General features: G+C 72.1%; 53 protein-coding genes. 33 read left to right on the top strand and 20 right to left on the bottom strand.

Features of this window, described 5'->3' with window-relative positions; genetic code table 11:
* Positions 1-28 precede the first annotated feature (28 nt).
* The 4 genes from OXR63_RS07105 to OXR63_RS07090 all read left to right on the top strand — a co-directional run bounded on the left by OXR63_RS07105 (position 29) and on the right by OXR63_RS07090 (position 3651).
* A complete protein-coding gene (locus OXR63_RS07105) occupies positions 29-1339 on the top strand; it encodes an ice-binding family protein (RefSeq protein ID WP_267421343.1) in 1311 nt (436 codons plus the stop codon).
* A 122-nt stretch (positions 1340-1461) separates the two neighbouring features.
* Positions 1462-2394, top strand: coding sequence for an NADP-dependent oxidoreductase (locus tag OXR63_RS07100; protein WP_267421341.1), 933 nt, complete (start codon positions 1462-1464; stop codon positions 2392-2394).
* A 70-nt stretch (positions 2395-2464) separates the two neighbouring features.
* Positions 2465-3040, top strand: a complete 576-nt coding sequence (locus OXR63_RS07095) for a DUF805 domain-containing protein (protein WP_267421339.1) — start codon at positions 2465-2467, stop codon at positions 3038-3040.
* On the top strand, positions 3037-3651 hold the full coding sequence (locus OXR63_RS07090) for a DUF805 domain-containing protein (RefSeq protein WP_267421337.1): 615 nt from the start codon (positions 3037-3039) through the stop codon (positions 3649-3651). Before OXR63_RS07095 ends, OXR63_RS07090 begins: the two co-directional genes overlap by 4 nt.
* A 111-nt stretch (positions 3652-3762) precedes the next feature.
* Here OXR63_RS07090 and OXR63_RS07085 read toward each other — a convergent pair whose 3' ends face one another.
* The 6 genes from OXR63_RS07085 to OXR63_RS07060 all read right to left on the bottom strand — a co-directional run bounded on the left by OXR63_RS07085 (position 3763) and on the right by OXR63_RS07060 (position 9292).
* Positions 3763-4407, bottom strand: a complete 645-nt coding sequence (locus OXR63_RS07085; RefSeq protein ID WP_267421335.1) for a TNT domain-containing protein — start codon at positions 4405-4407, stop codon at positions 3763-3765.
* Between the two features lie 49 nt (positions 4408-4456).
* A complete protein-coding gene (locus OXR63_RS07080) occupies positions 4457-5227 on the bottom strand; it encodes a succinate dehydrogenase iron-sulfur subunit (RefSeq protein ID WP_267421332.1) in 771 nt (256 codons plus the stop codon).
* On the bottom strand, positions 5227-7020 hold the full coding sequence (gene sdhA / locus OXR63_RS07075; protein WP_267421329.1) for a succinate dehydrogenase flavoprotein subunit: 1794 nt from the start codon (positions 7018-7020) through the stop codon (positions 5227-5229). Before sdhA ends, OXR63_RS07080 begins: the two co-directional genes overlap by 1 nt.
* 50 nt (positions 7021-7070) lie before the next feature.
* Complete coding sequence (sdhD, locus tag OXR63_RS07070) at positions 7071-7517, bottom strand: succinate dehydrogenase, hydrophobic membrane anchor protein (protein ID WP_071271610.1); 447 nt, start codon at positions 7515-7517, stop codon at positions 7071-7073.
* Positions 7518-7530: 13 nt separating this feature from the next.
* Entirely contained in the window at positions 7531-7977 is a 447-nt protein-coding gene (sdhC, locus tag OXR63_RS07065; protein WP_267421318.1) for a succinate dehydrogenase, cytochrome b556 subunit, read from the bottom strand.
* A 76-nt stretch (positions 7978-8053) separates the two neighbouring features.
* Positions 8054-9292 carry a glycosyltransferase family 4 protein gene (locus OXR63_RS07060; protein ID WP_267421316.1) on the bottom strand — a complete coding sequence of 413 codons (1239 nt, stop codon included), beginning with the start codon at positions 9290-9292 and terminating at the stop codon, positions 8054-8056.
* 139 nt (positions 9293-9431) lie between these two features.
* On the opposite strand from OXR63_RS07060, the gene OXR63_RS07055 reads away from it, so the two are divergent.
* From OXR63_RS07055 to OXR63_RS06995, 13 genes are all read left to right on the top strand, one after another.
* On the top strand, positions 9432-10544 hold the full coding sequence (locus tag OXR63_RS07055; protein ID WP_267421314.1) for a mannose-1-phosphate guanylyltransferase: 1113 nt from the start codon (positions 9432-9434) through the stop codon (positions 10542-10544).
* Positions 10545-10729: 185 nt separating this feature from the next.
* Positions 10730-11803: a BMP family lipoprotein gene (locus OXR63_RS07050; RefSeq protein ID WP_267421312.1), complete on the top strand. Its 1074-nt coding sequence runs from the start codon at positions 10730-10732 to the stop codon at positions 11801-11803.
* 85 nt (positions 11804-11888) lie between these two features.
* A complete protein-coding gene (locus OXR63_RS07045) occupies positions 11889-13409 on the top strand; it encodes an ABC transporter ATP-binding protein (protein ID WP_267421311.1) in 1521 nt (506 codons plus the stop codon).
* Positions 13406-14791 (top strand): ABC transporter permease, encoded by a 1386-nt coding sequence (locus OXR63_RS07040; protein WP_374116082.1) that lies wholly within the window; start codon positions 13406-13408, stop codon positions 14789-14791. The genes OXR63_RS07045 and OXR63_RS07040 overlap by 4 nt, the downstream gene beginning before the upstream one ends.
* Complete coding sequence (locus tag OXR63_RS07035) at positions 14788-16077, top strand: ABC transporter permease (RefSeq protein WP_267421309.1); 1290 nt, start codon at positions 14788-14790, stop codon at positions 16075-16077. Before OXR63_RS07040 ends, OXR63_RS07035 begins: the two co-directional genes overlap by 4 nt.
* 145 nt (positions 16078-16222) lie before the next feature.
* A complete protein-coding gene (locus OXR63_RS07030; protein WP_267421308.1) occupies positions 16223-16750 on the top strand; it encodes a cytidine deaminase in 528 nt (175 codons plus the stop codon).
* Between the two features lies 1 nt (position 16751).
* Complete coding sequence (locus OXR63_RS07025) at positions 16752-18041, top strand: thymidine phosphorylase (protein WP_267421307.1); 1290 nt, start codon at positions 16752-16754, stop codon at positions 18039-18041.
* 9 nt (positions 18042-18050) lie between these two features.
* Positions 18051-19166 (top strand): adenosine deaminase, encoded by a 1116-nt coding sequence (locus OXR63_RS07020; protein ID WP_267421305.1) that lies wholly within the window; start codon positions 18051-18053, stop codon positions 19164-19166.
* Positions 19167-19171: 5 nt separating this feature from the next.
* The gene (locus OXR63_RS07015) at positions 19172-19618 is read left to right on the top strand and encodes a PTS sugar transporter subunit IIA (RefSeq protein WP_267421303.1); all 447 of its coding nucleotides are present in this window, start codon (positions 19172-19174) and stop codon (positions 19616-19618) included.
* Positions 19615-19902, top strand: a complete 288-nt coding sequence (locus tag OXR63_RS07010) for a PTS sugar transporter subunit IIB (protein ID WP_267421301.1) — start codon at positions 19615-19617, stop codon at positions 19900-19902. Before OXR63_RS07015 ends, OXR63_RS07010 begins: the two co-directional genes overlap by 4 nt.
* A 9-nt stretch (positions 19903-19911) precedes the next feature.
* Complete coding sequence (locus OXR63_RS07005; RefSeq protein ID WP_267421300.1) at positions 19912-20739, top strand: purine-nucleoside phosphorylase; 828 nt, start codon at positions 19912-19914, stop codon at positions 20737-20739.
* Entirely contained in the window at positions 20736-22394 is a 1659-nt protein-coding gene (locus OXR63_RS07000) for a phospho-sugar mutase (RefSeq protein WP_267421298.1), read from the top strand. Before OXR63_RS07005 ends, OXR63_RS07000 begins: the two co-directional genes overlap by 4 nt.
* Before the next feature lie 512 nt (positions 22395-22906).
* Positions 22907-23518 carry a hypothetical protein gene (locus OXR63_RS06995; protein ID WP_267421296.1) on the top strand — a complete coding sequence of 204 codons (612 nt, stop codon included), beginning with the start codon at positions 22907-22909 and terminating at the stop codon, positions 23516-23518.
* A 97-nt stretch (positions 23519-23615) separates the two neighbouring features.
* On the opposite strand, the gene OXR63_RS06990 is transcribed toward OXR63_RS06995, so the two are convergent.
* Both OXR63_RS06990 and OXR63_RS06985 read right to left on the bottom strand, forming a co-directional pair.
* Entirely contained in the window at positions 23616-25391 is a 1776-nt protein-coding gene (locus OXR63_RS06990) for an acetyl/propionyl/methylcrotonyl-CoA carboxylase subunit alpha (protein WP_267421295.1), read from the bottom strand.
* A gap of 79 nt (positions 25392-25470) precedes the next feature.
* Positions 25471-26259, bottom strand: a complete 789-nt coding sequence (locus OXR63_RS06985; RefSeq protein WP_267421293.1) for a Maf family protein — start codon at positions 26257-26259, stop codon at positions 25471-25473.
* 14 nt (positions 26260-26273) lie between these two features.
* Here OXR63_RS06985 and OXR63_RS06980 point away from each other — a divergent pair, with 14 nt between their 5' ends.
* The 4 genes from OXR63_RS06980 to OXR63_RS06965 all read left to right on the top strand — a co-directional run bounded on the left by OXR63_RS06980 (position 26274) and on the right by OXR63_RS06965 (position 30649).
* Entirely contained in the window at positions 26274-27533 is a 1260-nt protein-coding gene (locus OXR63_RS06980; RefSeq protein WP_267421291.1) for a class I SAM-dependent RNA methyltransferase, read from the top strand.
* Between the two features lie 145 nt (positions 27534-27678).
* Positions 27679-28356: a response regulator transcription factor gene (locus OXR63_RS06975; RefSeq protein ID WP_267421289.1), complete on the top strand. Its 678-nt coding sequence runs from the start codon at positions 27679-27681 to the stop codon at positions 28354-28356.
* Between the two features lie 14 nt (positions 28357-28370).
* A complete protein-coding gene (locus OXR63_RS06970) occupies positions 28371-29597 on the top strand; it encodes a sensor histidine kinase (RefSeq protein WP_267421287.1) in 1227 nt (408 codons plus the stop codon).
* Positions 29567-30649 (top strand): hypothetical protein, encoded by a 1083-nt coding sequence (locus tag OXR63_RS06965; RefSeq protein WP_267421285.1) that lies wholly within the window; start codon positions 29567-29569, stop codon positions 30647-30649. Before OXR63_RS06970 ends, OXR63_RS06965 begins: the two co-directional genes overlap by 31 nt.
* Positions 30650-31238: 589 nt before the next feature.
* On the opposite strand, the gene OXR63_RS06960 is transcribed toward OXR63_RS06965, so the two are convergent.
* Both OXR63_RS06960 and OXR63_RS06955 read right to left on the bottom strand, forming a co-directional pair.
* Complete coding sequence (locus OXR63_RS06960; RefSeq protein WP_267421283.1) at positions 31239-31511, bottom strand: acyl-CoA carboxylase subunit epsilon; 273 nt, start codon at positions 31509-31511, stop codon at positions 31239-31241.
* Positions 31508-33103 carry an acyl-CoA carboxylase subunit beta gene (locus OXR63_RS06955; protein ID WP_267421282.1) on the bottom strand — a complete coding sequence of 532 codons (1596 nt, stop codon included), beginning with the start codon at positions 33101-33103 and terminating at the stop codon, positions 31508-31510. The genes OXR63_RS06960 and OXR63_RS06955 overlap by 4 nt, the downstream gene beginning before the upstream one ends.
* A 74-nt stretch (positions 33104-33177) precedes the next feature.
* On the opposite strand from OXR63_RS06955, the gene OXR63_RS06950 reads away from it, so the two are divergent.
* Genes OXR63_RS06950 through OXR63_RS06940 form a run of 3 tightly spaced genes read left to right on the top strand, consistent with a single transcriptional unit; the run spans position 33178 to position 35908 of the window.
* Positions 33178-34026, top strand: a complete 849-nt coding sequence (locus tag OXR63_RS06950) for a biotin--[acetyl-CoA-carboxylase] ligase (RefSeq protein WP_267421280.1) — start codon at positions 33178-33180, stop codon at positions 34024-34026.
* A gap of 4 nt (positions 34027-34030) precedes the next feature.
* On the top strand, positions 34031-34582 hold the full coding sequence (locus tag OXR63_RS06945) for a PH domain-containing protein (protein WP_267421278.1): 552 nt from the start codon (positions 34031-34033) through the stop codon (positions 34580-34582).
* Between the two features lie 18 nt (positions 34583-34600).
* Positions 34601-35908, top strand: coding sequence for a UDP-glucose dehydrogenase family protein (locus tag OXR63_RS06940; RefSeq protein WP_267421276.1), 1308 nt, complete (start codon positions 34601-34603; stop codon positions 35906-35908).
* Here OXR63_RS06940 and OXR63_RS06935 read toward each other — a convergent pair.
* Positions 35905-36438 carry a GtrA family protein gene (locus OXR63_RS06935; protein ID WP_267421273.1) on the bottom strand — a complete coding sequence of 178 codons (534 nt, stop codon included), beginning with the start codon at positions 36436-36438 and terminating at the stop codon, positions 35905-35907. The two genes, OXR63_RS06940 and OXR63_RS06935, sit on opposite strands and share 4 nt — an antisense overlap.
* Positions 36439-36569: 131 nt before the next feature.
* Here OXR63_RS06935 and OXR63_RS06930 point away from each other — a divergent pair, with 131 nt between their 5' ends.
* From OXR63_RS06930 to purE, 3 genes are all read left to right on the top strand, one after another.
* Entirely contained in the window at positions 36570-37706 is a 1137-nt protein-coding gene (locus tag OXR63_RS06930) for a 5-(carboxyamino)imidazole ribonucleotide synthase (RefSeq protein WP_267421272.1), read from the top strand.
* 125 nt (positions 37707-37831) lie between these two features.
* Positions 37832-39169 carry a glycoside hydrolase family 6 protein gene (locus OXR63_RS06925; protein ID WP_267421270.1) on the top strand — a complete coding sequence of 446 codons (1338 nt, stop codon included), beginning with the start codon at positions 37832-37834 and terminating at the stop codon, positions 39167-39169.
* Between the two features lie 38 nt (positions 39170-39207).
* A complete protein-coding gene (gene purE, locus OXR63_RS06920; RefSeq protein ID WP_267421269.1) occupies positions 39208-39717 on the top strand; it encodes a 5-(carboxyamino)imidazole ribonucleotide mutase in 510 nt (169 codons plus the stop codon).
* Between the two features lie 127 nt (positions 39718-39844).
* On the opposite strand, the gene OXR63_RS06915 is transcribed toward purE, so the two are convergent.
* The 3 genes from OXR63_RS06915 to OXR63_RS06905 form a co-directional block, all read right to left on the bottom strand.
* A complete protein-coding gene (locus OXR63_RS06915) occupies positions 39845-40555 on the bottom strand; it encodes a hypothetical protein (RefSeq protein WP_267421268.1) in 711 nt (236 codons plus the stop codon).
* Positions 40556-40642: 87 nt separating this feature from the next.
* Entirely contained in the window at positions 40643-41785 is a 1143-nt protein-coding gene (locus OXR63_RS06910; RefSeq protein WP_267421267.1) for a glycosyltransferase family 4 protein, read from the bottom strand.
* 62 nt (positions 41786-41847) lie between these two features.
* The gene (locus tag OXR63_RS06905; protein ID WP_267421266.1) at positions 41848-42870 is read right to left on the bottom strand and encodes a lysylphosphatidylglycerol synthase transmembrane domain-containing protein; all 1023 of its coding nucleotides are present in this window, start codon (positions 42868-42870) and stop codon (positions 41848-41850) included.
* Between the two features lie 71 nt (positions 42871-42941).
* On the opposite strand from OXR63_RS06905, the gene OXR63_RS06900 reads away from it, so the two are divergent.
* Positions 42942-44054: a glycosyltransferase gene (locus OXR63_RS06900; RefSeq protein ID WP_267421264.1), complete on the top strand. Its 1113-nt coding sequence runs from the start codon at positions 42942-42944 to the stop codon at positions 44052-44054.
* Positions 44055-44152: 98 nt separating this feature from the next.
* Here the strand turns inward: OXR63_RS06900 and rfbD are convergent, their stop codons facing one another.
* From rfbD to OXR63_RS06875, 5 genes are read right to left on the bottom strand one after another with little or no spacing between them, the layout of a single operon-like run.
* On the bottom strand, positions 44153-45004 hold the full coding sequence (gene rfbD / locus OXR63_RS06895; protein ID WP_267421263.1) for a dTDP-4-dehydrorhamnose reductase: 852 nt from the start codon (positions 45002-45004) through the stop codon (positions 44153-44155).
* A gap of 21 nt (positions 45005-45025) precedes the next feature.
* A complete protein-coding gene (gene rfbB / locus OXR63_RS06890; protein ID WP_267421262.1) occupies positions 45026-46012 on the bottom strand; it encodes a dTDP-glucose 4,6-dehydratase in 987 nt (328 codons plus the stop codon).
* Positions 46013-46035: 23 nt separating this feature from the next.
* A complete protein-coding gene (locus OXR63_RS06885; RefSeq protein ID WP_267421261.1) occupies positions 46036-47721 on the bottom strand; it encodes a hypothetical protein in 1686 nt (561 codons plus the stop codon).
* Between the two features lie 5 nt (positions 47722-47726).
* Positions 47727-49355, bottom strand: coding sequence for a glycosyltransferase family 39 protein (locus OXR63_RS06880; protein ID WP_267421259.1), 1629 nt, complete (start codon positions 49353-49355; stop codon positions 47727-47729).
* Positions 49345-50286 carry a glycosyltransferase family 2 protein gene (locus tag OXR63_RS06875; protein ID WP_267421258.1) on the bottom strand — a complete coding sequence of 314 codons (942 nt, stop codon included), beginning with the start codon at positions 50284-50286 and terminating at the stop codon, positions 49345-49347. Before OXR63_RS06875 ends, OXR63_RS06880 begins: the two co-directional genes overlap by 11 nt.
* Before the next feature lie 176 nt (positions 50287-50462).
* Between OXR63_RS06875 and OXR63_RS06870 the strand changes: the two genes are divergently transcribed.
* From OXR63_RS06870 to OXR63_RS18365, 5 genes are read left to right on the top strand one after another with little or no spacing between them, the layout of a single operon-like run.
* The gene (locus OXR63_RS06870; RefSeq protein ID WP_267421257.1) at positions 50463-51896 is read left to right on the top strand and encodes a glycosyltransferase family 39 protein; all 1434 of its coding nucleotides are present in this window, start codon (positions 50463-50465) and stop codon (positions 51894-51896) included.
* Positions 51897-51908: 12 nt separating this feature from the next.
* Entirely contained in the window at positions 51909-53036 is a 1128-nt protein-coding gene (locus OXR63_RS06865) for a hypothetical protein (protein ID WP_267421256.1), read from the top strand.
* A gap of 53 nt (positions 53037-53089) precedes the next feature.
* On the top strand, positions 53090-53701 hold the full coding sequence (locus OXR63_RS06860) for a dTDP-4-dehydrorhamnose 3,5-epimerase family protein (protein ID WP_194662002.1): 612 nt from the start codon (positions 53090-53092) through the stop codon (positions 53699-53701).
* 12 nt (positions 53702-53713) lie between these two features.
* Entirely contained in the window at positions 53714-54577 is an 864-nt protein-coding gene (gene rfbA / locus OXR63_RS06855) for a glucose-1-phosphate thymidylyltransferase RfbA (RefSeq protein ID WP_267421255.1), read from the top strand.
* Between the two features lie 2 nt (positions 54578-54579).
* Positions 54580-56514 carry a glycosyltransferase family protein gene (locus OXR63_RS18365; RefSeq protein ID WP_267421254.1) on the top strand — a complete coding sequence of 645 codons (1935 nt, stop codon included), beginning with the start codon at positions 54580-54582 and terminating at the stop codon, positions 56512-56514.
* Positions 56515-56554: 40 nt separating this feature from the next.
* Here OXR63_RS18365 and OXR63_RS06845 read toward each other — a convergent pair.
* On the bottom strand, positions 56555-57671 hold a 1117-nt coding region (locus tag OXR63_RS06845), incomplete at its 5' end, for a glycosyltransferase family 2 protein (protein WP_267421252.1).

Here is a 57671-nt window from a genome sequence, read left to right as displayed (position 1 = left end):
TGTTCCCCGATCGCAGGCAGGGGCCGTCATGGCCAGCACGCATCCCATCCGTCCGATCGCGATCATCACGACGGGGTTCGGGCTCGCCGCGGTCCTGGCCCTCGGGTCGGCGTCCCCCGCCTCTGCAGCCACCGTCATCGACGGGCCGGTGAACCTCGGCACGGCCTCGACCTACGGCGTCCTCGGTGCCAGCACCGTGACGAACACCGGCCCTACCGTGGTCAACGGCGACCTCGGCCTGTCGCCGGGCACCTCCATCACCGGGTTCGGCGGCGCACCGAACGGCATGGTGAACGGCGAGACCCACCAGACCGACGCCCCGGCGACCCAGGCGCAGATCGACACGACGACCGCGTACAACGTGGCCGCGTCGCTCACGCCGAGCCAGTCCGGCCTCGGGGACCTCAACGGCCTCAGCCTGACCCCAGGCGTCTACCGGGGCGGGGAGCTGGCGCTGGCGAACGGCGGCGCCCTGACCCTCGCCGGCACCGCCGACTCAGTGTGGGTCTTCCAGGCCGCCTCGACCCTGACCATCGGCTCGATGTCCCGCATCACCATCACCGGCGGCGCGAACGCCTGCAACGTGTTCTGGCAGGTCGGCAGCTCCGCGACCATCGGCACCCAGGCGCAGTTCCAGGGCACGGTCCTGGCCGACCAGTCCGTCACCGCCACCACCGGCGCGACGATCGCCGGGCGGCTGCTCGCCCGGACCGCCGCCGTGACGCTCGACACCAACCGGATCACCGCACCCACGGGCTGCGCCGCACCGGGCACGCCGCAGCCGAGCGTCGCACCGACGATCACCTCCGGCACTCCTGACGGAGCGACCGCCGGGACGCCGTACTCCGTGACCGTGACCGCGACCGGGCTCCCGCGTCCGACGTTCTCCGCGAACGGCACGCTGCCCGCCGGCCTGGCGATCAACGGCCTCACCGGTGTCATCTCCGGGACGCCCACCACGCCGGGCACCACCGCGGTGACCATCACGGTCGGCAACGGCACCGGTCCTGACGCCGTCCAGTCCTTCGACCTGGTCGTCACCCCCGCGGCGGTCGTCCCGACGCCGACTCCGACCGCCACGCCGACACCCACCGTCCCCACCGCCGTGCCGACGGTCGGCGTGCCGACCCCCGGTGCCTCGGCCACGCCCGGCGCGGTCGGCGTCGGCGGCACGGGCGGCGGGACCGGTGGCGGTTCCGGCCCCTCCGAGCTCGCCTTCACCGGCGCTGACCCGGTCCCCGGCATCGTCGCAGCGGGCTCGATGCTCGCCGCCGGCGCGTTCCTGCTGGTGCTCCGTCAGCGTCGTCGCACCGCAGCGGTGCGACGCCTCGCACGCTGACGCCCTGATGACGCCAGAGCCCCGACCGCGTCGAGCGGCCGGGGCTCTGGCGTCTGACGGCGTCCGGAGCGGCTGGGTCTCTCCCGATGACGCACTGTCCTGGCGCGCGTAGCGTCCGGACCATGACGAAGCAGTGGGTGGCGCCCAGCGCCGGTGGCAGCGAGGTCCTGGCGTTCGTGGACGTCGACGTCCCCGCACCGGGTCCTGGCGAGGTCACGATCACGGTCCGGGCCGCCGGCATGAACCCCGCCGACACGAAGCACACCCGAGCGGGGGACCCGTCCGCGTACCCGATGGCGATCGGGTACGAGGTCGCCGGGGTCCTCAGCGCACTCGGACCCGACACGACCATCGCGTCCGGCGGGGGAGCGGTCGGCGACGAGGTCCTGGCGTTCCGGATCTCCGGCGGCTGGACGTCCTCGATCACCGTCCCGGCAGCCGACGTGTTCGCGAAGCCGGCGTCCCTCGACGACGCGCAGGCGGCGAACCTGCTGTTGGCCGGCACGACCGCAGCCGACGTCATCCGCGTGACCCGGGCCTCCGGACGGGACACGGTCCTGCTCCACGGTGCCTCCGGCGCGGTCGGCGTCAGCGTGCTGCAGCAGCTGCGACTGCTCGGCACGCGCGTGATCGGCACGGCCTCCGAAGGCGGTGCCGACACGGTGCGCCGGTACGGCGGCGAGTGGGTCGCCTACGGCGACGGCCTGGAGGCTCGGGTCCGGGACCTCGCACCGCACGGTGTCGACGTGGCCATCGACTGCGTCGGGACCGACGAGGCGGTCGACGTCTCGCTGGCCCTCGTGGCCGACCGCGAGCGCATCGTCACCATCGCGGCGCAGGCGCGCGCGGCAGCCGACGGCTTCGCCGCGGTCGGCGGGGCGCAGCCGGACAGCAAGGCGTTCCGGGACTCGGTGCGGCAGCGGCTCATCGACCTCGCGGCTGCCGGGCAGCTCGAGGTACCGGTGGCACGGACGTTCCCGCTGTCGGAGGCGCGGGCGGCTGCTGAGCTGCTGGAGTCGGGACACCCGGGCGGCAAGCTCGCGCTGCTCCCCTGACGGGGGCCACACGGTCCTCCCCGGTTCTGATTGACTCTCACGAGTACCAGCCGACCAACAGGGAGAACCCGTGAGCGACCAGTACCCACCGCAGAACCCGTACGGGCAGCAGCCGGGAGGGCCGCAGTACGGTGGCCCACCGCAGGGCGGGCAGCCGCCGTATGGACAGCCGCCGCACGGCCGACCGCCGTACGGCCAGCCGTCCTCCGGCCCCGGTGGCGAGCCGCCGCTGTGGGCGCCGTGGTACGGCATCTCCTTCCCCAAGGCGTTCGTCCGGTTCTTCAAGAAGTACGTCGCCTTCAGCGGTCGTGCCAGCCGGAGTGAGTTCTGGTGGGTCGTCCTGTGGAGCGTCGTCATCTCCATCGTCATCAGCCTGATCGGTGGCGGGTTCGACAGCGCTGCCGGCACCAAGGACCAGTACGGCGGCGGCACGTTCGAGAACACGCTGTCCGGGCTCTGGGGCCTGGCCACGCTGCTGCCGAGCATCGCGATCCAGATGCGCCGCCTGCACGACGCGAACTTCAGCGGCTGGTTCTGGCTGCTCGTCTTCATCCCCGTCCTCGGGTGGATCGCCCTCGTCGTGCTCAGCGCGATGCCGTCGAACCCCGCGGGGCAGCGCTTCGACCGGCCGGAGGCCACCCGATGAGCAACGACGGCACGCCGCAGTGGAACCAGCCGCAGGGGAACCAGGCGCAGGGCCAGGGCCAGCCGTGGCAGCAGCCCGGGCAGTACGACCAGCAGCCGGGGCGCACGCCGCAGTACGGTGCGCCGGCGCCGACCGGTCCCGGTGGCGAGCCGCCACTGTGGGCGCCGTGGTACGGCATCGCGTTCCCGACGGCCGTCGGCCGCTTCTTCAAGAAGTACGCCCGGTTCGACGGTCGCGCCAGCCGCAGTGAGTTCTGGTGGTGGGTGCTCGCGAACGCGATCGTCGTCATCGTGCTCTACGCCGTGTTGCTCGCGGTCATCTTCGCCACCGGGGACACGACCTCGTCGAGCTCGGCGACCGGCGTCCAGGCGGACGCGACGTCGAACTCGCCGCTCATCGCGATCCCGGTGGGCCTGTTGGGTCTGTGGCTCCTCGCGACCCTCATCCCGAACATCGCCATCGCGGTCCGTCGTCTGCACGACGCGAACCTCGCCGGCCCCTTCTGGTTCCTCTCGGTCATCCCGGTCGTCGGCCCGATCGTGCTGCTCGTGCTCATGCTGCTCGAGTCGAAGCCCGAGGGGCAGCGGTTCGACCAGCCCGAGCGCGGCTGAGCCGACACCGACACCGGCACCGCAACGACGAAGCCGCCGTTCCCCCGAGGGGGAGCGGCGGCTTCGTCGTCGTGCGGTCTGGCGCCCGCGGGCAGATCAGACGGCGGCGGCTCAGACGGCGCGGACGCGGACCAGCGAGCCGTCGACGACGAGGTCGCGCACGGTGAGCGACTGGTCGGCGATCTGGAAGCGCAGCGCACCGCCGGGCTGGTCGAACCACGGCTGCACGAAGCGGACCGTGACCAGGAAGGGGCGGTCGACCACGTAGCGGTGGACCTCCGGTGCCTGGACGACGTGCGGCGGGAGCGACCGCGCGGGCAGCGGGGTGTCGAGCGGGTGGAGCAGGTAGCCGTCCGGGCCACCGACGCGGTCGACGGGGACACCGGCCGGGATCTGGATCGTCAGGCCCTGCTCGCCGGCCTGGCCCACCTGCTGCGCCAGCTGCGGGTACGTCGAGCCGGCGCGGTCGCGGAGACCGTCGAGCTCGTGCCGGGGCAGGTCGCGCGGTGCCGGGAACGGACGGTTCAGGAAGCGGCGGAGCATCTCCACGGCGTCGTCCTCGCCGTGTGCCGTCGCGAGTCGACGCGCGGTGCCGTAGTCGACGACCTCGAGCGCGAAGGTGTCCGCACCGTCGGCCGGGACCAGGCGCAGCGCGCCCTCGACCGGCGGCTCGTGCAGGGTCTCGCCAGGGAGCTGCACGTACCGGATCGTGTAGCCGAGCTGGTCGAGGATGGGGCGGGTGTCCGCGAACGTCATGAGCGGGAGCCTACTGGGCCGACCTCTGCCGGTGCTGGTGCCACGGGACCTAGCCCCGACCCCGCATGATCGCCTGCTTGACCTCCGAGATGGCCTTCGTCACCTGGATGCCACGCGGGCAGGCGTCGGTGCAGTTGAAGGTCGTGCGGCAGCGCCAGACGCCTTCCTTGTCGTTCAGGATGTCGAGGCGCACGTCGGCGGCGTCGTCACGGGAGTCGAAGATGAACCGGTGGGCGTTCACGATCGCGGCCGGGCCGAAGTACTGCCCGTCGGTCCAGAACACCGGGCAGGACGACGTGCACGCGGCGCAGAGGATGCACTTCGTGGTGTCGTCGAAGCGGGCGCGGTCGGCGACCGACTGCACGCGCTCCTTGCCGGGCTCCGGCGCCTTCGAGGCTTGCAGGAACGGCTGGACGTCGCGGAACGACTTGAAGAAGGGCTCCATGTCGACGACGAGGTCCTTCTCCAGCGGCAGGCCCTTGATGGCCTCGACGTAGATCGGCTTCGAGACGTCGAGGTCCTTGATCAGGGTCTTGCACGCCAGACGGTTGCGCCCGTTGATGCGCATCGCGTCGGACCCGCACACGCCGTGCGCGCAGGAACGCCGGAAGGTCAGCGACCCGTCCTGCTCCCACTTGATCTGGTGCAGGGCGTCGAGGATGCGGTCGGTCGGCAGCATCATGACGTCGAAGTCCTGCCAGCGCGGCTCGTCGTCCACGTCCGGGTCGAACCGCCGGACGATGACGGTGACCGGGAAGGAGCCGGGAGGCGCGGTGGCCGCGTCGGTGCGGGGTGCGTCGGAGACCAGGGTGTCGGTCATCAGTACTTCCTCTCCATCGGCTCGTAGCGCGTCATGACGACGGGCTTCCAGTCGAGCGTGATGTGGTCGTCGGCGAGTGACGAGTGCGGGTCGCCCGTCAGGTAGGCCATGGTGTGCTTCATGTAGTTCTCGTCGTCGCGCTTCGGGAAGTCGTCGCGCATGTGCCCGCCGCGGGACTCCTTGCGGTTCCGGGCGGAGTAGACGACGACCTCGGCGAGGTCGAGCAGGAACCCGAGCTCGACGGCTTCGAGGAGCTCGGTGTTGAACCGCTTGCCCTTGTCCTGCACGGAGACGTGCATGAACCGGTTGCGGAGCGTGTGGATGGTCTCGGTGACGCGCGCCAGGGAGTCGTCGGTGCGGAACACCTGGGCGTTCTTGTCCATCTCCTCCTGCAGCTCCTTGCGGAGCGCCGCGACGCGCTCGGTGCCGGTGGAGGCGCGGAGCTGCTCGAGCATGCCGCGGACGTTCGCCGCGGGGTCCTCGGGCAGGGGGAGGAACTCGGCCGTCTGGACCCACTCGGCGGCGTTGTTGCCCGAGCGCTTGCCGAAGACGTTGATGTCGAGGAGCGAGTTCGTACCGAGGCGGTTCGACCCGTGGACCGAGACGCAGGCGCACTCACCGGCGGCGTACATGCCGGGCACGACGGTGTCGTTGTCGCTGAGGACCTCGGCGTTCGTGTTCGTCGGGATGCCGCCCATGGCGTAGTGCGCGGTCGGCATCACGGGCACCGGTTCGACGACCGGGTCCACGCCGAGGTAGGTGCGGGCGAACTCGGTGATGTCGGGGAGCTTGGTCTCGAGGACCTCGGCACCGAGGTGGGTGCAGTCGAGCAGCACGTAGTCCTTGTTCGGACCCGCACCGCGCCCCTCGGCCACCTCCTGCACCATGCACCTGGCGACGATGTCGCGTGGGGCGAGGTCCTTGATCGTGGGGGCGTAGCGCTCCATGAAGCGTTCACCCGACGCGTTGCGGAGGATCGCGCCCTCGCCGCGGGCACCCTCGGTCAGCAGGATGCCGAGGCCGGCCAGCCCGGTCGGGTGGAACTGGAAGAACTCCATGTCCTCGAGCGGCAGGCCCGTGCGCCAGACGATGCCGACGCCGTCACCGGTCAGGGTGTGGGCGTTCGAGGTGGTCTTGTACATCTTGCCGAAGCCGCCGGTGGCGAAGATCATCGCCTTCGCGTGGAAGACGTGCAGCTCACCGGTCGAGAGCTCGAACGCGACGACGCCGGCCGGCTGCTTGCGGGTGACGCCGTCCTCGCCGACGACGTCGACCATGATGAGGTCGAGCGCGTAGAACTCGTTGAAGAAGTTCACGCCGAGCTTGACGCAGTTCTGGAACAGCGTCTGCAGGATCATGTGGCCGGTGCGGTCGGCGGCGTAGCACGCACGGCGGACCGGGGCCTTGCCGTGGTCGCGGGTGTGGCCACCGAAGCGGCGCTGGTCGATCTTTCCCTCTGGCGTGCGGTTGAACGGCAGGCCCATGTTCTCGAGGTCGATGACCGCGTCGATCGCCTCCTTCGCGAGGATCTCGGCGGCGTCCTGGTCGACCAGGTAGTCGCCGCCCTTGATCGTGTCGAAGGTGTGCCACTCCCAGGAGTCCTCTTCGACGTTGGCGAGCGCCGCTGCCATGCCGCCCTGCGCCGCACCCGTGTGGGAGCGCGTCGGGTAGAGCTTCGAGATCACGGCGGTGTTGGCCTTCGGGCCGGCCTCGATCGCGGCGCGCATGCCGGCGCCTCCTGCGCCGATGATGACGATGTCGAACTGGTGGTGGTGGACGGTGATGTCGGGCACAGGGGTCTTTCGATCGGGAGCGGAGCTGGAGCGGACGGTCGCGTGTGCGGCTACTGGGCCGGGCAGAACGACGGCAGGTCCGCGGCGGCGGCGCCGGCGGGGCACGGGTCGAAGGTCCAGCAGACGAGCGTGCCGAGGACGATGAGCAGCACGCACGCGACCAGGATCGCGACGAGCAGCGTCTTCCGGACGGCGGGCTTCGCCACGTAGTCGTTGACGATGGTGCGCATGCCGTTCGAGCCGTGGATCAGCGCGAGCCACAGCATCAGGGTGTCCCACACCTGCCAGAAGGGGTTGGCCCACTTGCCGGCCACGAACGCGAAGTCGATCTGCTTGACGCCCTCGCCGGCGACCATGTTGACGAACAGGTGGCCGAAGATCAGCACGACCAGGAGCACGCCGGAGGCGCGCATGTAGATCCAGCCCCACTTCTCCCAGTTGGTGGTGCGGCGGGCGGCCTCGGGACTGCGAGGAGGAGCGACGGTCTCGGTGGTCATCGGTGGCCCCTGATCAGTTGAAGTCGGCGACGAGGTTCATGAGCTGGCGCGGCAGGAAGCCCGCGATCGCCACGGCCCAGAGGACGAGGACGATCCAGAACATCGCGCGCTGGTACTTCGGCCCCTTGGACCAGAAGTCGATCAGGATGATCCGCAGCCCGTTGAACGCGTGGAAGACGATGGCCATCACGAGGCCGATCTCGCCGAGGTTCATGATCGGGGTCTTGTAGGTCCCGATGACCGCGTTGTAGGCCTCTGGAGACAGGCGCACGAGGGCGGTGTCGAGGATGTGCACGAGCAGGAAGAAGTAGATCGCGACACCGGTGATCCGGTGCAGGACCCACGACCACATGCCGGTGCTACCGCGGTAGAGCGTCCCCTGGAAGTTCCGCGGCGCGCGCGGCGCATCGATGGTCACCTGCGGTTCAGCTGTCGCTGTACCTGTGGTCTGCTCGGCCATGAGCTCGCCTTCCGTTGGGACAGGCGCACCGATCGGCGCGCCGTTGCCGTCGTGTTCGTGTGGAACACCTCTCATCCTACGACCGACCGCTGACCTTCTCGTTCCACCCCGCCCTGGCGCCCCTGGTGGCGGTCGGCGGGACACCGATGTGCCGTGCCGTCTGGTGGTGCGCGAGCAGCTCGTCGCCGACCGCCTCCCACGTCGTGCCCTCGACACGGAGTCGACCGGCCGACCCCATCCGCTCGGCGCGGGACCGGTCGAGGTGCAGGCCGAGGACCGCCGCCCGGAGCCCGTCCACGTCGTCCGGGTCGTACAGTTCGCCGTCCAGCCCCGGCGCGACGAGGTCGAGCGGACCGCCAGAGGCCGGTGCCACGACGGGCAGCCCGGCGGCGTGGGCCTCCTGCAGGGTCTGGCCGAACGTCTCGGCCGGGCCCGTGTGCACGAACACGTCGAGCGCCGCGTACGTGTCGGCGAGGGCCTCGCCGCGGAGCGGGCCGGTGAACGTCACGTCCAGGTGGCGGAGCCGTCGCTCGAGGAACTGCCGGGAGGGTCCGCCTCCTGCGACCACGATCCGGATGCCCGGGACGCCGCCGAGGTCCGCGAGCCGCTCGACCTCCTTCTCCGGTGCCAGCCGCCCCACGTAGCCGACGATGGTCTCGCCGTGCGGGGCGATCCGCCGTCGCATCGCACGCACGTGTGCACTCCGGCGCCGGGCCGGGTGGAACAGGGCGGTGTCGACGCCGCGACCCCACCGCGCGACGCGCGGCACCCCCTCGGCCTCGAGCATCGCGGCGGTCGCGCTCGACGGGGCGAGCGTCAGCGACGCCCCGGCGTGGATGCGGCCGAGGATCCTCCGCACCAACGGGACCGTCGCGGTCAGGCCGTTGCGGCGGGCGAACCCGGCCACGTCGGTCTGGAAGACGGCGACGGAGGGGATGCCGAGCCTCCCGGCCGCCGTGATCGCGCGCCCGCCGAGCAGGAACGGACTGGCGGCGTGCAGGACGTCGGCGCCGGAGGCGGCGAGGATCGTGTCGAGGACCGGGTGGGGGAGCGCGACCGGGAACTGGCGGTAGGCCACTGCCGGGACCCGGTGGACGTCGAAGGAGCGGTGTCGTTCGATCTCCGTCCGCGACCGGAACTGTGCGAGTCCCGGGGTGTCCGGCGCGATCACGACCGCGCGGTGGCCGCGGCGCTCCAGGTGGTCGAGGACCGCCAGGACGCTGGTGGTCACGCCGTTGAGGGTGGGCAGGAAGCTCTCGGTCACGACGGCGACGGTCCGTTGGGACGTGCCGCGCTCCACGCTGCGTGCGTTCATGGCGTCTCCGATGCTGCGCGGGTCACGTGTCCTGGCGGGGGGCCTCGACGTGAACGGCGGGCGCGGAGGTGGTGAACGGATGCGGGATCGGTGCGGGAAGCCCCCAGGGTCCTCTCGGGAACACCGATAGGTTGTGGCTGTGGCAGACCCTCTCGACGACTTCTACGCGATCATCCCGGCCGGTGGCATCGGCTCCCGGCTCTGGCCGCTCTCGCGTGCCGACGCCCCCAAGTTCCTGCACGACCTGACCGGGTCCGGCACCTCGCTCCTCCGCCAGACCTGGGACCGACTCGCGCCGCTGTCCGGCGAGTCCCGGATCATGGTGGTCACCGGTCGGGCGCACCGCGTCGCGGTCGAGTCGCAGCTTCCGGGCGTGCAGGACCACAACGTCGTGCTCGAGAGCGAGCCCAAGGACTCCACGGCCGCCATCGGGCTCGCCGCGGCGATCCTGCACCGCCGCGAGCCCGACGTCGTCATCGGCTCCTTCGCCGCCGACCACGTCATCGGTGACGCCAGGGGCTTCCGCCGCTCCGTCGCCGAGGCCGTGGCCGCGGCCCGCGCCGGGTACGTCACCACGATCGGCATCACGCCGTCCGAGCCCGCGATCGGCTTCGGCTACATCCACGTCGGCGCCTCGCTCGGCATCGAGTCCGCCCCGCAGGCGCACGCCGTGACCGCGTTCGTCGAGAAGCCCGACCTGGACACCGCCTCGGCGTACCTCGAGGACGGCAACTACCTCTGGAACGCCGGGATGTTCATCTCCCGCGCGGACGTGCTGCTCGAGGAGATCGGTCGCAACGAGCCGAAGCTGCTCGCCGGCATCGAGGAGCTCGCCGCAGCGTGGGACACCTCGTCGCGCGGTGCCGTGGTGGACGCCGTGTGGCCGGAGCTGAAGAAGATCGCGATCGACTACTCGGTCGCCGAGCCCGCGGCCGCCGCCGGTCGTCTCGCAGTGGTCCCCGGGGACTTCGACTGGGACGACGTCGGGGACTTCGCCTCGCTCGCCAAGCTGCAGTCGGGCGGCCTCGCGAACCACCTCGCCGTCCTCGGCGACGGGGCCAGGATCCTCGCGGACTCCTCCAGCGGCATCGTCGTGTCGCACAGCCAGCGCCTCATCTCGCTCATCGGCGTCGAGGACATCGTCGTCGTGGACACCCCGGACGCCCTCCTCGTCACCACGAGCGCGAACGCCCAGCGCGTCAAGGGCGTGGTGGACGCACTGAAGATCAGCGGCCGGGACGACGTCCTGTAGCGCTCCACTGTTCCAGGGCCGTGGAACGGCCCCTGCGTTACGGGCGCGTTACGGCGCGGTCGCGATCCCGTAACCGATCCACAGGGCGGTCTCGGGGGGTCCTGTACCGGCCAGGCGGTCGTGTACTGTCGCCACGATCGCCCGGTGCGCAGTGACCGGGCCAAGCTCCCCGGAGGAACCCACCCGTGTCATCTCGTACCCGTCAGATCGCCATGAGCGGTCTCGCGCTCGTCGGCACCGTCGCCGTGCTCGCCGGTTGCTCGGCAGCCCCGTCCAGCACCGCGACGTCGAAGAAGTCCGACTTCCTGCCGTGCATGGTCTCCGACGCCGGCGGCTTCGACGACAAGTCGTTCAACCAGCTCGGCTTCGAGGGCATGAAGGACGCGGCGTCCGACCTCGGCTCGCAGTACAAGCAGGCGGAGTCCAAGGACGCCACCGTCTACGACTCGAACATCCAGCAGCTCGTCACCCAGAACTGCAACCTCGTCGTCACCGTCGGCTTCAACCTCGCCGCGGCGACGAAGAAGCAGGCGGCCGCCAACCCCGACACGAACTTCGCGATCATCGACGACAACTCGATCGACGCCAAGAACGTCAAGCCGATCACGTTCGACACCTCGCAGGCCGCGTTCCTCGCCGGCTACGCGGCGGCGTCCTACTCGAAGACCGGCACCGTCGGCACCTTCGGTGGCATGCAGATCCCGACCGTCACCATCTTCATGGACGGCTTCGCGGACGGCGTGAAGTACTACAACGACCAGAAGAAGAAGGACGTCAAGGTCGTCGGCTGGGACGAGGCCAGCCAGAAGGGCTCCTTCACCGGTGGCTTCGAGGCCGGCACGCAGGCCAAGTCGGTCGCGCAGTCGCTCCTCGACCAGGACGCCGACGTGATCCTCCCCGTCGGTGGCCCGATCTACCAGAGCGCCGCAGAGGCCATCAAGGACGCCGACAACGGCTCCGTGCTGGTCGGCGCGGACAGCGACCTCTACGAGGCGGACCCCCGCTACAAGGACATCGCCTTCACCTCGGTGGAGAAGGGCATGAAGCCCGCGACGAAGGACGTCGTCGAGCAGGCCGCCAAGGGCGACTTCTCGAAGACCCCCTACGTCGGCACGCTGAAGAACGACGGCGTCGGCATCGCTCCCTTCCACGACTACGAGTCGAAGGTCGACAAGGGCCTGCAGGGCGAGCTCGACACGATCAAGTCCGGCATCATCGACGGCTCGATCAAGGTCGCCACGAAGGCGACCGTCAAGTAGCACGACCGGTGCGGGCGGGGGATCACTCCTCCGCCCGCATTCGTGCGCTCCGCACCACCCGCGACAGGAACTGTGAAGACCCGACATGAAGCTCGAACTCCGCGACATCACGAAGCGGTTCGGCCCCCTGGTGGCGAACGACCACATCTCCATCACCGTCGAACCCGGCGAGGTCCACTGCCTGCTCGGTGAGAACGGTGCCGGCAAGTCGACGCTGATGAACGTCCTCTACGGCATGTACCAGGCCGACGAGGGCGAGATCCTGCTGGACGACGTCGTCCAGGCGTTCGACGGCCCCGGCGACGCCATGCGCGCGGGCATCGGCATGGTGCACCAGCACTTCATGCTCGTCCCGGTGTTCACGGTCGCCGAGAACGTGATGCTCGGGCAAGAGGAGACGGCCTTCGGCGGCCGCCTCGACCTGGCCGGCGCCCGGAAGCGGGTCCGGGAGATCTCCGACCGCTTCGGCTTCGACGTCGACCCCGACGCCCGCGTGGAGGACCTGCCCGTCGGCGTCCAGCAGCGCGTGGAGATCATCAAGGCGCTGTCCCGCGACGCCTCCGTGCTGGTGTTCGACGAGCCGACGGCCGTCCTCACTCCGCAGGAGACCGACGAGCTGATGGGCATCATGCGCCAGCTCCGCGAAGCCGGCACCGCCATCGTCTTCATCACCCACAAGCTCCGCGAGGTCCGCGAGGTCGCCGACCGCATCACCGTGATCCGGCTCGGCAAGGTCGTCGGCGAGGCCTCGCCCACCGCGTCCAACGGCGAGCTCGCCGCGCTCATGGTCGGCCGCAGCGTCTCGCTGGTCGTCGACAAGACCCCGGCCGCCGCGGGCGAGGACGCGCTCGTCGTCGAGCACGTCACCGTGACCGACCCGTCCGGCATCGTGCTCGTCGACGACGTGTCGTTCACCGTCCGTCGTGGCGAGGTCCTGGCGATCGCCGGCGTGCAGGGCAACGGCCAGACCGAGCTCACCGAGGCGATCATGGGCCTCGAGCCCGTCCGCTCCGGCCACATCGTGCTCGACGGCCGCGAGGTCACCGGGCGCAGCGTCAAGCAGATCCTCGACGCCGGCGTCGGGTTCGTCCCCGAGGACCGGAAGGAGGACGGCCTGGTCGGCGAGTTCACGATCGCGGAGAACCTCATGCTCGACCGCGCCGACTCCGCCGAGTTCGTCCGCGCCGGCACGATCCGGGCCGCGGAGCGCGACTCCTTCGCCGACGAGAAGATCGCCGAGTTCGACATCCGCACCCCTGGTCGCACCACCGCGGCCGGTCGGCTGTCCGGCGGCAACCAGCAGAAGATCGTCCTGGCCCGCGAACTCAGCCGCGACCTCCGGCTGTTCGTCGCCGCGCAGCCCACCCGTGGCATCGACGTCGGCTCGATCGAGTTCGTGCACAAGCGCATCGTCGCGACGCGCGACACCGGCGTCCCGGTGATCGTCGTCTCCACCGAGCTCGACGAGGTCGTCGCGCTCGCCGACCGGATCGCCGTGATGTACCGCGGTGCGATCGTCGGCATCGTCCCGGCGACCACGCCGCGCGACGTCCTCGGACTCATGATGGCGGGCGAACTGCCCGCGGGAACGGAGCTCGCCGCGTGAGCGACACCACGCCGCAGCACGGGGGCACCACGCCGCCGTCCGACAGCAGCACCCCCATCGACGGCACGACCGACGGCACGCCCGTCGGCACCCCCGCCTCCGACGACCGGTTGCAGGACGTCGGCGTCGGCGCCCCGCACCTGATGACGGACTCGGCCACCGACAGCGAGCGCCGTGAGGGCCGCTGGAGCGACGCCATGCAGAGCATCGTGAACGGTTCGGTCCTGACGACCGTCCTCGCGGTGGTCCTGGCACTCGTCGCGAGCGGCATCCTCATCGCCCTGACCGACAAGGACGTGCAGGCCGCTGCCGGGTACTTCTTCGCCCGGCCCGTGGACACCCTGCGCGCGGTCGGGTCGGCCGTCGGCGGGTCCTACGCGTCACTGTTCCAGGGCTCGGTCATCAACTTCGGCGCCCCGACGGCAGCGGCCGCCATCGCGCCGATCACCCGCTCGGTGGACTACGCCGTGCCGCTCGTCGTCGCCGGGCTCGGCGTCGCCGTGGCGTTCCGCGCGGGCCTGTTCAACATCGGCGGCCAGGGGCAGGTCCTCATCGCCGCCGGCACCGCCGGGTGGGTCGGGTTCTCCTTCGACCTGCCGGCCGCCGTGCACATCCCGCTCACGATCCTCGCCGGCATCGTCGGCGGTGCCGTCTGGGCCGGGATCGTCGGGCTGGTCAAGGCCAGGACCGGTGCCAACGAGGTCGTCCTGACGATCATGCTGAACTACGTCGCGCTCTACCTGCTCGCCTTCGCCCTGCGGACCCCCGGGCTCCTGCAGGCCGGTGGCAGCCCGAACCCGATCTCCCCGGCGACGAAGGACAGCGCACTGCTGCCCGGGCTCTTCGGACCGCGATTCGGGATCAACGTCGGCTTCCTCGTCGCGATCGCCGCGGTGGTCGTCGTGTGGTGGCTGCTCAACAAGTCCTCGCTCGGCTTCCGTTTCCGGACCATCGGCGAGAACCCGCGTGCGGCCCGCGTCGCCGGCATGAGCGTGCCCCGCCTGACCATCTGGGTGCTGGTGATCTCCGGTGGGCTCATCGGCATCGCCGGGGCCTACCAGGTGGAGGGCGCGGTCACGACCGGCTTCACGTCCGGCATCGACGCCGGCATCGGCTTCGACGCGATCACCGTCGCGCTCCTCGGCCGCAGCAAGCCCTGGGGCACCTTCTGGGCGGCGATCCTGTTCGGCGTGCTGAAGAACGGCGGCTACGCCATGCAGGCCGCCAACGGGATCCCGATCGACATCGTCGACGTCATCCAGGCCCTCATCGTCCTCTTCATCGCGGCCCCGCCGCTCGTCCGCGCGATCTTCCGGATCCCGCAGCCGGGCGCACGTCGACGCACCAAGCAGCCCAGCAAGCGGAAGGCGGTCGCCGCGTGAGCACCATCAGCCCCACCGCGGTCCCGTCGGCTCCCGTCGCCGACCGTGCCGTCGAGACCACCAGGAGCTGGAAGGCCCCGATCGCGTTCGCGGTGTTCACCGTGCTCGCCGTGGTCCTGTTCCTCGTCGTCAGCCGGAGCGGCACGACGACGTTCCGGCTCGCCAACGCCGGCGACTTCGTGCAGCTGCCCGACGTCGGCCTGCCCTCCGTCGGGACCGGTGTCGTCGTCGTCGTGCTGCTCGCCCTCGCGACGGTCGCGTCCTTCCTCCTGGTCTCGCGGTCCCGCCCGGTGCCGCTCTGGTTGACGAGCGTCTTCGCCGTGCTGTTCGTGATCGGGTTCCTGACCTGGGCCGCCGCTGGCAAGACCATCCCGCTGCCCGGCCTGCTCGTCGGGGCGATCGGCCTCAGCGTCCCGCTCGTGTTCGGTGCCCTCGGCGGCGTCATCTCCGAGCGCGTCGGCGTCGTGAACATCGCGATCGAGGGCCAGTTCCTCGCCGGTGCCTTCACCTCGGCCCTCATCGCCTCGCTCACCGGCTCCGCGTGGGTCGGCCTGGTCGGTGCCCTCGTCGCCGGTGTGCTCGTGTCGTTCGTCCTCGCGGCGTTCAGCATCAAGTACCTCGTCGACCAGGTCATCGTCGGTGTCGTCATCAACGCGTTCATCTCCGGCCTGACCGGCTTCCTCTACTCGCAGGTGCTCTCGCCCGACGAGCAGCGGCTCAACGTCGGCGTGACCTTCCCGCGCTTCGAGATCCCCGTGCTCCACCAGATCCCGGTGATCGGTCCGGTCTTCTTCGAGCAGACCGTCATCGTCTACCTGGCCTACGTGGCCGTCGCCGTCGTCACCTTCGCGCTCTTCAAGACCCGCTGGGGCCTCCGCCTCCGCGCGGTCGGCGAGCACCCGGAAGCGGCGGACACCGTCGGCATCAACGTCACCGGCACGCGGTTCTGGAACGTCTCGCTCGCCGGCGCGATCGCGGGCCTCGGCGGTGCGTACTTCACGCTCGACGCCGTCGGTCCGTTCACGAAGGACATGACCGACGGCGCCGGCTACATCGCGCTGGCGGCGGTCATCTTCGGGCGCTGGGACCCGGTGCGGGCGACCCTCGCGGCGCTGCTGTTCGGCTTCGCGTCCAACCTGCAGAACACCCTCGGGGCGATCAACTCGCCGGTGCCGAGCGAGTTCCTGCTGATGCTGCCCTACGTCGTCACGATCTTCGCCGTGGCCGGCCTGGTCGGCCAGTCCCGGGGCCCTGCGGCCGCCGGCAAGCCCTACTTCAAGAGCTAGCCCCCCCTCGCAAGACACCGGTGTTGCGGGGTCGCGCCGCGGACATCCGCGGCTCGTCCACGCAACACCGGTGTTTCGCGGAGGGGACCACCATCACCAGCACGAACCACCACCACGAACCACCACCGAACAGGAGGCTCGGCACATGACCGACACGAACGCTGCGGGTGACCAGGGGGTCACCACCGACCCGACGACCGGCGAGCCCTCCTGGACCGACCCGGCCACGAGCCTCCCGTCCGATCCGGACACCGTGATCGACGCGAGCGTCGACGTCGACTGGACCGCCCTGCGGGAGGCCGCGACGACCGCCATGGGTCGGGCCTACGCGCCGTACTCGTCGTTCCCGGTCGGCGCTGCTGCGCTCACCGACGACGGCCGGATCGTGTCCGGCTGCAACATCGAGAACGCCTCCTACGGGGTCACGCTCTGCGCCGAGTGCTCGCTCGTGTCGCAGCTGCACATGACCGGCGGCGGCAAGCTCGTCGCGTTCACCTGCGTGGACGGCGACGGCGCGACGCTCATGCCGTGCGGGCGCTGCCGCCAGCTGCTGTTCGAGCACTCGGCCGAGGGCATGCTGCTCGAGACCGTCTCCGGCATCCGCACCATCGACGAGGTGCTGCCCGACGCGTTCGGGCCGCGCACCCTCGTCACCTACCAGCAGGAGCACTGACATGGCCGTCGAGCCGTTCGACACCGTCGACCTCATCCGCACGAAGCGCTCCGGCGACACCCTCAGCACGGCCGAGATCGACTGGCTGGTCGACGCCTACACGCGCGGCTACGTCGAGGACCCGCAGATGGCGGCGTTCGCGATGGCGGTCTTCCTGAACGGGATGGACCGCCGCGAGGTCAAGGACCTGACGCTCGCGATGATCGCGTCGGGGGAGCGGATGTCGTTCGGCTCGCTCGGCAAGACCACCGTCGACAAGCACTCCACCGGCGGCGTCGGCGACAAGATCACGCTGCCGCTCGCACCCCTCGTGGCGTCGTTCGGCGTCGCGGTGCCCCAGCTGTCCGGGCGTGGGCTCGGCCACACCGGCGGCACGCTCGACAAGCTCGAGTCGATCCCGGGGTGGCAGGCGTCGATCTCGAACGACCGCATGATGTCGGTGCTGTCCGACGTCGGCGCGGTCATCTGCGCCGCGGGCTCCGGTCTGGCTCCCGCGGACAAGAAGCTGTACGCGCTCCGCGACATCACGGGCACCGTCGAGTGCATCCCGCTCATCGCGTCGAGCATCATGTCGAAGAAGATCGCCGAGGGCACGGGCGCGCTCGTCCTCGACGTGAAGTTCGGCTCGGGTGCGTTCATGCCCTCGTACGAGGCCTCGCGGGAACTCGCACAGACGATGGTCGACCTCGGCACCGACGCCGGCGTGGCCACCTCGGCGCTGTTGACCGACATGGAGGTCCCGCTCGGGCTCACCATCGGCAACGCACTCGAGGTCCGGGAGTCGATCGCGGTGCTCGAGGGCGGTGGCCCGGCCGACGTCGTCTCGCTGACGCTGTCGCTGGCGTCGGAGATGCTCCGGCTCGCCGGGCTGCCGGACGCCGACCCCGCTGCGGCGCTGGCCGACGGCCGAGCCATGGACACCTGGCGCCGGATGATCGCGGCGCAGGGCGGCGACCCCGGCGCGGCGCTGCCGGTCGCCCGCGAGCAGCACGTCGTCACGGCGCCCGCCTCCGGGGTGCTCGCCACCCAGGACGCCCTGCCGTTCGGCATCGCGGCCTGGAGGCTCGGTGCGGGTCGTGCGCGCGCCCAGGACCCGGTGCAGGCCGGCGCCGGCATCGAGCTGCACGCAAAGCCCGGCGACACCGTGACCGAGGGGCAGCCGCTCTGGACCCTGCACACCGACGAGCCGTCGCGGTTCGAGCGGGCGCTGGAGTCGCTCGAGGGCGCGTGGTCGATCGGTGCGACGGCCGAGCCGCGTGGGCCGATCGTGCGGGAGCGCATCCAGGGCTAGCCTGGACGCATGAGCGCCGACGACGCCCCCACGTACCGACTGCCCGACGCGGGTGCCGTGATCAACGACCTGCCGAAGGTCTCGCTGCACGACCACCTCGACGGCGGACTCGGCCCCACCACGATCATCGAGCTCGCCGACTCGGCGGGCGTCACGCTCCCGACCACCGACCCGGTCGAGCTCGGTCAGTGGTTCGCCGACCAGGCCGACTCCGGTTCGCTCGTCGAGTACCTCAAGACGTTCGACGTCACCACGAGCGTGATGCAGACCGCGCAGGGCCTGACCCGCGTCGCGCGTGACTTCGTCGAGGACCTCATCGCCGACGGCGTCGTCTACGGCGAGGTCCGCTGGGCGCCTGAGCAGCACCTGCAGGGCGGGTTGACGCTCGACGAGACGGTCGAGGCCGTGCAGGACGGCATCGAGGAAGCGGTCGACGCCGCCGGCGGAGCGATCCGCGTCGGCCAGCTCGTCACGGCGATGCGCCACGCGGACCGGTCCCTCGAGATCGCCGAGCTGGCCGTCCGGCACCGCGACCACGGCGTCGTCGGGTTCGACATCGCCGGTGCCGAGGCGGGCTTCCCCGCGTCGAACCACCGCGCGGCGTTCGACTACCTGGCTTCCGAGCTCTTCCCCGTCACCGTGCACGCGGGCGAGGCCGACGGGCTCGCGTCGATCCGTTCGGCGCTCGTCGATGGTCGTGCGCTCCGCCTCGGCCACGGCGTGCGAGTGTTCGAGGACGTCCAGCTCTCCGACGGCGGCGACGGCTCCACGCTCGCCTCGCTCGGTGAGATCGCGTCCTGGGTGCGCGACCGTGAGATCCCGCTCGAGCTCTCGCCGTCCTCGAACCTGCAGACCGGGGCCATCGCGGCGTGGGGCGACGACCTCGCCGACCACCCGTTCGACGTGCTCTACCAGCTCGGGTTCCGCGTCACGGTGAACACCGATAACCGCCTGATGAGCAACACGACGCTGACGAAGGAGCTCGCGCTCCTGGCCGGCACCTTCGGCTACGACCTCGACGACCTCGCCGCGTTCCAGATCAACGCGGCGCTCGGCTCGTTCCTCCCGCTGGAGGACCGCGAGGAGATCATCGCCCTCATCACCGCCGGGTACGCGGAGGCCTGATCGCGATGGGCCTGCCGTCGCTGTCCGACGACGCCGTCGTGCTCGGGGCGTCCGCGCCCTCGTGGCGCGATGCGCTCCGGCTGGCCGGCGGCGCCCTCGTGCGGTCCGGCGCGACCACCGACGCCTACACGGACGCCATGGTCGCCATGGTCGAGGAACACGGCCCGTACATCGTGATCTCGCCGGGCCTGGCGTTCGCCCACGCCCGTCCGGGCGACTCCGTGCTCCGCGACGGCTTGTCCGTGGTGACGCTCGCGCAGCCGGTGGCCTTCGGGCACCCGCACAACGACCCCGTCGACGTCGTCCTCGGGCTCGCGGTGGCGGGCGTGGGGACGCACCTCGAGTCGATCGGTGCGATCGCGAACCTGTTCAACGACGCCACGGTGACCTCGCGTCTGGCCGCGGCGAGGACACCGGACGAGGTCCGGGAGATCATGGGAGTGTCGGCGTGAAGATCGTGACCATCTGCGGCGCGGGGATCGGCTCGAGCGCCATCCTCAAGGTGAACGCCGAGAAGGCGCTGGCGACGCTCGGGCTGCCGGCCGAGGTCGTCGCGGCCGACGTCGCGTCCGTCCGCGAGGTCTCCGACGACGCCAACGTGATCCTCACGTCGCAGGAGTTCGTCGAGGCCATCGGGACCACCTACGCCGAGGTCATCGTGATCAGGAACCACTTCGACCAGAGCGAGATCACGGCGGCCGTGGAGAGGTCCCTGGGGGAGTCACCGGCCCCGTAGCATTGCTCCATGGCCAGCACGAACCCGCTCAACGACCCCTCCGTCGACCCGTTCGACGTCGCCCGTGACGCTGCGGCGGTGATCGCCGAGCAGTCCGGCATCGACCGCCACGACGTCGCCCTGACGCTCGGGTCCGGGTGGGGCAAGGCCGCCGACCTCATCGGCGAGACCGTCTCCGAGATCCCGGCGTCGGACGTCCCCGGGTTCAGCGCGTCGGCGGTCCCCGGACACTCCGGCACGGTGCGCTCGATCCGCCTCGCGGACGGTCGGCACGCCCTGGTGATCGGTGCGCGCACGCACTACTACGAGGGCCACGGCGTGCGTCGGGTCGTGCACAGCGTGCGGACCGCCGCGGCGACCGGTGCCACGACGATGGTGCTCACGAACGGCGCCGGCGGCATCAAGGAGTCCTGGACGCCCGGCACCCCCGTGCTCATCAGCGACCACATCAACCTGACGGCGGACAGCCCGCTCGAGGGCGCCACCTTCATCGACCTGACGGACCTGTACTCGGCACGGCTCCGGGCGATCGCCAAGCAGGTGGACCCGTCCCTCGACGAGGGCGTCTACACGCAGTTCCGCGGCCCGCACTACGAGACCCCGGCCGAGGTCCAGATGGCCAAGGCGATCGGCGGGCACATCGTCGGCATGTCCACCGCGCTCGAGGCCATCGCGGCCCGACAGGCGGGCATGGAGGTCCTCGGGTTCTCCCTCATCACGAACCTGGCCGCCGGCATCCAGACGACGCCGCTGTCCCACGCCGAGGTGCTCGAGGCCGGCCGCATCGCCGAGCCCGTGATCGCGGACCTGCTCGCCCGGGTGGTGGCGGCGCTGTGAGCCACTCCACTGGGACGCTCGACGTCGCGCGTGCTTGGCTGGTGCAGGACCCCGACCCGGAGACCCACGACGAGCTGCACGCCGCCGTCACGGCCGCCGAGAGCGGGGACGCCACCGCGCTCGCGCAGCTCGACGAACGCTTCGACGGACGGCTGCAGTTCGGCACCGCCGGGCTCCGCGCCGAGCTCGGGTGGGGACCGCTGCGGATGAACCGCGTGGTCGTCACGCAGGCGGCCGCCGGGCTCGCCCGGTTCCTCATCGAGACCGGTCGGCAGCGCAGCGTCGTGATCGGCTACGACGGCCGCGTCAACTCGGACGTCTTCGCCCGTGACTCGGCCGAGGTCATGCGCGGCCTCGGGCTCGACGTCACCCTGCTGCCGAGCGCCCTGCCCACCCCCGTGCTGGCGTTCGCCGTGCGCCACCTGGGGGTCGGCGCCGGGGTCATGGTCACCGCGAGCCACAACCCGCCGCGGGACAACGGCTACAAGGTCTACCTGGGCGGCGAGGACGACGGCTCCCAGATCGTGCCGCCGGTCGACGCCGAGATCGCCGCCGCGATCGACGCCGTCGCTGCGGGCTCGATCACCGACCTGCCCCGCGGGACCGATCACACCGTCGCGGACACCACCCTCGTCGAGGCCTACGTGGCCGCCACGGCCGCGACCGTCGGCGCACCGGCACTCCCGGCCGCCGAGCAGCCCTCCGTGGTCTACACGGCCATGCACGGCGTCGGGTGGCAGACCGCGAAGGCCGTGTTCGCCGCGGCCGGGTTCGCCGAGCCCGCGGTCGTCCCCGAGCAGATCGACCCGGACGGCGCGTTCCCCACGGTGGCGTTCCCGAACCCGGAGGAGCCCGGTGCGATGGACCTGGCGATCGCCCGCGGTATCGAGGTCGGCGCGGACCTCGTCATCGCGAACGACCCCGACGCCGACCGCCTGGCGCTGGCGATCCCGTCCGGCGACTCCTACCGCCGGCTCTCCGGCAACGAGGTCGGGTGGCTCCTCGGCTGGCGTGCCGCTGCACGGGCGGCCGATGCCGGTCAGACCGGCACGCTGTCGGCGTCGATCGTGTCGTCGCCCGCGCTGGCACGGGTCGCGGCGCGCTACGGCCTGCAGCACCGGGACACCCTGACGGGCTTCAAGTGGGTCTCCCGCGTGCCCGACCTGCTGTTCGGGTACGAAGAGGCGCTCGGGTACCTCGTCGACCCGCAGGTCGTCCGCGACAAGGACGGCATCTCGGCGGCGCTGTCGCTGCTCGACCTCGCGACGGAGCTCGCGGCGTCCGGGTCGACCATCGCCGACCAGCTCGATGCCTTCGCCGCCGAGTTCGGGGCGTTCGCGTCCGGGCAGGTCGCCACCCGCGTGGACGACCTCGCGCGCATCGGGGAGGTCATGGCCGCGCTGCGCTCCTCGCCGCCGACCACCCTCGGGCCGCTCGACGTCCTCGAGACGACGGACTACGCCGCCGGCGTGCAGGGCTTCCCGCCGTCGGACATCCTGCGCTACGACCTCAGCGGCGACGCCCGGGTCATCGTGCGCCCGAGCGGGACCGAGCCCAAGGTGAAGGTCTACATCGACACCGTGGCCGCGACCTCCGCCGAGGCCCAGTCCCTCGTCGAGGCCCTCGCCGAAGCGATCCGCCCCCGCGTCTCGTAGCCGCGGCGGTCCTGCTCGCAACACACCACGAAACGGACGCAGCACCGCGTACAGACGCGGTGCTGCGTCCGTTTCGTGGTGCTGCGCGCTCGTGCTCCTCCACAGCGACCAGCACGGCGGACTGCGTCCACTGATCCGCACTCTGAGCCGCTCGGCCGACCTGTGTTCGCGAACCTGTCCGCATGGAATCGCTTGACCTGACCTTCTCCGCCCCCGATCCGGCAGCCGCGAGAGCGCTCCGACGTCTCCGGTCCGACGACCAGCACATACGGGTCGCGCACGGCGTCTCCGTCGATCGCCGGGCGTTCGAGCAGGCCGACGGCCGGACGCGGCACCGGGCACGTATCGATGCGGTGCTCGCACGGAGCCGCGCCGGCTTGATCGTGTCCCACGCGTCAGCTGCTGTCCTGCACGACCTCCCGTGGTTCGGGCCGTGGCCAGACCGTCCGACCGTGCTCGCTCCAGACCGTGACCACGCACAACGACTCCGGTTCTGCGACAAGGTGCCGGGGATGGGACGCGCACTCAGCACGTGCACCGTGGACGGCGTCGAGACGACCGACCTCGTGTCCACCGCCGTCGACATCGCGCTCCGCTTCGACCGAGGGCACGCGCTCGTGGTGCTCGACGAGGTCCTGGCCCGGGGCGTGCCGCGTGACGAGCTCCTCGCGGAGCTCGACGTCAGGCCGACGAAGCGGAACGCGGCGAGAGCGCGCCGGATGATCGAGCTGGCTGACGGCGCGTCGGAGTCGGTCGGCGAGAGCCTCGGGCGACTCGTCATGCACGACCTTCGTCTGCCGGCTCCGGTCCTGCAGCACGAGTTCCGTGGCGAACCGGGCTGGCGCGCTCGGGTGGACTACTGGTTCCCGGACCACGGAGTCGTCGTGGAGTTCGACGGCATGGTCAAGTACCGCGACCGAGCACTCCGGAAGGGTCGCATGGTGGAGCAGGTCGTCATCGACGAGAAGCTCCGCGAGGACCGACTGCGTGGTGTGTCGGAGGTCCGTGGGCTCGGTCGGATCACCTGGCACGACGTCCTGCCTGGCGGGATGGCGCCGACGACGCTGCGGCGGGCCGGGCTTCCCGTGCTCCGCGGTGTGGATCGGACCCCGAGTTGGCGCTGAACTGCGAAACGGACACTGCACCACACGATCGCGCGGTGCAGTGTCCGTCGCGTGGTGCAGTGCGATCCGGACGGCGCCGCGAGGGAGCCCGCCCGCCCTACGCGAGCTCGAGCAGGACGTGGCCGGACGAGATCGTCTGGCCGACGGGGGCGTCGAGCGCCGTGACGACGCCGTCCTTGTGGGCCTGCACGGGCTGTTCCATCTTCATGGCCTCGAGCACGACGAGCAGGTCGCCCTTCACCACGGTGTCACCCTCGGCGACCGCGAGCTTCACCACGGTGGCCTGCATCGGCGACGTCACGGACGACCCCGACGCGACGCGCCCGCCCTTCACACCCGAGGAGCGACGACGAGGGGGAGCGGACGGACCGGCCGGACGACGGCCAGCCGCGGCGGCGCCACCGACGATCGCGGGCATCGTGACCTCGATGCGCTTCCCCTGGACCTCGACCACGACGGTGTCGCGGTCACCGGGCGTCGGCAGCTCCTCGGGGGAGCCGCTCCACGGCGGGATGTCGTTGACGAAGTCGGTCTCGATCCACTGCGTGTAGATGCTGAACGGCTCGTCGTCAGCCGTCGCGAACGCCGGGTCCGAGACGACCGCACGGTGGAAGGGCAGCACGGTGGGCAGCCCGGTGACCTCGAACTCGGCGAGTGCCCGACGTGCGCGCTCCAGGGCCTCGGTGCGGGTGGCGCCGGTGACGATGAGCTTCGCGAGCATGGAGTCGAACGACCCGGAGACGACGTCGCCGGACACGACGCCCGAGTCGACGCGGACACCGGGGCCGGACGGCGCGTTGAACACGTGCACGGGGCCGGGTGCGGGGAAGAAGTTGCGGCCGGCGTCCTCGCCGTTGATGCGGAACTCGAACGAGTGTCCGCGCGGCGTCGGGTCGGCGTAGTCGAGCACGCCGCCCTCGGCGATGCGGAACTGCTCGCGGACCAGGTCGATGCCGGTGACCTCCTCGGACACGCAGTGCTCGACCTGCAGGCGGGTGTTGACCTCGAGGAACGACACGGTGCCGTCGGCCCCGATGAGGAACTCGCAGGTGCCGGCGCCGACGTAGCCGACCTCGCGGAGGATCGCCTTCGAGGAGCTGTAGAGCAGCTCCTGCTGTGCCTCGGTGAGGTACGGCGCGGGGGCCTCCTCGACGAGCTTCTGGTGCCGACGCTGCAGCGAGCAGTCGCGCGTGGACACGACGACGACGTTGCCGTGCGCGTCGGCCAGGCACTGGGTCTCGACGTGCCGCGGCTTGTCGAGGTACTTCTCGACGAAGCACTCGCCGCGACCGAAGGCGGCGATGGCCTCGCGCGTGGCGGACTCGAACAGCTCGGGGATGGACGCACGGTCCCGCGCGACCTTGAGCCCACGACCGCCGCCGCCGAACGCGGCCTTGATCGCGACGGGCAGCCCGACCTCGTCGGCGAACGCGACGACCTCGGAGACGTCCTGCACGGGCTCGATGGTCCCGGGGGCGAGCGGCGCGCCGACCTTCTCGGCGACGTGGCGCGCGGAGACCTTGTCGCCGAGGCGCTCGATGGACTCGGGCGACGGGCCGATCCAGACCAGCCCGGCGTCGAGCACGGCGCGGGCGAAGTCGGCGTTCTCGGCGAGGAAGCCGTAGCCCGGGTGCACGGCGTCGGCGCCGGACCGTCGGGCGACGGACATGATCTTGTCGATGACCAGGTACGTGTCGGCACTCGTGGTGCCGTTCAGCGCGTAGGCCTCGTCGGCGAGGCGGGCGTGGAGCGCGTCACGGTCCTGGTCGGCGTAGACCGCGACCGAGGCCTTGCCAGCATCGCGGGCCGCACGGATGATGCGGACGGCGATCTCGCCGCGGTTCGCGATGAGGACCTTGCTGATACGGGGCATGACACATCAGCGTATTCGCGGAGGCGCAGACGGAATTGAGCGGCATCCACAACAAAGCACCGGAAAAGCAGGCGGATGTCTACAGTGCCCAGAAGTCGTGCCAGGAGACCCCGAAGCCCCGCAGCAGCATCGACCGGAGCACCGGGAGCGACAGTCCGACCACGGCCGACGGCGCGCCGTCGATGCGCGTGATGTACGCCGCCGCTCGTCCGTCGATGGTGAACGCCCCCGCGACCTCGAGGGGCTCACCCGTCGCCACGTACGCGTCGATCTCCTCCGGGGACACGTCGTCGGCGAAGGTCAGCACCGCGCTGTCCACGGCGACCACGTGGTCACCGTCCACGACGAGTGCCGACCCGCCCGGGGCGACGGGACCGAGCGACGCCACGGGACCCAGCGCGGACACGGGGCCGGCCACGTCCCGGACTGGAGGCTCGGTGCGGGCCCGCCCCGACCCTCCCGGCCCGTCCATGGTGCCTTCAAGACCGCGTCGCCGGTCGACGACGCAGTGGCCGCTCCACAGCGTGCCGCCGCCGGCGGCGAGCATCTGCCGCCAGCGCTCCCGGGCCACCTCCGGGTCGTGGGGCTTGCCGTACAGGCGCCCGTCGACCTCGAACGCGGAGTCGCCACCGAAGACGAAGCCGTCCACCGGGGAGCCGGCGACCGCCGCGTCGGCGACCGCGTCGGCCTTGGCGACGGCGAGGAGCGCGACGAGCTCAGGACCGGTGAGCTCGCGGCCGAGCGCGTCGCGGGCAGCAGCGGCCGCGGCGTCCTCGTCGACCCCGGGTGCGACGAGCACCGGCTCGATCCCGGACTGGGCGAGGAGTGCTCGGCGGGCGGGGGAGGTACTCGCGAGGTACAGACGCATGGGAACATCGAACCATGGGTGAATCCGTCGGAACGCTGCTCGAACTCGACGTCACCGGGATCGCCCACGGCGGCATCTCGGTGGCACGGCACGAGGGGCGCGTGGTGTTCGTCTCGGACGCGATCCCGGGGGAGACCGTCGTCGCCCGCGTGACCGAGGACCGGAAGAAGTCGTTCTGGCGCGCGGACACCGTCAGCGTGACGACGCCGAGCGAGCACCGGGTGGACCACGTCTGGCCCGAGGCCGCGCTCGACCGTGACCCCGCCGAGCGACCCGGTGGTGCGGAGTTCGGCCACATCGCCCTCGCCCACCAGCGCACCCTGAAGCACGACGTGCTCCTCGACTCCTTCTCGCGGTTCGCCCACGTCGACCTGACGGAGGTCCTCGGCCGGGACGTCGTCGTCGAGGCCGCACCCGGCGACGACGCCGCCAACGGCCTCGGCTGGCGCACCCGCGTCCGGCTGCACGTCGACGAGGACGGCACCGCCGGTCCCTTCGCCGCCCGCTCGCACACGGTCGTCCCCGTGACGGGGCTGCCGCTCGCGACGGCCACCGTGCAGGAGAGCGCCCCGCTCGCCCGCGGGGCCATGCCCGGTGCGTCGGTCCTCGACGTCCTCGCGCCGAGCGGCTCCGAGGGCGCACGCCTCGTCGTCGACGAGCAGGCACCGACCGCCGTCACCGAGGTCGTCGGGAACCGGACCTTCACCGTCGACGACACCGGCTTCTGGCAGGTCCACCGCGCCGCCGCTGCCGTGCTGACCGAGGCCGTCCAGGACCTCGTCGACCGTGACCGCCTCGACGCCGACGGCATCCACCTCGACCTCTACGGCGGCGTCGGCCTGCTCGCGGCGGCCGTCGGTGACCTCGTCGGCCCGAAGGCCCGTCTGACCAGCGTCGAGAGCGCCGGTCGGGCGACCGAGCACGCGCAGGAGAACCTCGCGGAGTGGATCGGGGCCCGCGCCGAGCCCGGGCGCGTCGACCGCTGGCTCGCCCGCACCGTGCAGACGGCGTCGCGCAGCGAGCTCGACCGCTACCGTGCCGGCACCGTCGTGCTCGACCCGCCGCGCTCCGGCGCCGGTCGCGAGGTCGCCGTGCAGATCGCCGCGCTGCAGCCCGCGCAGGTCGTCTACGTCGCCTGCGACCCCGTCGCACTGGCCCGCGACGTGGCCACGTTCGCCGACCTCGGGTACCGTCTCGAGGCCCTCCGCGCCTTCGATCTCTTCCCGCACACGCACCACATGGAGGCCGTGGCGCGGCTGGTCCCGGTCGCGTAGCGCACACTGTGTGTGGCGACATCTGAACCTGGGTCCGACCTGGGTATCCTGGTCGTCGTTGGCAACTCGGTTTCAGGGGCCGGGTGTCATCGGATGAGAGGGCATCGTGGCTGCAGACACCATCACCACAGCAGGAACGACCGACGTGAGCACGAGGCCCGTGCGCGTCGCGATCGTGGACGACCACGAGTCCGTGCGGCTCGGGATCCAGGCAGCGTGCCAGAACGAGGGCTTCGAGGTCGTGCTCACCGCGGCCAGCGTGCCCGAGTACATCGCGAACCTCGACTCGCGTGAGGTCGACGTCGTCGTGCTCGACCTGTCGCTCGGCGACGGGTCCACGGTGACCGAGAACGTGAAGGGCGTGCAGGGGACCGGTTCAGCTGTCCTCGTGCACAGCATCGCCGACCGCGTCGCGAACGTCCGGGAAGCACTGGCGGCAGGGGCCGCCGGGGTCATCCCGAAGTCGTCAGCGACGAAGACCGTGATGGCCGCCGTCGCGACCGTCGCCCGCGGGGACGTGCTCAACAACCTCGAGTGGGCGAGCGCCATCGACGCGGACCGGGACTTCGCCAAGGCGCAGCTCGGCCGCCGCGAGCGGGAGATCCTGCACCTCTACGCATCGGGACTGCCGCTCAAGCTCGCCGCGCAGCAGCTCGGCATCGGCTACTCGACCGCGCGCGAGTACCTCGACCGCATCCGCGTGAAGTACGTCGAGGTCGGTCGCCCCGCCCCGACGAAGGTCGACCTGCTCCGCCGCGCGGTGGAGGACGGCATCCTGCCGGGGCTCGACTCCGGCGTCGACCCGGACGCCGACAACCGCTGACGGCGTCCGCGTCGATGACGAACGAGGTCGCACCGTTCGGTGCCGACCCGGCGCGGAGCGTCCGGGCGACCGTGTCCCAGGCGTCGGTCGAGCGCGCCTTCGCGATCCTGCTCGCCGTCTTCGCGATCGGGTTCGGGCTCGCGAACGCGATGCACGTGGCCGAGCAGCTGCCGTACCTCGACCCGGTATGGGGCGTCGTGGTGCCGTCGGTGCTCGCCGCGGCCTTCTTCCTGGTCGGGGCCTCCGTCTTCGTGCAGCGCCTGGTCCAGCCCGCGCAGATCACCACCGCGGTGCTGTTCCTCGTCGCGCTCGTCGCCTGGCCGTTCACGGTCGTGGGGTCGATCCCGCCGGACCAGCCGCCGTGGCCGTGGTGGCTGTGCAACATCGGCACGATCGCCGCTGCCATGGGGTTCGCCACGTGGCGTGCGACCATCTACAACGCCGTCGTGCCGGTGGCGTACGTCATCATCCGGCTGAGCCCGGGCGGGGGAGACGTCGGGGTGACGAAAGCCGTGCTGGAGGGCGTGAACATCGGCATCCTCGGCGGGGCTGCCCTCGTGCTCATCGTGATGCTCCGTCGTGCCGCCGCGTCGGTCGACTCGGCGCAGGCGACCGCGGTACGTCGGTACTCGCTCGCCATCCGCGAGCACGCCACCGAGGTCGAGCGTGTGCAGGTCGACGCGATCGTGCACGACAGCGTCCTCACGACGCTGCTCTCCGCCGCCCGGGCCGACACCCCGGAGGCGACGACGCTCTCCGCCCGGATGGCACGGAACGCGCTCGACCACCTCGCCGCCGCGGCCGCCGACGGTCCCGGTGAGGTCCCCCCGGTGCTCCTGCCCGAGCTCCGCGTGCGGATCGCTGACGCGGTGGCGTCCCTGGCGGCCCCGGTCCGGGTGGACGGCGGTCCGCTCGGGCAGACCACCCTGCCGGCGGCGGCGGCCGACGCCATCGCCTCGGCCGCGCTGCAGGCGGCGGTGAACAGCGTCCAGCACGCCGGCGACGGGGTCTCGCGCTGGATCACCGTCGACGAGGTGGCGGGTGCCGTCGTCCGGGTCGAGGTCGCCGACGACGGCTCCGGCTTCGACGTCGACGCGATCCCCGCGGAGCGCCTGGGCGTCCGGCGGTCGATCATCGAGCGCGTGGCCTCGGCCGGCGGCCTCGCCGAGATCCGGACGGCACCGGGGAGTGGGACGCGCATCGTCCTCACGTGGCCGGCACCTGCGGCGGTGAGCGCGTGAAGGTCTCGGTCCCGGCGGGCGTCGCGACGGGGCTCGCCGCGCTGTTCTCGCTCTACCACCTGCTCCTCGCGACGACGACGCTGTTCTGGGTCGGGAACGTCGGTCCCGTCGTCGCGTGCATGGTGCTCTACGCCGCGGCGACCGGTACGGCCCTGTTCGTCCGTGGGTCCGCGCTGCCGGTGTGGGCCGCGTGCTTCTCGCTGGCGACGGCGATCATGATGCCGCTCGTCGCGGCTCCGGTGTCGCCCGCGGACGCCGGGACGGGGCAGGCCAACGGCACGTGGTGGGTCGCCGCCGTCGGCACGCTCATGGTCATCCTCGTCGTCCGGCAGCGCGCTCCGTTCGCCTGGGTCGGTGTGCTGGTCCTCGCGGTGACCACGCTGTCCTGGGCGGGGATCGGGGCGCTCGGCGACCTCGGGGTGCTCGGCAGCGTCTCGTGGGTCGTCATCGCCACGGCGTTCACCGCCGCGATGAACCGGGCCACCCGCATCCAGCGCGACTTCATCCGTGCCGAGCAGGAGACCGTCGACTGGCAGGCGGCGCAGGACGCCCACGTCTTCGAGCGGCAGTTCCGCCTGAGCCAGACCACGCGGATGGCGCGGCCGATGCTGCAGCGGATCATCGACTCGTGCGGTGGACTGACCGACGACGAGCGCACCGAGTGCCTGCACCTCGAGCAGGCCATCCGCGACGAGATCCGCGGCCGTTCGCTGCTCTCCGACGACGTGCGCGACGAGGTCATGCGGCTGCGTCGGCGCGGTGCCGTGGTGCAGCTCCACGACGACGGCGGGCTCGACGAGCTCGAGGTCGACGACCTCCGTCGCATCCACAGCGAGCTCGCCGACGCGCTGCGACAGGCTCACGACGCCGACAACGTCATCGTCCGCACGGTCCCCGAGGGTGCCGAGGCCGCCGTCACGGTGGTCGGGCTGCGGCTCGACCTCGCCGCGAGCGAGTCCGCGGCGCTCGGTGCCGGGCTCGACGACGAGGACGACGACGATGACTCGGCCGTCGCCGTGTGGCTCGAGATCCCCCGGCACGAGACCGTCTGACGCGGAAGTCGCGACGACATGGTCGTCGTCGTACGACAGCGACGGTGTCGCGACGGCCTGGAGGCTCGGGTCGGCTCCGCCTCGTCGGGCGCCCTGGCACGCGCGCCGCCGACTCAGGACGACAAGGTCGAGGTCGTACGACAGCGACGGTGTCGTTCCGAGTCGGGGCGGGAGCTGCGAGGGGGACACGCGCCCACCGCGCGACGAACGGCCGCGGGGCACGAACGCCCCCGGAAACGGGGAACGGGCCGGTCGAGAGACTCGACCGGCCCGTTCACGACCCGAGGCAGAGCGGCAACCCGAATGTCGCCCTGGCTCGCAACGACCAGTGGCGTCGTACCCTAGTCGGCCACTGATCGACGATGTTCTTCTGGGAAGGACACCGAACACTGATTACTATGCCTGCTGCCACGCCTCGTGTCAGTCGTCATTATGGGGGACAATTCCTGCCGGTTCTGTCCGCATCGGCGTTTCGTGCCCCCCAGTCGAGGGGTGCGGGTGTGCGGAAGTGCACGCTGCAACGCGGATACCGGAGGGTACGCGAGGGGTACAACCAGGGCGGTTGCCGTCCCCCGGGGGCGCATCCGGGTCAGCGGAGGGACCGTGACCACGCTCCGGGGCCGTGGGGCAGCGGACCGCGGAGGCCGCGCGCGGCGGACTCCCACCCGACCCGGGGGGACACCTCGACGCGTGCGGGACCCGCTGCAGCCGCCTGGTCGGCCTGGTGCTGGAGCACGGCGACGACGGCGGCGAGCTCCTCCGGTGTGGGGTCACCGGCGACGACACGGACGTCCGGGACAGCACGGACGTCGGCGACGGCACCGACGTCGCCGGCCGCCGCTCCGGGCTTCGCCCCCGTCACAGGGGGATGTTCCCGTGCTTCTTGGGCGGCAGCGTCGCGCGCTTGCCCCGGAGCGCCCGGAGCGCCTTGATGACGGAGACGCGGGTGGCGTGCGGCTGGATGATGCCGTCGAGCTCGCCGCGTTCGGCCGCCAGGTACGGCGAGGCCACGTTGTACGTGTACTCGTTCGCCAGGCGGGAGCGCACGGCGGCGACGTCCTCGCCAGCGTCCTCGGCGCGCTTGATCTCCGACCGGTACAGGATGTTCACCGCGCCCTGACCACCCATCACGGCGATCTCGGCGGTCGGCCACGCCAGGTTGATGTCGGCGCCGAGCTGCTTCGAGCCCATCACGATGTACGCGCCGCCGTAGGCCTTGCGGGTGATGACGGTGACGAGCGGGACGGTGGCCTCGGCGTAGGCGTACAGGAGCTTGGCGCCGCGGCGGATGACCCCGGTCCACTCCTGGTCGGTGCCGGGCAGGTACCCGGGCACGTCGACGAGGGTCAGGATCGGGATGCCGAACGCGTCGCAGAACCGGACGAAGCGCGCGGCCTTCTCACCGGCGTCGATGTTCAGCGTGCCGGCCATCGCCTGCGGCTGGTTCGCGATGATGCCGACCGTGCGGCCCTCGACCCGGCCGAAGCCGATGAGGATGTTCGGCGCGAAGAGCGGCTGGACCTCGAGGAAGTCCCCGTCGTCGACCACGTGCTCGATGATCTGGGTGACGTCGTACGGCTGGTTCGTGGAGTCCGGGATGACGAGGTCGAGCTCGCGGTCGGCGTCGGTGGTCTCGAGCTCGGGGGCGACGTCGTACGCGGGGGCGTCGGAGAGGTTGTTGTCCGGCAGGAACCCGATGAGCGACCTCGCGTAGTCGAGCGCGTCGGACTCGTCGTCGGCCAGGTAGTGCGCGACGCCGGAGATCGCGTTGTGTGTCTGGGCGCCGCCGAGCTCCTCGAAGCCGACGTCCTCGCCCGTGACGGTCTTGATGACGTCGGGGCCGGTGACGAACATGTGGCTGGTCTTGTCGACCATGATCACGAAGTCGGTCAGCGCGGGGGAGTAGACCGCGCCGCCGGCGGCCGGCCCCATCACGATCGAGATCTGCGGGATGACCCCGGAGGCCGCGGTGTTGAGGCGGAAGATCTCGCCGTACTTGCCGAGCGCGACCACTCCCTCTTGGATGCGGGCACCGCCGGAGTCGAGGATGCCGATGATCGGCACGCCCGTCTTCAGGGCGTGCTCCATCACCTTGATGATCTTCTCGCCGGCGACCTCGCCGAGGGAGCCGCCGAAGACGGTGAAGTCCTGCGCGTACACGGCGACCTGGCGGCCGTGGATCGTGCCGAAGCCGGTGACGACCGCGTCGCCGTAGGGCCGCTTGGCCTCCATGCCGAAGGCGTGGGTGCGGTGCCGGACGAACTCGTCGAGCTCGACGAAGGAGTTCTCGTCGAGGAGCTGCGCGATCCGCTCGCGCGCCGTCGTCTTGCCCTTGGCGTGCTGCTTCGCGATGGCGGCTTCGCCCGCTGCGGTCACGGCTTCGTGGTACCGCACGCGGAGGTCGGCGAGCCGGCCGGCCGTCGTGGAGAGATCGGGGGTGTCACCTTGAGTCACCCGCTCACCCTACCGGCGTGCCGAGACCGGGCCGTTGGAGGACCCGCACGGTTCCTGCCCGTACATTTGCACGCATGTCCACACCCGAACTCCCGCGTTCCCGCGCCGTCGTCGCGTCCTCGGGAGCGGTCCTCGACATCCGGCAGTCCACCGGGTCGACCAACGCCGACCTGCTGCAGGCAGCGTCCGGCCTGCCGGACCGCAGCGTCGTCGCGACGCTCGACCAGACGGCCGGTCGCGGCCGTCTCGACCGCTCGTGGACCGCGCCGACCGGGCAGACCCTCGCCGCCAGCGTCCTGGTGCGCGCCGACCTCACCGACCGCGACCGCGGCTGGCTGCCGCTCGTGGCGGGCGCAGCGATGCGCGACGCCGTGCTCGCGGCCCTGGAGCCGACACCTGAGGACCGGGCCGACGGGGCGGACGCGAGTCGGGCCTCCCGTCCGCATGGGACGGAACGGGTGCTCGTGAAGTGGCCCAACGACGTCCTGGTCGACGGCCGCAAGGTCTGCGGGATCCTCTGCCAGGTCGCGGACGACGGTGCGGTCGTCGTCGGGGCCGGCGTGAACCTCACCATCCCGGCCGACGCGCTGCCGACGCCGAACGCGACCTCGCTCCTGGCGGCCGGCGCGACCGGTGACGCGGCCGACCTGGCAGACGCGGTCCTGTCCGGCTTCCTCACGGGCGTCCGGGAGGCCGTGGTCGCCCTGACGACGGGCGGTGCGGACGCCGACGCGGTCCGGTCGCACGTCCGGGCCGTCTGCGGCACCATCGGCGCGCGGGTCCGCCTGGAGCTGCCGGACGGCAGCGTCGTCGAGGCGGACGCCACCGGGATCGACGACGACGGCCGCATCACGATCCGGGATCGAGACGGTGTGAGCAGGGGCGTCGCCGTCGGGGACGTCACCCACCTGCGGTATGCATGACGCCATGACCGCCGAGCCCCCGCCAGAACGCGTCGTCGCGCGGCTGCGGCCGCACGCGCGGAGCCTGGTGCGCCCGGCGGTCTTCGTCGTGCTCGTGGCCGCTGCCGGTGGCTTCGGGTTCGGCGTGTTCCGGGCGCAGTACGCGTGGGTGAACGCCGTGATCGCGGTCCTCGTCCTCGCGCTCGTCCTGGTCGGCGGCGTCGTGCCGCTCGTCCGGTGGATGACCCGCCGCTACGTGGTCACCACCCGGCGGCTGGTCGTCGTGCACGGCCTCGGCACCAGGACCCGGCGGGAGCTGCTGCACTCGCGCGGGTACGACGTGACCGTGCGGCGCCGCGGACTGCAGGGGCTGTTCCGCTCCGGGGACGTGCTCGTGTTCCCCGGGGACGACCCGGCCGTGGTGCTCGCCGACGTGCCCCACGCGGACCTGGTCGTCGCCGTGCTGCACGACATGGTGGAGGCCCACGAGGCCCGGCGGCGCCACCGCGAACCGGACTGGGACGAGATCGTCGGCGGACCCGACCGGCCGTCGTGGGGCGACGTGCACCGCCGGTAGTTCCGGTACCGTCTTCCCGTGCGTATCTCTGTCATCGGCTGCGGGTACCTCGGTGCCGTGCACGCCGCCTCCATGGCCAAACTCGGACACGAGGTCGTCGCGGTCGACGTCGACCCGGTGAAGATCGAGCGGCTCGCCGCCGGCGACGCCCCGTTCTTCGAACCGGGACTCCCCGAGATCCTCGCGGAGGCGATCGGGTCCGGGCGGATCCGCTTCACCACGGACATGTCCGAGGTCGCCGGGGCCCGCGTGCACTTCGTCGCCGTCGGCACCCCGCAGGGCCCGACCGGCGCCGCCGACCTGACGTACGTCGACGCCGCCGTGGCCGCGCTGACGCAGTACGTGGCCGCGGACGAGTTCGTCGTCGGCAAGTCCACCGTCCCCGTGGGCACCGCCGCCCGCCTGGCGGCGTCCCTGTCCGAGGCCGTGCCCGGCGCGACGCTCGTCTGGAACCCCGAGTTCCTCCGCGAGGGCTTCGCCGTGCAGGACACCATCTCCCCGGACCGCCTGGTCTACGGCGTGCCGTCGGGTGCCGCGGGCGAGTCCGCCGTCGCCGCCCTCGACGAGGTCTACGCCACGACCCTGGCCGAGGGGACCCCACGCCTGGTGGTCGACCTGGCCACCGCCGAGCTCGTCAAGGTCAGCGCGAACGCGTTCCTGGCGACGAAGATCTCCTTCATCAACGCGATGGCCGAGATCGCCGAGGTCGTCGGTGCCGACGTCACGGCGCTCGCCGACGCCATCGGGCACGACGCCCGCATCGGTCGGAAGTTCCTGAACGCCGGCCTCGGGTTCGGCGGCGGGTGCCTGCCGAAGGACATCCGCGCGTTCCAGGCCCGGGCGACCGAGCTCGGCGTGGGGGAGTCGCTCGCGTTCCTGGCCGACGTCGACGCCATCAACCTGCGGCGTCGCGCGCACGTCGTCACCCTCGCCGAGGAGCTGCTCGGGGGCGACGTCACCGGCAAGCACGTGGCCGTCCTCGGGCTCGCCTTCAAGCCGAACTCGGACGACGTCCGCGACTCCCCGGCGCTCGACATCACCGCACGGCTGCACGAGCTCGGCGCCGTCGTGTCGGCGTACGACCCCGAGGCGAACGGCACCGCCGCCCGCATCCACCCCGAGGTCCACTACGTCGACATCGCGGACGAGGCACTCCGTGGCGCCGACCTGGTGCTCGTGCTGACCGAGTGGAACGCGTTCCGCGAGCTCGACCCGACCGTGGTCGCCGGTCTCGTGCAGAACCCGGTCGTGGTCGACGGCCGGAACTGCCTGGACCGCGACGCCTGGACCGCCGCCGGCTTCACGGTGCGCGGGATGGGCCGCTAGCCGACGAGCGTCCGCTCGGGGCCCCGGTCGGCCTCGCGCGGGTCGTCCTGGTCGGCTTCGGGCGGGTCGTCCTGGTCGGCTTCGCGCCCGGAGTCGTGACCGGCGTCCCGGTCGGGGCGGTACACCCACACCCGGTAGAGCCAGAACCGGAACGCGGTGCCGAGGACCAGGCCGATGACGTTGCCGGAGACGGTGTCAGCGAACGCGGAGGTGAACCCGAGCACGTAGTGGGACACCGCGAGGCAGCCGATCGAGATCGCCAGGCCGCCGAGCGACACCACGACGAACTCGACACCCTCCTTCGCCGTGGCCGACCGCCGCTGGTCGCGGAAGGTCCAGTGCCGGTTGCCCACCCAGTTGACGAAGATCGCCACGGCCGTCGAGATCACCTTGGCGATGACCGGTCCGGCGGCCACGTCCTCGGGCCGCAGCACCGTCGCGAGGAGCACGTTGAAGAGCACGGTGTCGACGACGAAGCCGACCGCGCCGACGACGCCGAAGCGGGCCAGCTGTGCGATGAGACGCCGCACCTGTCCTCCTGGGTCCGTAGAGTTGACGCTGGCCGACCGGAGTGGACGGCAGGGATCGCCGCGGCGACCTCGAGAACTGTAGACGGGCGCTCCTCCGGTCAACCCGGAGCAGTGCGGAAGGAACGTTCAGGATGACCTTGCGCGTCGGCGTGATCGGTGGCGGACAGCTGGCCAGGATGATGGTGCCGGCGGCGGTCGAGCTCGGGATCGACATCCGGGTGCTCGCCGAGGGGCCGGGCATGTCCGCGGCCATCGCGGCCACGGCGGAGGGCGACTACCACGACGTCGACACGGTCCTGGCCTTCGCGCGGGACGTCGACGTCGTCACGTTCGACCACGAGCACGTGCCGCAGGACGTGCTCCGTGCCCTCGTCGACGCCGGGGTCGCCGTGCGTCCGGGCCCGGCACCCCTCGCGGTCGCGCAGGACAAGATCACCATGCGGACCCGACTCACCGAACTCGGTCTTCCGGTGCCGGACTGGGCGTCCGTGCACGACCCCGACGAGCTGCGCGCGTTCATCGCGGACCACGGCGGTCGCGCGGTCGTGAAGACGCCCCGCGGGGGCTACGACGGCAAGGGCGTGCGGGTCGTGTCCGACCCGGCCGAGGTCGAGGACTGGTTCACCGCCGTCGCCGAGTCCGGCAGCGAGCAGGCGCTCCTCGCCGAGGAACTCGTCAGCTTCACCCGTGAGCTCGCGCAGTCCGTGGCCCGGCGACCGTCCGGCGAGATCGTCGCGTGGCCCCTCGTCGAGACCATGCAGCGCGACGGCGTGTGCGCCGAGGTCATCGCCCCCGCGCCCGACAGCGCCGGCCGGATCGCCGACCTCGCCGAGTCGATCGCGGTGCGGGTGGCGGAGGAGCTCGGCGTGACGGGCGTCCTCGCGGTGGAGCTCTTCCAGACCGACGACGAGCGGATCCTCGTCAACGAGCTCGCGATGCGGCCGCACAACACCGGGCACTGGTCCATCGACGGCGCGACGACGAGCCAGTTCGAGCAGCACCTGCGGGCCGTGCTCGACCTGCCGCTCGGCGCGACGGGCATGAACGCACCGACCGCGGTCATGGTGAACGTGCTCGGGGGCCCCGCCGACGGTGACCTCGCCGCGCGGTACCCGGGGGCGCTCGCCGCCTTCCCCGAGGCGAAGTACCACTTCTACGGCAAGGCGCCGCGCCCCGGTCGGAAGATCGGCCACGTCACGGTCACCGGCGAGGACGTCGACGACGTCGTGTACCGCGCTCGTTCGGCGGCGTCGCACTTCGACGACTGAGCGCCCGGCGACGGTGACGCCCCGCCGCTGACACCCCGTCGGGTGCCACCCGGACTGGCGCTGGTTGCACGATGCACCGCGTGGTGCCATGGAGGGTCAGCACCGGACCAGCCAGGGGGCCACGCATGCGCACCACCACGTTCTTCGCTGCCGCGATGGCACTCGCAGCGGTGGTCGGTGGCGTGCTCCAGCCGGGGACCGCGGGCCCGGCGGTCGCCGCCACCTCCGCGGCGGAGGTCCGCGCCCGCTCCTCGGCGCAGCTGTTCGGCACCGGCCAGTACGTCTCGCCCACGAGCGAGGCCGCGAAGAGCGCCGCGGCACTCCGCACGAGCGACCCGGCGGGCTCGGCCGCGGCTGCCGCCATCGCGCGGTGGCCCGTCGCGACCTGGCTCGGCGAGTGGACGACGGGCACGACATTGACGAAGACGATCACGGCCGCGACCGACGGCGCCGCCGCGACCGGCACGACGGCGGTGCTCGTCACGTACGCGATCCCGGACCGGGACTGCGGTGGCTACTCGGCCGGCGGCTTCGACGAGACCTCCTACGACGCCTGGGTCGACCAGGTCGTGCGCCTGGTGGCGGGCAAGCGCGTCGCGGTCGTCGTCGAACCGGACTCCCTCGCCATGCTCGGCGACCCGCGGTGCACCGCGGCGCTCGGGCAGCAGCGCTCGCGCATCCTCGCCCGTGAGGTCGCGGCCTTCACCGCGGCCGGGGTGCCCGCCTACCTCGACGCCGGCAACTCGAACTGGGTGCAGCCGGCCACCATGGCGGCCCGCCTCGAGGCTGCCGGGGTCCGTTCGGCGCGCGGCTTCTTCACGAACGTCGCGAACTACTACCCGACCGCGCGCGAACAGGCGTACGCGGAACAGGTCTCGGCCCTGACCGGTGACTCCCACTACGTCATCGACACCTCGCGCAACGGCACCGGATGGCACGGCACGTGGTGCAACGCTCCGGGCGCAGGACTCGGCACGTCGCCGCGGGTCGTCACCGACGGCACCGGACTCGACGCGCTGCTCTGGGTGAAGACCCCGGGCGCGAGCGACGGCACGTGCAACGGCGGCCCTGCTGCGGGGAAGTGGTACTCGGCGTACGCGCAGGCACTCGTGGCGAACGCCGCGCTCGGGACGCCGACGCCGGCCACCGCCCCCGTCGGGCGCATCGACCAGGTCGTGTCGTCGTCCACCCGCCGGGTCACGGTGCGCGGCTGGGCGTTCGACGGCGACGCCACGACGACGCCCGTCACCGTGTCCGTCACGATCGGGAAGTCCACCGTCGCACGGTTCGCCGCGTCGGCGCGCCGGTCCGACGTCGCTCGGGCGCACGGTGTCGGGGCCGCCCACGGGTACGCGACGACCATCGCGGTGCCGTCGGGGAAGCGGACCGTGTGCGTCACCGCGACCGGCCTCGGCGCCGGGGGCGACACCGCGCTCGGGTGCCGCACCGTCACCGTCCGCTGACCCGGTCCCACCACCGCCCTGCCGCTAGGCTCGGCGTCGTGACCGACCAGAACGCACCCGCCCCGCTCGTCTCGATCATCATGGGGTCCGACTCCGACTGGCCCACCATGCGCGCCGCGGCGGACATCCTCACCGAGCTCGGCATCCCGTTCGAGGCCGACGTCGTGTCGGCCCACCGCACACCCGACAAGATGATGCGCTTCGGTCGGGCGGCCGCGGGTCGCGGCGTGCGCGTCGTGATCGCCGGTGCCGGCGGTGCCGCGCACCTGCCCGGCATGGTCGCGTCCGTGACGACGCTGCCGGTCATCGGGGTCCCCGTGCAGCTCGCACGCCTGGACGGTCTGGACTCCCTGCTGTCCATCGTCCAGATGCCCGCCGGGATCCCGGTGGCGACGATGGCGATCAACGGGGCAGCGAACGCGGGGCTGTTCGCCGCCCGCATCATCGGCTCGTCCGAGCCCGCCGTCGCCGCCCGCCTGGCCGAGTACGCCGCCGGCCTCGAGCAGGTCGTCGAGGGCAAGGCGCAGGCACTCCGCGACGCCCTCTGAGCGCAGCGGGGCCCGCATTCCGCGGAGTCCGGCACGCACGACACCGGTGTCCGGCAGTCGCACCGCGGGAGCTCGCGGCGCGGAGCACGAACACCGGTGTCTTGCGGATCCGGTGCGCGGGACCCGGTCAGGAGGCCGTGGCCGCGCCCGTCAGGCCGTTGACCGTCACCGAGCGTGCTGCGCCGGACACCGTGACCGACGCGGTCCAGGTCGGTGCGGCCCGGGTCCCGCCGAGCTGCAGGGACGTGAGCGTGCCGGACACCGCCGACGTCGCGGCCTTCGCCGCAGCCGCGGCGTCGACCTTGAGTCCGGCGGCGCGCGCTGCGTTCGCGGTCTTCGTCGCGGCGTCGGAGTCCTTCGGGAACGGACCGGAGGTCACGCGTCCCAGGGTCGCGGACACGACGGACTGCGTGAGGGAGCCGTCCGGACCGGCCACCACCACCGTCCAGTTGTCGCCCGAGCCGGTGAGCGAAACCACGGTCCCACCGCCGGCCGCGGCGACGCCCTGCTGGGTGACGGCGGCGTAGTCCACCGTGTCCGGGGCGTCGGCCCCGCTGCCGTTGCCGGTGCCCTGACCGGCGCCGTCGTCGTCGGAGCCGCTCGGGTCGTCCGAGGGGGCCGGTGCCGGAGCCGGGGCTGTGGTCGTGCTCGCGCTCGGGGCCGTCGTCGGGGTCGGCGTGCGCGTCGGGGTCGGCGTGGGTGACGCGGTCCGCGTGGCTGTCGCGCTGCGGGTGGGCTCGGGGGCGTCGGAGCCGGAGCACGCGGTGAGGAGCGCGGTCGTTCCGATCGCGATCACGATCGAGGCTGTGAGGACCGTGGACGGGTGACGACGTGTCATGTGCTCGATCCTGACAGTCGCCGCGGTCTGCTCCTGGCAGGACACGGCGCGGTGGACTGATCGATGCCGACCCGTGATCGGCCGTGTTCAGAGGTCCGCGTGGAGCTGCCAGGTCTCGAGGGCGGAGTCGCGCCAGTCGAACATCCGGGCACGGTCCGGTCCGGCGATCGCGAGCTGGCCGGCGAGGTGGGCGTCGTTGACGACCTGGTACATCGCCTGGGCGAGTCGTTCCGGGTAGCCCTCGCGCGGGTTCCTGGCGACGCAGACGCCGGCGTCGGAGGCGACCTCCCGGACGGCGTCGTCGTCCGAGTGGATGACGGGCGTGCCGAAGCTCATGGCCTCGATCACGGGCAGCCCGAAGCCCTCGGCGAGGCTCGGGAAGACGAAGACCGTCGCACGGTCGTACGCCACGGCGAGGTCGGCGTCGTCGATCCGGCCGAGGACCTTCACCCGCTCCGGGGCGAGGCCAGCGCGCTCGGCGGCGGTGTCCACGTCGACGTCACCCCAGCCGTCCGGACCGGCGATGACGAGGGGGACGTCCTTCGGGGCGGCGGGGTGCGCCATCGCCTCGATCAACGCGGTCAGGCCCTTCCGAGGCTCGAGCGTGCCGACCGCCAGGACGTAGCGCTCCGGCAGACCGAGCCGCTCGGCGCGGAGGTCGGCGTCGACCGGCACGCGGAGTCGACCGCTCGGGGCGCCGCCGATGACACGGAGCCGGTCGTCGAACCGCCGGATCTCGTTGAGCTGCGCGGCCACGGCGTGCGTCGGCACGACCACGGCGTCGGCGTACCGGAAGGCACGCTTCACCATCGCCTTGTGGAAGTGCACCCCGCGCGGGGTCAGGGTCTCCGGGTGGGTCCACGGCACCGTGTCGTGCACCGTGACGACGGTCTGTCGACCGGGCTCCTGGAAGCGGTTGTGCCCGACGAGCGGCGCGAGGACGCTCGGGGCGTGGACCATGCCGTGGGAAGCGCCGCGCGCCATGCCGGCCTGCCAGGCGAGCGAGAGCTCGCGGCGGGGGAGCGCCAGGCGGTCGAGTCCGGCGAGTCCGGGCAGCAGGGTCCGCAGGTGCTGGACGTCCTGCTGGGTCACGGCCGAGACGACCGCCTCGACGTCGCACCCCGCCGGCGCGGTCGCGATGAGCTGCCGGGTGAGTTCCTCCGCGTAGCGGCCGATGCCGCCGGGGACCGGGGCGACCACCTGGTCGACGATCACGCGGAGAGTGGTCATCTGGCGGAGCTCCTCGGGTGGTTCGGCCGGGTGCCCGGCGGGTGGATCGACAGCCGACAGTATCAGTGGTCGTCTGGAGGACCGGCGGTGTCGGGCGCCGTGGCGTCCGCCGTCGGGAGCGGACCTGCCGCCGGTCCCGCTGCCCGTCCGGCTGCACGGCGGCGGCGTTCGCCGAGCACCGCAGCGCCGGCGAAGACCAGGTCGACGACGGTGAGGAGCACGCGCGACATCACCGCGACGCTGACCGCCGCGGACGCGCCGAGCGGGACGTTCGCGGTGAGCAGCGCCGTGAGGACGGCCTCCCGGCCGCCGAGGCCGGCGGGCAGGAAGAAGACGAGGAAGCCCACGAGCCAGGCGAGGGCGTACGCGCCGATGGTCAGCGTGGTGACGCGCAGGTCGACGCGGGCGAGCGGGACCAGCACGAGGGTGATGTGCAGGCCGAAGAGGAGCCACGCCAGCGCGGCCCAGCCGAAGGCCCGGATGATCGCGCCGATGCGCAGGTCGATGGTGCCGAGGTCGCGCCGGGTGACCTTCGACGCCAGGCGCAGGCCGAACCGCAGCACGGCCGGGTGCAGCGCCGCGAGGACGATCGGCACCAGGAGCACGACGAACCAGTAGCTGGCGAAGGCGTCGGGCTGGACGAAGGGGATGGTCACCGCCGCGACGGACACGCCGGCGCCGCAGCTCACGAGCAGGGTGAGCATGCCGACGGCGACGCTCCTGGCGGCCGGGACACGGTGCTCACGCCCGAGGTCGGCCTGAGCGACGATCGGCCACACCGACCCCGGGATGTACTTGCCGATCTGCGACAGGAAGAACACCCGCTGGGCGGCCCGGATCGGGATGTGGTGGCCGGCACCGGACATCAGCGCACGCCAGGACAGGAACGTGACGTACGTCGCCGCCGCCCCGGTCACGAGCGCCGCGACGAGGGACCACGGGTCCTGCCGTCCGAACGCGTCGCTGATGTCACCGGCGCGCGGCACGAGGAACGCCACGCAGAGCGCGAGGGCGACGACGAGGCCGACGGTGCGGATCACGGACTTGGCTCGCGAGCGCTTCGCGGGCTGTGGGGCGTCGGTCATTCTCACCTAGGGTTGATCGGGTGCGCCGAGACCGGAGACGGCGCGCGCGACCATCGGAAGGGGCGGCCCACGTGCGGATCTTGGCCTTCGGAACATACCAGGCGTCGGACCACCCCCGGGTGCGCGTCCTCGCCGACGGCCTGCGCGAGCGCGGTCACGTCGTCGCGGAGGCGAACGTCCCGCTCGGGCTCTCGACGAAGGACCGCGTCGCCATGCTCGGCGCCGCCTCGGGGGCGTTGCGCATGGCCGGACGGCTCGCGAGCAGCTGGACGCGGCTCACCGCGAAGGCGCTCGCCGTCCGTCGGTCCGGCCGACCCGACGCCCTGCTCGTCGGGTACATGGGGCACTTCGACGTCTGGCTCGCGCGGCTGCTGTTCCCGCGGACGCGGATCGTCCTCGACCACCTGATCTTCGCCGCCAGCACCGCACAGGACCGCGGTGTCGGTGCCGGCGGTCTCAAGCAGCGGCTGCTCCGCTTCCTCGACCGCGCCGCGCTCACCATCGCGGACGTCGTGGTCGTCGACACCGAGGAGCACCGGGCCATGGTGCCGGACGCCCTCCGCGACAAGGCGGTCGTGGTGCCCGTCGGGGCCACCGCGTCCTGGTACCAGGCGGGCGCGCACCCCGAGGACCGACCGGACGACGAGCCCCTCCGCGTGGTCTTCTTCGGGCTGTTCACGCCGCTGCAGGGTGCGGAGACGATCGGCCGCGCGATCGGCCTGCTGCCCGACGACGGCCGGGTCACGGTCACGATGATCGGGTCGGGGCAGGACCACGACGCGGCCGTCGCAGCCGCCGTCGGCGGTGCGCCCACGGAGTGGGTGCCCTGGGTCGACGCCGCGGACCTGCCCGCCCGGGTGGCCGCGCACGACGTCGGCATCGGCATCATGGGCACGACCCCGAAGGCACTGAAGGTCGTGCCGAACAAGGTCTACCAGTGCGCCGCCGCCGGTCTCGCGATCGTCACCAGCGACACGGCCCCGCAGCAGCGCGCGTTCGGCGACGCCGTGGACCGCGTGGCAGCCGGGGACGCCGCCGCGCTCGCGGCGGCCATCCGCGCCCTGGGCGAGGACCGCACGCGCCTCGCCGAGCGGAGGGCAGCGGCGTCAGCCGCAGCCGACCGGTTCCGTCCGGCCAACGCGGTGGCACCCCTCGACGAACGCCTGCGCCGGACCGTCGGCTGACAGCACCAATCGTCCACCAGTGACGCACTGGAGGCCCTGCTCACGTTCCGCGTGTCGCGGTCGGTGAGCAGGGCCTCCAGTCCGTCAGCCGGTGCGTCTCAGGACGCGAGCACACCCGCCTGCGCGGCGGCGTGCAGTGCCTCGCGCCAGTCGCGCATCGCCGGGATGCCGGCACGCGACCACGCGTCGTGCCCGAGGACGCTGTAGGCGGGGCGAGGAGCCGGACGGACGAACGCGGAGCTGTCCGTGGGCAGGACGCGCTCGGGGTCGAGCCCGACCTCGGTGAAGATCGCCTTCGTGAAGTCCAGCCACGACCCCTGCCCGGCGTTCGTGCCGTGGTAGATGCCCGCGGGTGCGTCGGCGTCGACCATCGCGACGATCTGTCGTGCCAGGTCGCCCGTCCACGTCGGCTGCCCGACCTGGTCGGTGACGACGCTGACGGTCTCGTGCGACCCGGCGAGCCGGATCATCGTCTTGGCGAAGTTCGGGCCACCCGCGCCGTAGAGCCATGCCGCGCGGACGATCCAGGAGGAGTCCGGTGCGACGCGACGGACGGCGGCTTCCCCCTCGGCCTTCGTGCGGCCGTAGGCGCCGATCGGGTCGGTGGGCTCGTCCTCGGCGTACGGGGAGGTGCCGTTGCCGTCGAAGACGTAGTCCGTGGAGACGTGCACGAGCTTCGCGCCGGCGGCGACCGCGGCCGTCGCGAGGACCTCGGGGCCGCGGGCGTTCACGGCGTGGGCGTCGTCCTCGTGGGACTCGGCGTCGTCGACCTTGGTGTAGGCGGCGGCGTTGATGACGACGTCGTGCCCGGCGACCGCCGCGGTGACCGCGGACGGGTCGGTGATGTCGAGGTCGGCGCGCGAGAGGGCGGTCACGTCACGTCCGGCGAGGGCCTGCTGGAGGTCCTGGCCGAGCATGCCGGCCGCGCCGGTGATGAGGTATCGGGTCATGGTCTGGTCCGTCGTCCGGGCTCAGGCCAGGGCCGCGCGCTCCTTGAGCGGCTCCCACCAGGCGCGGTTGTCGCGGTACCACTGGACGACGTCGGCGAGTCCCTGCTCGAAGGGGACCTGGGGCTCGTAGCCGAGCTCGGCCTGGATCTTGCTGATGTCCACCGAGTAGCGGAGGTCGTGTCCGAGGCGGTCCGCGACGCGGTCGACGTACGACCAGTCCTTGCCGGTGGCCTCGAGCAGCATCTCGGTGAGCTCCTTGTTGGTGAGCTCGGTGCCGCCGCCGATGTTGTAGATCTCGCCGGCGCGGCCACGGGTCAGGACCATCGCGATGCCGCGGGTGTGGTCGTCGACGTGCAGCCAGTCGCGGATGTTGTTGCCCTCGCCGTAGAGCGGGACGTGGCGGTCGTCGATGAGGTTCGTGACGAACAGCGGGATGACCTTCTCGGGGAAGTGGTACGGCCCGTAGTTGTTCGAGCAGCGCGTGATCGAGAGGTTCAGCCCGTGCGTGCGGTGGTAGCTGCGGGCGAGGAGGTCGCTGCCGGCCTTCGACGCCGAGTACGGCGAGTTCGGCTCGAGGGGACGGTCCTCGGCCCAGGAGCCTTCGCTGATGGAGCCGTAGACCTCGTCCGTGGAGACGTGCACGAAGCGCTCGGTGCCGTGACGGAGCGCCGCGTCGAGCAGCCGCTGGGTCCCGACGACGTTGGTCTCGACGAAGATGCCGGAGTCGCGGACGGAGCGGTCGACGTGGGACTCGGCGGCGAAGTGCACGATCGCGTCGATGCCGGGGATCACCTCGTCGAGCTTGGCGGCGTCGGTGATGTCGCCCTGGACGAACGAGTAGCGGGGGGAGTCCGCGACCGGTGCGAGGTTCTCGAGGTTGCCCGAGTACGTCAGTGCGTCGTAGACGACCACGTCGGCACCTTCGAGGCCGGGGTAGGCGTCCTGCAGTGTACGGCGGACGAAGTTCGAGCCGATGAAGCCGGCTCCTCCGGTGACGAGGATCTTCACGCGTTGTTCCTTCAGTGATCGGTTCAGCGGTCGGCGGGCAGTCTAGCGGGCATCGTCGGACCGGCGTCCGAGTCGGGGAGCGGGTCCGTGGTGGTGGTGGTGGTGGTGTCGGCGGTGGCGGTGGTGTCGCCGGTCCCGGTGGTGGTCGGGGCGGTGGCGGTGGTGTCGTCGGTGGACCCCACCGTGCGCGTCGAGCCGAACCAGCGCCAGGCGATGACGATCGTGGCGGCGCCCAGGACGCCGACGGCGACCACCAGCGCACCCAGCGGGGCACGTCCGAGCGGCAGCGATCCCCACAGCGTCTGCTTGCCGGCGGCGGAGACGCGGAACACGAGTTCCTCGTACGTCCCGGCGTAGAGCAGACCGAGGGCGGCGACGACGACGACCGGCGCGACGACGAGCGCCGCGCGGGCGAGGCGGACCCGGACCTCGCGGCGGACGACGAGCGCCTGCCACGCGACCGCCTGCGTCACGAGGAGGGCGGCGACCGCGGGGAACAGGAAGCGCCCCTGGTTCACGTTCACGCCGAGGTGCCCGGCGTACGTCGCCCAGTCCCGGACGACGACCACGACGAGGGCGGTCAGCGGGAACACGCCGGCGACGGCCAGCACGCGGCGGTCCGTCGAGCGACGCGACACGCCCCAGACCAGGACGGTGAGGGCGAGCACCGTGAACGTGTCGACGAGGATCGGGGACAGGGGCCACTCGTACCGCCCGAGCTGTCCCCAGAACGAGTTCGACAGCCCGTTCCAGAACACGCCGGCGAACTGGACCCCGTCCGGCCCCTCGAGCCGTGGCCACCGCAGGACGACCGCCGGGTACGAGTCGGGCTGCGGCGTCCCCGTCCGGACGAGCTGCGCCAGGTACCACCAGCCCGTGGTCACGAGCGGCACGGCGAGGACGACGACGGCACGGAGCACGCGGCCGAGGACGCCGAGCGCCCGTCCGCCCGCGCCGTCGGACCGTGCCAGGAGCACGGCGAGCAGCGCGAAGGGCACCGCCATCACGCCCCCGGCCATCACGGCGGTGCCGACGGCGAGTGCGCCGCCGAGGGCGAGTGCTGTCCACCAGGACCGGTCACCCGTGAGGACGCGGACCCCGAGCCACGTGGCGAGGGCACCGGCGGTGATGACGGGCACCCACACGGACACCGACGACGTGAGCTGCAGGAGCTGGGGCACGGCGAGGAGCGCGACGGCGGCACTGACCGCGAGGCGCGGCGACCGGGTGGCACGACGGACCGCGGCCCACACGAGCAGTGGGAGCGGTGCCGCGACGACGACGTCGACCAGCCGCCAGACCAGCACCACGAGGTCCCAGCGGTGGCTCGCGAAGTCGATCACGTGCGCGACGATCGCCTGCACGAGGAACCAGGTCGGCGGGTGCTGCGACATCGGGTTGACGAGCTCGTTCTCGGTGCCGTCGCCGACGATCGCCGCGAAGGTGCCGCGCTCGGCCGCCGGCGGCAGGTGGTTCGGCACGTTCTGCGCGAGCAGCCCCTGGACGTAGTGCAGGTCGCCCGGGTGCGGCCAGCTCTGGCCCATCGCGAGGTGGAGCACGGCGTCGACGTTCGCGACCTCGTCCGGGCCGTGCAGCGCGGGGTTCACGTACGCCCAGGTGACCAGGAGCAGGACGAAGACGGCCGTGACGCCCAGGAGGGAGACGACCTCGCCCCGACCGATGCGCGGAGTCGTCGCTGCGGGGGACACGCACGTCATGCTCGGGGTGCTCCTCGGTCGGTGTCGGTGTCGGTGCCGGTAGTGTCGGGGACGCGGGCGGGCTCGGCGTCGACGCGGGGGTCGACGACGGGGCCGGTCACGACGGGTGCGTCCGCGAGTCCGCTCGGGACCCCGCGCGACACCACGACCGCGATCGCCAGGAGCACCAGCGCCACCACCCAGCCCGCGACCAGCAGCGACACCGGCGCGGGCGTCGAGGAGGACAGCTGGTCGAGCCCGACGGACGTCACCCGGATCCGGGAGTGCTCCGCGATGCTGGCGTAGGTGAACAGCAGGGCGTACACGGCCAGGGCTGCCGACACCGCGGCGACCACCGTGCCGAAGCGTCGGTGCCCGGTCGTCGTGCCGATCGCACGGCGCCAGGCGATCGCGCTCAGGGCGATGAACGCGAGCATCGCCGGGAAGTAGTACCGGCCCTGGGTCGCGCCGATGAACGTGGTGGACCGGTAGCTGCCCCAGGCGTTCGCCGTCTGCAGCAGGAAGACCGTGAGCGGCAGTGCGGCCAGCACGAGGGCGGTGCGCAGTCCGGGACGTCGCGGGAAGCCCCAGACGAGCACCGCGCCGAGCGCCAGCACCGTCGCGGTCTCGAACACGACGGGCGAGATGATCCACTGCGCCTTGCCGCCGAAGCTGCCCCAGAACGTCCGCGCGATGGTGGACCAGGAGACGTCCGCGAAGGCCACCGGGTCCGGACCGGTGCCGGACGGGAAGGGCTTCGGCGGGCGGAGCGACTCGAAGCCGTTGGGCTGCAGCGTGTGGAACACGAGGAGGTTCCTGAGCCACCACCCGGCCCCGAGGACCGCGGCGACCGCGAGCACCCAGAGTGCACGGACCACCCGCGGGCCCGTGCCCGGTCGACGGGTCGCACCGACGAGCAGGGCGAGGCCGACGAACGGGATCAGGGGCAGCGCCGTGCCCTTCCAGAGGATCGCGACGCCGAGCGAGAGGGCGAGAGCGAGTGCCGTCCTCGTCCGGGCGTCACCGGTCAGGACCCGGACGGCGAGCCAGACCGTCGTGGCGGCGAAGAGGATGACAGGCGGGTCGTTCGACACCGACGCCCCGATCGAGGCGAGCTCCGGGACCGCGAGCACCGCGAAGGCCCCGACCACCGCGGCGCGGGGCGAGCGGGTCACCCGGCGGACGGTGGCCCAGGCGAGGACGGGCAGCGGCAGGACGAAGAGCGCCCCGAGCAGCCGGACGGCGAGCACCGCGACGTCCGGTCGCAGCGACTCGAAGTGCACGGTGCGGAGGACCCCGGCGGCGAGCACGTAGTACGTCGGCGGGTGCTGCGTCATCTGGTCGACGGTGTCGGTCTCGGCGGCCCCGGTGCGTTCGAGCAGCTCGCCCATCGACGGCCCCGCCTGGCGGTCCGTCTCCTTCGCAGCACGCTCGACGGCCTCGAGTACGCGGAGCTTCCCCGGGTCCGGCCAGCCGTCCCCGATCGCGACGTGGACCGCCGCGTCGAAGTGCGCCCGCTCGTCCGGCGCCTGGAACGACGGGACGAGCGCCGCCCACAGCACGAGGACGACCGCGAACGCCGCCGAGACCGCGCCGACGACGACCCACTCGCGGCGCCGGGGCGCCGGGGCGGTCTCAGTCGCCATAGCGTGCGAGCTTCTGCAGGTCGAGCTGCTCCTCCGCGAGGGTCCTGTTCAGGCGTGTGAGGTCGGCGACGACCCCGATCGTGATCGAGAGCACCGCCGTGATGATGAGCACGAGGCCGAGGATCAGGGACTGCAGGTGGTTGCCACCGGCATCGGCCCAGAGCAGGACCAGGTACCGGACGAAGGGGATGAGGCCGCAGGCGGCGAGCACCGCGCTCACCGAGGCGAACAGCGCCATGGGGCGGTACATCAGGTAGACGCGGGCGATCGCCGAGCCGGACTCGAACATGTGCTGCCAGATGTTGCTGAACAGGCGGGACTCGCGGGTCTTCGCGTTCGTCGTGATCGGCACGCTGGCGATCGCGATGCGCTTGTAGCCGGCCTGCACGATGGTCTCCATGCAGTAGCTGAAGCGCGTCACGATGTTGAGTCGGATGAGCGAGTACTTCGAGTACGCGCGGAACCCGCTCGCCGCGTCCGGCAGGTCGAGGCCGGCGGCGCGGCTGGCGACCCAGGAGCCGAACCGCTGCATGACCTTCTTGAACCCGGAGAAGTGCTCGATGGTGCGCGTCTGACGGTCGCCGATGACGATCTCGGCCTCGTCCCGCAGGATCGGCTGGACGAGCTCGGCGATCTGCGCCTGCGGGTACTGGTTGTCACCGTCGGTGTTCACGACGATGTCCGCCCCGTGCAGGAGCGCGTAGTCCACACCGTCACGGAACGACCGGGCGAGGCCCATGTTCGTGGTGTGCCGGACGAAGTGGGTCACGCCGTGTGCGCGAGCGACCTCGACGGTGCGGTCCGTCGAGCCGTCGTCGATCACGAGGATCTCGATCTCGTCGATGCCGGGGATCGACGTCGGGATGGTCTCGAGGACCGAGGGGAGCGTCTGTTCCTCGTTGAGGCAGGGGATCTGGATGAAGAGCTTCACTGCGTTCGGGCGTCTCGATCTCGTCGGTCGGTGGGCGCGCGTGCGTGTGGTCATCACGCGCGGGGCGTTTCGGGCCGCGCTCACCCTATGCGAAAACGCCCGACCCCCGAAGCGCACCACGGACACGACGGTGAGCCGCCGTCAGCTCGGGCGACGCTGTGGCAGGATCGCAGACCGTGCGCCGATTCGTCCCGTCCCTCCACACCGGCGTGGTCATCGCCGCCGCCGTCTTCGCGGTGTTCGCGGCGATCGCGATCGGCTTCGCCGCCCCGCCGTTCAACTCCGCGGACGAGGCCGCGCACTTCGACTACGCCGTGACCGTCTGGCACGGACACCTCCCGGTGTTCCAGGACGGGCTCACGATCTCGTCCCCCTTCGGCACCCTGCCCCCGGTGCAGTGGGTCTCGCAGCACCCACCCCTCTTCTACGCGATCCTGGCGCCGGTCGTCGGACCGCTCTGGGACAGCGGACAGCTCTACACCGCGGTCCTCGCGGGACGTGGGATCAACGCCGTCCTCGCGGGCCTGACCGTGCTCGCGGTGGGCTGGGCGACGGGTCGTGTGCTGCCGGGTCGCCCCGCGGTCGTCAGCGTCGCCGCGGTCGTCGTCTCGCTGACGTCGATGTTCCTGCTCGTCGGCGGAGCGGTCTACAACGACCTGCCGAACGTCGGCTTCGGCGCCCTCGCCATCGGCGTCGGGGCCACCGCGATCCGACGGGGACTCTCCTGGCGTCTCGTCGCCCTCGGCGCGGTCGTCACCGCCGGCGGCATGCTCAGCCGGCTCTCCTTCGCGGTGTTCGTCGTCGCGGTCGTCGTCGCCTTCGTCGTCGCACGGCGGACGGGCTGGTGGGGCACGGTCCTCGGCAAGGCGGTCGCCGTGGTGGTGGTCGCCGTCGCCCCCGTGCTCTCCGCAGGGTGGTTCTTCCTGCGCAACCGCGAACTGACCGGCAACATCGCCGGCAGCCAGCCCGCGTGGGCGGCCGAGAACCTGCACCGCGTGCACACCGGGTTCGTCGAGACGGTGACCAACCCGGGCTTCTGGACCGGGGTCTTCTCGGTGTTCCGTGGCCACTTCAAGGTCGACGGGGAGTGGACGTGGCTGATGCTGCTCGTCCCGCTGCTGCTGGCGGTCGTCGTCGGTCTCCTGCCGCCGCTCCGACGCGGCCGGTCAGGAGCAGGGCGCACCCCGCTCGCCGACGCCCTCGTCGCCGCGATGCTCGTGGGGGTCTTCGTCCTCGTCGTCTTCCTCCAGGTCCGCTTCACCATGCAGGGCGGCGCTTCCCAGGCCCGCTACGGCCTGCCCCTGATGCCGGTGCTCGCGGTCGCGATGGCCGTCGGGCTGACCGGCTTCGGGCGGTTCGTGACCCCGGTGCTCGTCACGGCCTGGGTCGCCGCGGCAGGGTACGGCTGGTTCACGATCCTCGACCTGTCCCGCCCGGCGTTCACCGCACCGGACACCCTCACCATCGCCCGGGTCGCCGTCGTGCTCGCGTTCGTCGCCCTGGCCGCCGTCCTCGCCGGCGTCTGGGTCGGGTCGCTCCGCCGGGTGCCGCGTGCTGACGACCCCGCCAACGCGTCGTCGCTGCCCGCGGAGGCGTCCCACGCGGCGTGACAGGATGACGGCGTGACGTCCTTGCGCTCCCGGGTCGCCCGGGTCATCCGCCGTCGACCGGGACAGCAGCCGCAGGCACAGCCGCAGCCGGAGCCGGCCGTCGTGCCCCCGCTCGTCGGCTTCGTCGTCCACGGCGCCGGGGGACTCCACCCCGCGTCGGCACACATCCGGGTCACCGGCCGGATGTCGGCGCTCGCCGCGTCCGGCGCGGCACGGGTCGCGCAGGTCGACCCGGTGCGCTGGGCGGACGGCTCGGACACGGCGCACCTCGACGCGATCCTGGTGCAGCGCGACGCGTTCCCGCTGGCCGCGCTCGACCCCGCCTTCGCCCGGGCCGCCGCCGAGGGCACCCGCATCGTCGCCGAGGTGGACGACGACTTCTTCACCGCCGAGGCCCGCGCCCGGCTGGCACGCGCCGAGTACGACCCCGACCGCCTGGCCGCCGTCGACCGGCTCGTCCGCGGCGCCGACGCCGTGGTGGTCTCGACCGAGCCACTGCGTGCCGTCCTCGCGGCCGAGGGCATCGACGCCGTCGTCGTGCCGAACGGCGTCCAGCCCGGACTGTGGTCGCACGACCCCGTGACCCCGACCACGGACGGTCCCCGTCGGGTCCTCTACATGGGGAGCGCGACCCACGGCGGCGACCTCGACCTGCTCCGCGACGTGTTCGACGGATTCGTCGACGACGCGGGCCGACCCGTCCGGCTCGAGGTCGTCGGGGTGACGCACGACGACGACGCCTGGCACGACCGCCTCGCCCTGCCGGAGGGCACGACGCACTACCCCGAGTTCGTGGCCTTCCTCCGCGAGCACGCCGACCGCTGGTCCGCCGGGGTGGCACCGCTGACGGACGACCGCTTCAACGACGCCAAGAGCGACCTGAAGTTCCTGGAGTACTCGATGCTCGGGCTGCCCTTCGTCGGGTCCGACCGGCCCTCCTACGCCGGGGTCGACGCACACGGGGGTCTCCTCGCCGCGGACGGCGTCGCGGCCTGGCGCACGGCGTTGCGCACCGCCTTCCACCACCCCGAGGAGCGCGTCCGCTCCGCCCAGGCGTACGTCCGCGCGGAACGGGTGGTCGCCGAGGGGCGCGACGAACCCGGTGAACGCGCCTGGCGGAGCGCACTCGGGCTGTCCTGACACCCCCGGCCGGGCTCCCCGGACACGACCGGGCGGCTTGCTAGGCTGCTGCGGTGCAGATCCGCGAACTGAAGATCCAAGGCGCGTGGGAGTTCACCCCCGTCCAGCACGGCGACGCACGGGGGGCCTTCCTCGAGGCCTACCGTGCCGACGTGCTCGAGGAGACCGTCGGTCACCCGCTCGACCTCCGCCAGGTGAACATGTCGATCTCGGCGCGCGGTGTCGCGCGCGGGATCCACTACGCGCTCGTCGCCCCGAGCCAGGCGAAGTACGTCACCGCCGTGCGCGGCGCGTTCATCGACTACATCATCGACATCCGCGTCGGGTCGCCGACGTTCGGGCAGTGGGACTCGGTGCGCATCGACGACGTCGACCGTCGCGCCGTCTACCTCTCCGAGGGCCTCGGCCACGCGATCGTCGCGCTCGAGGACGCCTCGACGGTGAACTACCTCGTCAGTGCCCACTACGACCCCCAGCGCGAGAAGGGGATCAGCATCCTCGACCCGACCGTCGGCCTGACGCTGCCCGACGGCATCGGCGAGCCCGTGCTGAGCGAGAAGGACACCAGCGCGCCGACCCTCGAGCAGGCCGCCGAGCTCGGGCTGCTCCCGACCTACGACGAGTGCGTCGCCTACACCGAGTCCCTCCGGACCACGAAGAAGTAGAGGACCATCCCCATGAAGGGCATCATCCTGGCCGGCGGTTCCGGCACGCGCCTCTGGCCCATCACCAAGGGCATCTCGAAGCAGCTCATGCCCATCTACGACAAGCCGATGGTGTACTACCCGCTGTCGACGCTGATGATGGCCGGCATCCGCGAGGTCCTCGTCATCACGACGCCGGAGTACAACGACCAGTTCCGCGCCCTCCTCGGCGACGGTTCGGCCCTCGGCATGACGATCGAGTACGCCGTGCAGCCGAGCCCGGACGGCCTGGCCCAGGCGTTCGTGATCGGTGAGGACTTCATCGGCGACGACAGCGTCGCGCTGGTCCTCGGCGACAACATCTTCCACGGCACGGGCCTCGGCACCAGCCTGCAGAAGAACACCACGGTGCAGGGCGCGACGATCTTCGCCTACCACGTGGCCGACCCCAAGGCCTACGGCGTCGTGGAGTTCGACGACGACTTCACCGCGGTCTCCATCGAGGAGAAGCCGGCCGACCCGAAGTCGAACTACGCCGTCCCCGGGCTGTACTTCTACGACAACGACGTCGTCGAGATCGCGAAGACCATCGAACCGAGCGCCCGCGGTGAGCTCGAGATCTCGACCGTCAACGAGCGCTACCTCGAGGCCGGCTCGCTCGGCGTCGAGGTCCTCGACCGCGGCACCGCCTGGCTCGACACCGGCACGTTCGAGTCCATGATGCAGGCGTCCGAGTACGTCAAGGTGATCGAGGACCGCCAGGGCCACAAGATCGGCTGCATCGAGGAGATCGCCTGGCGCAACGGCTGGATCGACGACGCCGCGCTCGCCGACCTCGCCGCACCGCTCGCCAAGAGCGGCTACGGGGTCTACCTGCAGCAGCTGCTCCGCGGCTGACCGTGGCGTTCCGTCGCCTGCTCGGCCGGGCCGGCACCGCGGACGTCGGGCAGCCGATCACGGACGACCGCGGGCCGGCCGTCGGGGCCGAGCCGGGCCTCCCGGTCGACACGTCCCTGGTGACGGACGCACCGCGGCCGGCAGCCGACGGCTTCGACGTGCTGGTCACGGTCGCCGAGGCGGCGTACCGCTCCGGTGCGCACCGGCCGGTGGTCGTCGCCGCCCGCACGGCGGGCGCACGTTCCGTCGTCGTGAGTGCGTACGACGTCCACGCCGGCCCGCAGAGCACGTACCCGCCGGTCGTCGGCGGTGACGACCACGTCGTGGCACGACCGACCGTCGCCGCGACCTGGGGCGGTGCGGTCGCTGCCGCGCGCCCCCTGCTCGGCTCCGCGGTCGTCGTCGTCCAGGACGCAGCCGTCCTCCTGCCGGAGGACGGCCTCCTCCGGTTGGTGGCCGCCGTCACCCGGTCGGAGGACCCCGACCAGGACCCCGACCAGGACCGCCGGGAGGCCGTGGTCGCCCTGCCCGTCGTCCGCTCCACCGACGACGTGGTCGCCAGCGCGGGTGCGGTGCTGGTCCGCGGGACGGCTCCGGCCGGCTCGCTCCTGCGCGGCCACCCGTACGAGGACGCCGAGCTGCTCGCCGGTGCCCGGGTGTTCGCCGGCGACGAGCCGTGCTTCGCCGTCCGCACGGACGCGCTCGCGGTCCCGGTCGTCACCGTCGACACCCGCACCGCGGTCGCCCGGCTGACACGGGACTCCGCCGACGCCGCCGGTGGGGACTGCGTCGTGCTCCCGCTCGGGCGGGTGTACCGCACGTCGGTGCTCCGCGAACGGCGCTACGACACCGACGCCGCCGACGCGCTCGCGGTGTGGCGGGACCGGTCCGACGACGCGGCAGACGTCGCGCTCGCCCGTCTGGGGTTCGCCGCCGGGGTCCCGACGGCGGACCCGGTCGGCGCACCCGTGGCGCTCCGTGAGCCGGTGGTCCGAGCGGAGCGGGTGCGCACGGTCGAGCGCGCCGAGCGTCTGCGGTGGTCGATCCGGATCGCGGCGCACCCCGGTCCCCGCGGCGACGACTGGGGCGACACGTTCTTCGCGCGGGACCTCGCCGCGGCGCTCCGCGGTCTCGGACAGGACGTCGTGGTGGACCACCGCGAGTCCCACGTGCGGCCGTTCTCCGAGCACCTGGACGACGTCGCGCTGACCCTCCGCGGGCTCGACGACACCCCGGTGCACCCGACCGCCACGAACGTGCTCTGGGTCATCTCGCACCCTGACCTCGTGACGCCCGCCGAGCTCGCGCGGTACGACCTGCGCTTCGCGGCCGGGCCGGTGTGGGCCTCCCGCGTGACGGCGGAGACCGGGCTCGCCGTCGAACCCCTCCTGCAGGCCACGGACCCGGCGCGGTTCCACCCGGGCCCCGTCGACCCGGCGTTCCCCGACCTCGACACGGCCTTCGTCGGCAAGACCCGGCGCGTGTTCCGGCCCGTCGTGCGCGACGCCGTCGAGGCCGGTGTGGACCTCTCCGTGTGGGGCGAGGGGTGGGAGCGCCTCCTGCCGGACGGCGTCCACCGCGGTGTCTTCGTGCCGAACGACCAGCTGCCGGCGCTCTACCGGAGCGCCAGGGTCGTCCTCAACGACCACTGGGACGACATGGCGCGGGACGGCTTCGTGTCGAACCGCCTGTTCGACGCCGCCGCGTCCGGGGCACTCGTGGTCACCGATCCGATCGCGGGCGTCGACGAGCTGTTCCACGGCGCCGTCCGGACCTACGACTCCGTCGCGACGCTCGGGGCGCTGGTGCGTGCAGGGGAGTCGACCACGCAGCAGGAGCGGACGGCACGGGGCACGCGCATCGGTGCGGAGCACGCGTTCGCCCGGCGCGCCGAGGTGCTCCTCGACGCGGTCCGGCGGGAGCGCGCCCGGCGCTAGGGCCGGATCCGCGGGGCCGTCGGCCCGGGCCGGTCGGGCGCTAGGGCCGGATCCGTCGGGCGAGGTCGCCCGCCCGGTCGGCCAGCCGGACGACCCGGCGCGCCCGCATGGCCGTGAGGTCGGCGGTGCGGGCGGTGACCTCGCGGAGCGCCGCCTCGGCCCGGTCGCGCTCGAACTGCACCGTCGCCCGGAGCGTGTTCGCCGTGGCCTCGCCCTGTCGGACGACGTCCTCGAGCCCCTCGAGCTCCTCGATGCGGCGGTCCCGGCGCACGATGGCACGCCCGAGCGCACGGAGCCGGTCGAACTCGTCGACGGGGACGAGCGGGCCAGCGGGGGTGTCAAGGGCCGATGACCCGGCGGCCCGCAGCGCGTCCACGATCCCGTCGTCGCGCGTGAACGGCCCGGCCTCGGCCTCGGCGTCGGTCACGAAGCGCAGCGCGAAGGTCGCCTGGAGGACGCCCTCCTGCAGCCGTCGGTAGTCGCGCATGCCGTGGTGCCGCGGGCTCGGCGTCAGGTCCGGGTTCGCCTCGTAGGCGCGTCCGCTGACCTCGACCCGGTGCGCGTACTGCGCCCAGGAACGCCAGGGCAGGTGCAGCACCTCGAGCGCGAGCGCGTCGGGGACCTCGCCGCCGTTCGCGACGCTCACCTGGTGGTTGCCCTGCACGACCGTGACGTCGGGGTCGCCGACGTGGATCGCGTTGGTGGTCGGCGGCGCGAGGAGCCCGGCGGCGCGCAGTTCCTCGATCGGCCGTTCGTCCCGCCAGTGCAGCCGCTCGAGGCCGGCGCCCGACTCGGCGAGTCGCCCGGTGAGGTTGACGACGGGCACCGTGAAGGCCCCGATGGCCGGGTCGAGCTGCTCGAAGACCGATCGGACCGTCAGCGAGCGGTCGACGGGCAGCAGGAACTCGTCGGCGTCGGCGTTGACGACCCAGTCCGCGTGGTGGACCGTCGCGGCGTCGCGGGCCATCCCGGTGACGACGGTGCCCTGCTGCTTCCGGTGCACGGGGTCGTGCCGCAGGTCCACGACGACGTCCTCGCGCTCCGCGAACGCGGTCAGGATCTCCGTGGTGCCGTCCTCGGAGCCGTTGTCGGTGATGACGAACACGTCGAAGCCCTGCGCGACGTGGTGGTCGAGCCACGCGGGGATGACGTCCGCT

Source organism: Curtobacterium sp. GC_Cur_3 (assembly GCF_026544205.1).
In the GTDB taxonomy this organism is placed as follows: domain Bacteria; phylum Actinomycetota; class Actinomycetes; order Actinomycetales; family Microbacteriaceae; genus Curtobacterium.
This window is presented reverse-complemented; position numbering and strand designations above follow the sequence as displayed.

What these genes read in the sequence shown, in the direction of transcription:
- OXR63_RS07105 (WP_267421343.1), top strand. Translation starts at nt 29, where the DNA reads ATGGCCAGCACGCATCCCATCCGTCCGATCGCGATCATCACGACGGGG.
- OXR63_RS07100 (WP_267421341.1), top strand. Translation starts at nt 1,462, where the DNA reads ATGACGAAGCAGTGGGTGGCGCCCAGCGCCGGTGGCAGCGAGGTCCTG.
- OXR63_RS07090 (WP_267421337.1), top strand. Translation starts at nt 3,037, where the DNA reads ATGAGCAACGACGGCACGCCGCAGTGGAACCAGCCGCAGGGGAACCAG.
- OXR63_RS07085 (WP_267421335.1), bottom strand. Translation starts at nt 4,407, where the DNA reads ATGACGTTCGCGGACACCCGCCCCATCCTCGACCAGCTCGGCTACACG.
- OXR63_RS07080 (WP_267421332.1), bottom strand. Translation starts at nt 5,227, where the DNA reads ATGACCGACACCCTGGTCTCCGACGCACCCCGCACCGACGCGGCCACC.
- sdhD (WP_071271610.1), bottom strand. Translation starts at nt 7,517, where the DNA reads ATGACCACCGAGACCGTCGCTCCTCCTCGCAGTCCCGAGGCCGCCCGC.
- sdhC (WP_267421318.1), bottom strand. Translation starts at nt 7,977, where the DNA reads ATGGCCGAGCAGACCACAGGTACAGCGACAGCTGAACCGCAGGTGACC.
- OXR63_RS07060 (WP_267421316.1), bottom strand. Translation starts at nt 9,292, where the DNA reads ATGAACGCACGCAGCGTGGAGCGCGGCACGTCCCAACGGACCGTCGCC.
- OXR63_RS07045 (WP_267421311.1), top strand. Translation starts at nt 11,889, where the DNA reads ATGAAGCTCGAACTCCGCGACATCACGAAGCGGTTCGGCCCCCTGGTG.
- OXR63_RS07030 (WP_267421308.1), top strand. Translation starts at nt 16,223, where the DNA reads ATGACCGACACGAACGCTGCGGGTGACCAGGGGGTCACCACCGACCCG.
- OXR63_RS07025 (WP_267421307.1), top strand. Translation starts at nt 16,752, where the DNA reads ATGGCCGTCGAGCCGTTCGACACCGTCGACCTCATCCGCACGAAGCGC.
- OXR63_RS07020 (WP_267421305.1), top strand. Translation starts at nt 18,051, where the DNA reads ATGAGCGCCGACGACGCCCCCACGTACCGACTGCCCGACGCGGGTGCC.
- OXR63_RS07015 (WP_267421303.1), top strand. Translation starts at nt 19,172, where the DNA reads ATGGGCCTGCCGTCGCTGTCCGACGACGCCGTCGTGCTCGGGGCGTCC.
- OXR63_RS07005 (WP_267421300.1), top strand. Translation starts at nt 19,912, where the DNA reads ATGGCCAGCACGAACCCGCTCAACGACCCCTCCGTCGACCCGTTCGAC.
- OXR63_RS06995 (WP_267421296.1), top strand. Translation starts at nt 22,907, where the DNA reads ATGGGACGCGCACTCAGCACGTGCACCGTGGACGGCGTCGAGACGACC.
- OXR63_RS06990 (WP_267421295.1), bottom strand. Translation starts at nt 25,391, where the DNA reads ATGCCCCGTATCAGCAAGGTCCTCATCGCGAACCGCGGCGAGATCGCC.
- OXR63_RS06985 (WP_267421293.1), bottom strand. Translation starts at nt 26,259, where the DNA reads ATGCGTCTGTACCTCGCGAGTACCTCCCCCGCCCGCCGAGCACTCCTC.
- OXR63_RS06980 (WP_267421291.1), top strand. Translation starts at nt 26,274, where the DNA reads ATGGGTGAATCCGTCGGAACGCTGCTCGAACTCGACGTCACCGGGATC.
- OXR63_RS06970 (WP_267421287.1), top strand. Translation starts at nt 28,371, where the DNA reads ATGACGAACGAGGTCGCACCGTTCGGTGCCGACCCGGCGCGGAGCGTC.
- OXR63_RS06950 (WP_267421280.1), top strand. Translation starts at nt 33,178, where the DNA reads ATGTCCACACCCGAACTCCCGCGTTCCCGCGCCGTCGTCGCGTCCTCG.
- OXR63_RS06945 (WP_267421278.1), top strand. Translation starts at nt 34,031, where the DNA reads ATGACCGCCGAGCCCCCGCCAGAACGCGTCGTCGCGCGGCTGCGGCCG.
- OXR63_RS06930 (WP_267421272.1), top strand. Translation starts at nt 36,570, where the DNA reads ATGACCTTGCGCGTCGGCGTGATCGGTGGCGGACAGCTGGCCAGGATG.
- OXR63_RS06925 (WP_267421270.1), top strand. Translation starts at nt 37,832, where the DNA reads ATGCGCACCACCACGTTCTTCGCTGCCGCGATGGCACTCGCAGCGGTG.
- OXR63_RS06915 (WP_267421268.1), bottom strand. Translation starts at nt 40,555, where the DNA reads ATGACACGTCGTCACCCGTCCACGGTCCTCACAGCCTCGATCGTGATC.
- OXR63_RS06910 (WP_267421267.1), bottom strand. Translation starts at nt 41,785, where the DNA reads ATGACCACTCTCCGCGTGATCGTCGACCAGGTGGTCGCCCCGGTCCCC.
- OXR63_RS06905 (WP_267421266.1), bottom strand. Translation starts at nt 42,870, where the DNA reads ATGACCGACGCCCCACAGCCCGCGAAGCGCTCGCGAGCCAAGTCCGTG.
- rfbD (WP_267421263.1), bottom strand. Translation starts at nt 45,004, where the DNA reads ATGACCCGATACCTCATCACCGGCGCGGCCGGCATGCTCGGCCAGGAC.
- OXR63_RS06880 (WP_267421259.1), bottom strand. Translation starts at nt 49,355, where the DNA reads ATGGCGACTGAGACCGCCCCGGCGCCCCGGCGCCGCGAGTGGGTCGTC.
- rfbA (WP_267421255.1), top strand. Translation starts at nt 53,714, where the DNA reads ATGAAGGGCATCATCCTGGCCGGCGGTTCCGGCACGCGCCTCTGGCCC.